The 57,671-nt window shown below is 70.7% G+C and carries 40 protein-coding genes (2 of these 40 only partly in view); 19 read left to right on the top strand and 21 right to left on the bottom strand.

Going from position 1 to position 57,671, the window contains the following annotated elements; genetic code table 11:
- The 5 genes from OG912_RS39525 to OG912_RS39545 all read right to left on the bottom strand — a co-directional run.
- Positions 1 to 176 carry the 5' end (the start) of a hypothetical protein gene (locus tag OG912_RS39525; protein WP_327713847.1) on the bottom strand. 403 nt of this gene lie to the left of the window's left edge, so the window shows 176 of its 579 coding nt (coding positions 1–176); the start codon lies at positions 174 to 176; its stop codon lies beyond the left edge, outside the window.
- Positions 177 to 324: 148 nt separating this feature from the next.
- Positions 325 to 1,956, bottom strand: a complete 1,632-nt coding sequence (locus OG912_RS39530) for a transposase (protein WP_327713848.1) — start codon at positions 1,954 to 1,956, stop codon at positions 325 to 327.
- Positions 1,957 to 2,156: 200 nt separating this feature from the next.
- A complete protein-coding gene (locus OG912_RS39535) occupies positions 2,157 to 3,161 on the bottom strand; it encodes an LLM class flavin-dependent oxidoreductase (protein WP_327713849.1) in 1,005 nt (334 codons plus the stop codon).
- A 10-nt stretch (positions 3,162 to 3,171) separates the two neighbouring features.
- On the bottom strand, positions 3,172 to 3,705 hold the full coding sequence (locus OG912_RS39540; RefSeq protein ID WP_327713850.1) for a hypothetical protein: 534 nt from the start codon (positions 3,703 to 3,705) through the stop codon (positions 3,172 to 3,174).
- Positions 3,702 to 4,592, bottom strand: a complete 891-nt coding sequence (locus tag OG912_RS39545) for an alpha/beta hydrolase fold domain-containing protein (protein ID WP_327713851.1) — start codon at positions 4,590 to 4,592, stop codon at positions 3,702 to 3,704. Before OG912_RS39545 ends, OG912_RS39540 begins: the two co-directional genes overlap by 4 nt.
- Positions 4,593 to 4,891: 299 nt before the next feature.
- Here OG912_RS39545 and OG912_RS39550 point away from each other — a divergent pair, with 299 nt between their 5' ends.
- Positions 4,892 to 5,680 (top strand): SGNH/GDSL hydrolase family protein, encoded by a 789-nt coding sequence (locus OG912_RS39550; protein ID WP_327713852.1) that lies wholly within the window; start codon positions 4,892 to 4,894, stop codon positions 5,678 to 5,680.
- A 6-nt stretch (positions 5,681 to 5,686) separates the two neighbouring features.
- Here the strand turns inward: OG912_RS39550 and OG912_RS39555 are convergent, their stop codons facing one another.
- The 7 genes from OG912_RS39555 to OG912_RS39585 all read right to left on the bottom strand — a co-directional run bounded on the left by OG912_RS39555 (position 5,687) and on the right by OG912_RS39585 (position 13,772).
- Positions 5,687 to 5,986 carry an Ada metal-binding domain-containing protein gene (locus OG912_RS39555; protein ID WP_443061128.1) on the bottom strand — a complete coding sequence of 100 codons (300 nt, stop codon included), beginning with the start codon at positions 5,984 to 5,986 and terminating at the stop codon, positions 5,687 to 5,689.
- The gene (locus tag OG912_RS39560) at positions 5,983 to 6,723 is read right to left on the bottom strand and encodes a 2OG-Fe(II) oxygenase (protein WP_327713853.1); all 741 of its coding nucleotides are present in this window, start codon (positions 6,721 to 6,723) and stop codon (positions 5,983 to 5,985) included. The genes OG912_RS39555 and OG912_RS39560 overlap by 4 nt, the downstream gene beginning before the upstream one ends.
- A 99-nt stretch (positions 6,724 to 6,822) precedes the next feature.
- On the bottom strand, positions 6,823 to 7,491 hold the full coding sequence (locus OG912_RS39565; RefSeq protein ID WP_327713923.1) for a DUF4097 family beta strand repeat-containing protein: 669 nt from the start codon (positions 7,489 to 7,491) through the stop codon (positions 6,823 to 6,825).
- A gap of 407 nt (positions 7,492 to 7,898) precedes the next feature.
- Entirely contained in the window at positions 7,899 to 8,303 is a 405-nt protein-coding gene (locus tag OG912_RS39570) for a DUF6009 family protein (protein WP_327713854.1), read from the bottom strand.
- On the bottom strand, positions 8,300 to 9,814 hold the full coding sequence (locus tag OG912_RS39575) for a DNA primase family protein (RefSeq protein ID WP_326740948.1): 1,515 nt from the start codon (positions 9,812 to 9,814) through the stop codon (positions 8,300 to 8,302). The genes OG912_RS39570 and OG912_RS39575 overlap by 4 nt, the downstream gene beginning before the upstream one ends.
- Positions 9,811 to 10,935 carry a bifunctional DNA primase/polymerase gene (locus tag OG912_RS39580; protein ID WP_327713855.1) on the bottom strand — a complete coding sequence of 375 codons (1,125 nt, stop codon included), beginning with the start codon at positions 10,933 to 10,935 and terminating at the stop codon, positions 9,811 to 9,813. Before OG912_RS39580 ends, OG912_RS39575 begins: the two co-directional genes overlap by 4 nt.
- Positions 10,936 to 11,855: 920 nt before the next feature.
- The gene (locus OG912_RS39585) at positions 11,856 to 13,772 is read right to left on the bottom strand and encodes an acyl-CoA dehydrogenase (protein WP_327713856.1); all 1,917 of its coding nucleotides are present in this window, start codon (positions 13,770 to 13,772) and stop codon (positions 11,856 to 11,858) included.
- Between the two features lie 395 nt (positions 13,773 to 14,167).
- Between OG912_RS39585 and OG912_RS39590 the strand changes: the two genes are divergently transcribed.
- From OG912_RS39590 to OG912_RS39605, 4 genes are all read left to right on the top strand, one after another.
- Entirely contained in the window at positions 14,168 to 14,854 is a 687-nt protein-coding gene (locus OG912_RS39590) for a ScbR family autoregulator-binding transcription factor (protein WP_327713857.1), read from the top strand.
- Between the two features lie 101 nt (positions 14,855 to 14,955).
- Complete coding sequence (locus OG912_RS39595) at positions 14,956 to 16,185, top strand: cytochrome P450 family protein (protein WP_327713858.1); 1,230 nt, start codon at positions 14,956 to 14,958, stop codon at positions 16,183 to 16,185.
- A 304-nt stretch (positions 16,186 to 16,489) separates the two neighbouring features.
- On the top strand, positions 16,490 to 17,116 hold the full coding sequence (locus OG912_RS39600; RefSeq protein ID WP_327713859.1) for a ScbR family autoregulator-binding transcription factor: 627 nt from the start codon (positions 16,490 to 16,492) through the stop codon (positions 17,114 to 17,116).
- A gap of 376 nt (positions 17,117 to 17,492) precedes the next feature.
- Positions 17,493 to 18,359, top strand: a complete 867-nt coding sequence (locus tag OG912_RS39605) for an AfsR/SARP family transcriptional regulator (RefSeq protein WP_327713860.1) — start codon at positions 17,493 to 17,495, stop codon at positions 18,357 to 18,359.
- Between the two features lie 133 nt (positions 18,360 to 18,492).
- Here OG912_RS39605 and OG912_RS39610 read toward each other — a convergent pair whose 3' ends face one another.
- A complete protein-coding gene (locus OG912_RS39610) occupies positions 18,493 to 19,416 on the bottom strand; it encodes an AfsR/SARP family transcriptional regulator (protein ID WP_327713861.1) in 924 nt (307 codons plus the stop codon).
- Positions 19,413 to 20,168, bottom strand: coding sequence for a thioesterase II family protein (locus OG912_RS39615; RefSeq protein ID WP_327713862.1), 756 nt, complete (start codon positions 20,166 to 20,168; stop codon positions 19,413 to 19,415). Before OG912_RS39615 ends, OG912_RS39610 begins: the two co-directional genes overlap by 4 nt.
- A gap of 309 nt (positions 20,169 to 20,477) precedes the next feature.
- Here OG912_RS39615 and OG912_RS39620 point away from each other — a divergent pair, with 309 nt between their 5' ends.
- On the top strand, positions 20,478 to 21,299 hold the full coding sequence (locus tag OG912_RS39620) for an AfsR/SARP family transcriptional regulator (protein ID WP_327713863.1): 822 nt from the start codon (positions 20,478 to 20,480) through the stop codon (positions 21,297 to 21,299).
- A gap of 39 nt (positions 21,300 to 21,338) precedes the next feature.
- On the opposite strand, the gene OG912_RS39625 is transcribed toward OG912_RS39620, so the two are convergent.
- Positions 21,339 to 22,310, bottom strand: coding sequence for an aromatase/cyclase (locus OG912_RS39625; RefSeq protein ID WP_327713864.1), 972 nt, complete (start codon positions 22,308 to 22,310; stop codon positions 21,339 to 21,341).
- Positions 22,311 to 22,535: 225 nt separating this feature from the next.
- Between OG912_RS39625 and OG912_RS39630 the strand changes: the two genes are divergently transcribed.
- Entirely contained in the window at positions 22,536 to 22,997 is a 462-nt protein-coding gene (locus OG912_RS39630) for a nuclear transport factor 2 family protein (protein WP_326740937.1), read from the top strand.
- A 516-nt stretch (positions 22,998 to 23,513) separates the two neighbouring features.
- Here the strand turns inward: OG912_RS39630 and OG912_RS39635 are convergent.
- On the bottom strand, positions 23,514 to 23,642 hold the full coding sequence (locus OG912_RS39635) for a hypothetical protein (RefSeq protein WP_327713865.1): 129 nt from the start codon (positions 23,640 to 23,642) through the stop codon (positions 23,514 to 23,516).
- 91 nt (positions 23,643 to 23,733) lie between these two features.
- Between OG912_RS39635 and OG912_RS39640 the strand changes: the two genes are divergently transcribed.
- From OG912_RS39640 to OG912_RS39650, 3 genes are read left to right on the top strand one after another with little or no spacing between them, the layout of a single operon-like run.
- Positions 23,734 to 24,480, top strand: coding sequence for an acyl carrier protein (locus OG912_RS39640; protein ID WP_327713866.1), 747 nt, complete (start codon positions 23,734 to 23,736; stop codon positions 24,478 to 24,480).
- 33 nt (positions 24,481 to 24,513) lie between these two features.
- Positions 24,514 to 26,382, top strand: coding sequence for a polyketide synthase (locus OG912_RS39645; protein ID WP_327713867.1), 1,869 nt, complete (start codon positions 24,514 to 24,516; stop codon positions 26,380 to 26,382).
- 12 nt (positions 26,383 to 26,394) lie between these two features.
- Positions 26,395 to 27,237, top strand: a complete 843-nt coding sequence (locus OG912_RS39650) for a 4'-phosphopantetheinyl transferase family protein (RefSeq protein ID WP_327713868.1) — start codon at positions 26,395 to 26,397, stop codon at positions 27,235 to 27,237.
- 83 nt (positions 27,238 to 27,320) lie between these two features.
- Here the strand turns inward: OG912_RS39650 and OG912_RS39655 are convergent, their stop codons facing one another.
- On the bottom strand, positions 27,321 to 28,667 hold the full coding sequence (locus OG912_RS39655; protein ID WP_327713869.1) for a lysine N(6)-hydroxylase/L-ornithine N(5)-oxygenase family protein: 1,347 nt from the start codon (positions 28,665 to 28,667) through the stop codon (positions 27,321 to 27,323).
- 297 nt (positions 28,668 to 28,964) lie between these two features.
- Between OG912_RS39655 and OG912_RS39660 the strand changes: the two genes are divergently transcribed.
- Positions 28,965 to 29,609 carry an FMN-binding negative transcriptional regulator gene (locus OG912_RS39660; protein WP_327713870.1) on the top strand — a complete coding sequence of 215 codons (645 nt, stop codon included), beginning with the start codon at positions 28,965 to 28,967 and terminating at the stop codon, positions 29,607 to 29,609.
- A 271-nt stretch (positions 29,610 to 29,880) separates the two neighbouring features.
- Here OG912_RS39660 and argB read toward each other — a convergent pair whose 3' ends face one another.
- The 4 genes from argB to OG912_RS39680 form a co-directional block, all read right to left on the bottom strand.
- Complete coding sequence (argB, locus tag OG912_RS39665) at positions 29,881 to 30,858, bottom strand: acetylglutamate kinase (RefSeq protein ID WP_327713871.1); 978 nt, start codon at positions 30,856 to 30,858, stop codon at positions 29,881 to 29,883.
- A 55-nt stretch (positions 30,859 to 30,913) separates the two neighbouring features.
- Positions 30,914 to 31,942 carry an N-acetyl-gamma-glutamyl-phosphate reductase gene (gene argC / locus OG912_RS39670; RefSeq protein WP_327713872.1) on the bottom strand — a complete coding sequence of 343 codons (1,029 nt, stop codon included), beginning with the start codon at positions 31,940 to 31,942 and terminating at the stop codon, positions 30,914 to 30,916.
- 42 nt (positions 31,943 to 31,984) lie between these two features.
- Positions 31,985 to 32,926: an AfsR/SARP family transcriptional regulator gene (locus tag OG912_RS39675; protein ID WP_327713873.1), complete on the bottom strand. Its 942-nt coding sequence runs from the start codon at positions 32,924 to 32,926 to the stop codon at positions 31,985 to 31,987.
- 98 nt (positions 32,927 to 33,024) lie between these two features.
- Positions 33,025 to 33,771 (bottom strand): thioesterase II family protein, encoded by a 747-nt coding sequence (locus OG912_RS39680; protein ID WP_327713874.1) that lies wholly within the window; start codon positions 33,769 to 33,771, stop codon positions 33,025 to 33,027.
- 663 nt (positions 33,772 to 34,434) lie between these two features.
- Between OG912_RS39680 and OG912_RS39685 the strand changes: the two genes are divergently transcribed.
- From OG912_RS39685 to OG912_RS39720, 8 genes are all read left to right on the top strand, one after another.
- Complete coding sequence (locus OG912_RS39685) at positions 34,435 to 34,650, top strand: MbtH family protein (RefSeq protein WP_326740927.1); 216 nt, start codon at positions 34,435 to 34,437, stop codon at positions 34,648 to 34,650.
- 521 nt (positions 34,651 to 35,171) lie between these two features.
- Positions 35,172 to 35,897 carry an LmbU family transcriptional regulator gene (locus OG912_RS39690; RefSeq protein ID WP_327713875.1) on the top strand — a complete coding sequence of 242 codons (726 nt, stop codon included), beginning with the start codon at positions 35,172 to 35,174 and terminating at the stop codon, positions 35,895 to 35,897.
- Between the two features lie 122 nt (positions 35,898 to 36,019).
- Complete coding sequence (locus tag OG912_RS39695) at positions 36,020 to 37,606, top strand: amino acid adenylation domain-containing protein (RefSeq protein WP_327713876.1); 1,587 nt, start codon at positions 36,020 to 36,022, stop codon at positions 37,604 to 37,606.
- A 34-nt stretch (positions 37,607 to 37,640) separates the two neighbouring features.
- Positions 37,641 to 37,871, top strand: a complete 231-nt coding sequence (locus OG912_RS39700; protein ID WP_327713877.1) for an acyl carrier protein — start codon at positions 37,641 to 37,643, stop codon at positions 37,869 to 37,871.
- A gap of 196 nt (positions 37,872 to 38,067) precedes the next feature.
- Positions 38,068 to 39,255 (top strand): NAD(P)/FAD-dependent oxidoreductase, encoded by a 1,188-nt coding sequence (locus OG912_RS39705; protein WP_327713878.1) that lies wholly within the window; start codon positions 38,068 to 38,070, stop codon positions 39,253 to 39,255.
- 45 nt (positions 39,256 to 39,300) lie between these two features.
- Positions 39,301 to 47,088: a non-ribosomal peptide synthetase gene (locus OG912_RS39710; RefSeq protein WP_327713879.1), complete on the top strand. Its 7,788-nt coding sequence runs from the start codon at positions 39,301 to 39,303 to the stop codon at positions 47,086 to 47,088.
- The gene (locus tag OG912_RS39715) at positions 47,085 to 56,021 is read left to right on the top strand and encodes a non-ribosomal peptide synthetase (protein WP_327713880.1); all 8,937 of its coding nucleotides are present in this window, start codon (positions 47,085 to 47,087) and stop codon (positions 56,019 to 56,021) included. Before OG912_RS39710 ends, OG912_RS39715 begins: the two co-directional genes overlap by 4 nt.
- Before the next feature lie 5 nt (positions 56,022 to 56,026).
- A protein-coding gene (locus OG912_RS39720; protein ID WP_327713881.1) for a non-ribosomal peptide synthetase crosses the window boundary here: on the top strand, positions 56,027 to 57,671 show its start. Its footprint extends 2,174 nt past the window's final position; 1,645 of the gene's 3,819 nt are visible here — the first part of the coding sequence; its start codon is at positions 56,027 to 56,029; its stop codon lies off the right edge, out of view.

Consider the following 57,671-nt stretch of genomic DNA (forward strand, 5'->3'; position numbering starts at 1 on the left):
CGGTGGACGCCGGCGCGCCCGTGCCCGACGGCGACCTCGCGGACCGTGACAGGGATGAGCCGCAGCAGTGCGTCCAGTTCCGCACCGGTGTGAGGCGCGGGACTCCCCTCCGCGAGGTCCCCGCCGGAAGCAGGATCCAGCCGCGGTGAGCGGGCGGGGGAGTCGCGGTACCTCATGGTGTGGCCTCGTTCGGTGTCGGTGGTACGGGCCGGCCCCGGCCGCCCGGGGTGCTGCCCCACCACTGAGAACCCCGCTCCGGCGTGATCGGTTGCGCAGGCACGCGCCGACGGCCGACCGGGCATCAGGCCGGGCAGCACACCGTTCCTAGCCAGTGTGCATGAGTGAGTCCTGGACCCACTGATGTGTTCTGGGCGCAGCCCGAACGGTTTTGGGTGCGCTGGGTCGCCGCTTTCGCGTCCCGCTCGGTGACATGCCTCCAGGGGCGTGGTCCGTTGCGGGTGGGCGGGTTCCCTCACGCCCAAGGGCACGCCGATCGGCCTGGACGGTCCGATGCCCCGCACGTTCACTCCGGTCGTGTGGGGGCGGTGTCGTCCGTCGCCGGATCGGGTGTCCGAGGGCGCGTCGCCCGATCGCGATACCGGCGGCATCGTGACGGGACATCTTCCGGTGCGGGGTGGTCAGTGGCTCCTGCCAGTGCTGACCACCCCACATCGAGGTATAGGCCGGATCGACCGCGACAACGGCCAATCCCTGCTCGGCGGCCATGGAGACGAGCCGGGCCTTGAGCTTGCCGGTCGGGATACCGGAGATCAGCTGCCGGAACCGTTTCCTGCGGCCGTGTTTCTCGCGGGTCTTCTCCGCACCGAAGTCGAGGTCCTCGATGGCGATCGCGGCCACACCACATTGTTTCGCCCAGTGCAGGAGGCTGGTGAGGGCGTGGCGGAGTTGCGCGTCACGATGTGCGGTGTTGCCGGTGAGGTCGTAGGCGAAACGGTGGGGTTCGCCGACGGGGTTGCCGTGGGGGTCGAGGTGGTAGGCGGCGAAGTGGTCGGCGTTCGTGTCCACACCGATCACCCCCTTGGCCGAGGCCGCTTCCAAGGGAAGGGCCTGCACGGTGGGGCGTTGCCAGGATGCGGTCAGGTACCAGCGGCCGCGTTTGGTGTCGTAGTGGATGCGGTAGGCGACCGCCCGGTTGCCTTCGACGCGGTCGGCCCACTCCGCGCCCCGGTGTGCGAACGCCACGGTGGTGGAGGTGAGGGTGTAGCGGCCGTGCTTGGTGTTGGCGAGATGGGCGAGTGGGGCGGGGAGTTTGATGGATACCTGGCCTTGCGGGGTGACGCGGATCGTCTCGTTCCCGTACCGCTTGCCCGACTCCCCGTCCGCCGCCAGGAACCAGCGCTCCGCCTCCCACCGCTGACGCCACTCACCCTCGGTCAACCCAGCCTCGGCCAGGTGATGGCGAGTGTTGAGCAGCCGCTTCCCACCCCGCACGACCCGTACCCGCCCGACCTGCCAGTCCGCCACTGCGGCAGCGTGCCGGGCTTCCAGAGCCTTGAGGCGGCGGGACTTGTGGAACCACTCGCTCCTGGACCGGTAACCACCCGCAGCCCGTTTGGTGCCCTTCGTCCCGACCGGGAGCGACAGCCGGTGCCTGAGCGTCTTGATCCCGGCCTCCAGCGACCGGATGTGTGCGGCCTGGCAGCGCCGGGCGAGCGCCCACTGATCATGACTGGCCTTCGTGATCGCCCCGGCGATCCGTGACGACGACTGCTTCGTCAGCTCCCGCTTACGCCCGGTCCAGGACTCGGCGCTGTGATGGGGGCCGTCCGCGCACCGGGCCTTCAGATCCCGGGAAGCGAGCGTGCCCTGATGCGCGCCGACCGCCCGCAGCACGTGCTCGTCCTGCGCGGTGAGGTGCTTGAGACGGTCCCGGACCGCCACCCCGGACGGGCCCGGGGCCACGAATGACGCTGCCAATTCCCGTACAGCACCCACTGCCACACCTCCGCCCCGAAACCGCCGAGCAACCCGCCACCCCACACAACGAACTACCACCACCAAGGTCACCCATTCGGCCTTGAAACATCCGTTCTGACCCTCACCCACCGCACCACTCGGCTCACTCACAGGCGCTACAACTCACTCATACACACTTCAAAGGCAACAGCCCACACCCCCGCCGCACACCCCGCCGCTCACCCCACCGGAGCCGGCTCCGGCGCGGTCGCGGGGGCGCCCAGCCCGGAGCGGTCCGGCAGTTCGAACAGCTGGGCCAGCAACTCGTAGGACCGCAGCCGGTCCGCCGGATCATGGGTCAGGGTGTTCACGACGAGTTCGTCGACACCATGGTCCGCCGCCAGCCGCGTCAGCTGATCCCGGACCTGCTCGGGGGCACCGGACACCAGGACCCGCCCGTTGCTCCGCGCACGCTGTGCCTCCTGACCCGTCCACCGGTGGTTGCGCGTGGTGTGGAGCGAGGGAATCGGCAGATCCTCACCGAGATCCTTGCGACTGCGCCAGAGCACCACCGATGCGGCCAGCTCCTCCGCCTTGGCCGCCGTGTCCGCCGTCACCACACGGACGGCCAGCACCCCCGGAGCGGGAGACCGGCCCGGCGAAGCGGCGTAGGCATCCCGGTACGCCTCAAGCGCGGCCCGCGCAGGTGCGGGGAACAGGAAATGCGCGAAGGCGAAAGCCGTGCCCAGCCGCCCGGCCAGCTGAGCGGAACGGGTACCGGCACCCAGCAGCCACATCTGCGGCGGAACCGGAGCCACCGGCCCGAAGGGCAGCCCCGGCAGGACCGACGTGGCCAGACCCAGACGCATACGCACCTCGTCGAGCTGCCGCTCGAAGTTGTGCGCAGGGCCGCCCGCCCGGCCGATACCGAGATCGACGCGCCCGGGATGAAGCGCAGCCAGCACACCGAACACCTCGGCGACCTTCAGCGCCTCGTACCGCGGAAGCAGCACTCCGCCCGTCCCGATCCGCATGTGCTGCGTACGGGCCAGCAGCGCCCCGGCCAGAATCTCGGGTGCGGTGCCGGCGAAACCGGGCGAATTGTGGTGCTCGGCCGTCCAGTACCGGGTGTACCCCATGAGGTCGGCCGCCTCGGCCAGCGCGACCGACGCACGCAGGGCCTCGGCAGGGGTGTGCCCCTCACCGACCGGAGTCTGGTCCAGGACCGACAGACGCAACGACATGGAACGCTCCTCAGACATTGCGGCCGGCACCGGCCGGATCCACGGTGGCGGGCACGATCCGGAAGTCCCGCTGGAAGACCAGGTTGTGCAGGTCGGCGGCGACGATCGCACGCAGCGTGGGCAGCTCGGCCTCGGCCTGCTGCGCATCGAAGATGTTCAGCGGCCACTCACTGACCGTCGCTCCCCGCACATGCGGGTGGTGAAAGTTCCTGCCGTAGTGCGCGGCGATGGTGACCGGCTCGATGCCCTCCGCCTGCTGCTGCGGCCAGGTCAGGGTCCACAGGGCCGCCACACCACCGTCCGCCGACCGCCGCACTCCCGTGCTCTCCACCTTTCCGGTCCCGTTCAGCAGGTACGTATTGACCTCCTCCAGGGCCTGCACGGCGTACGGGGCGAGCAGCTCGACCGCCTCCGAGAAGAGCGACTCCTTGCCCTGGCGCGAGGAGGCATGCCCATGGGTGCCGTCCCGCAGATCACCGAAGTGCCGCAACAGCGCCTCTGCGTGGGCGGGGACGTCCGGGGCCGCCGTCGGGGTGCCGTTCATGATTTCTCCTTGGGTTCGGGACCCGGCCCTGCGGCCGGGCCGGGTGGGGACGCGGCTGCCTCGGCAGGCCGCCGGTCCCGAAGTGAGGTGCCCAGCCACCGGCGGAGCGCGGACGGGTCGTCCGGGCCGGTGAGCCGGCCGGGCGGCTGGAGGAACGCACCGTGGAGGCCGGAGGCGAACTCCCGGTAGACGAGATCATTACCGGCGGACCGCAGACGCCCCGCGTAGTGACGGACGTCGTCGAGCACCGGGTCGAACACCCCCACACCGAGAATCGCCGGAGCCAGCCCCGAAAGGTCCTCCACCCACAACGGGGTGGAGGGCAGACCGGGCGGATCACCGGCGTCCGGACCGCCGCGATACTCCCGCCACGCCTCGGCCAGCCCCTGCGGAGTCGGGAAGTTGCCCACGTACCGCGTATAGGAGGGGGCACGGCAGGACGGATCCAGCGGCGGATAGGCCAGCACCTGCGCCGACAGCGCAAGCCCCCGGTCCCGCCGGACCACGGCGGCACAGGCGGCGAGCGTCGCCCCGGCACTGTCCCCGCCCACGGCCACCGGTGCCACGCCCGCACGCTCGGCCTGCTCCTGCGCCCAGTCCACGACAGCGAGAACGTCCTCCAGAGCCGCAGGGTGACGGTGCTCCGGCGCCAGCCGGTAGTCGACACCGACCACGCAGTACGAGGCATGGAGCGCGAGATCCGCACACGCCTCGTGCCAGTCGCCCGCCGACCCGCTCCGCCAGCTCCCGCCGTGCGCCCAGACCAGCCAGCCCCGGTGAGGACCCTTCGGGCGCAGCACCCGGGCCGGGACAGTGCGCCCCGGTGCCGCGACATGGACCGTTTCCCACGTGAGCGCAGCCTGCGGACGGATACCAGGACCGTGCACGATCGTTCCCTTCGTTTCGCGGACCGCCCTCGGCGGAGCACGCGGCCCCGCCCGGACGGAGCGGCACTCCGCTCCGCGCCGACGCAGTGGGCACAGCCTCAAGCCTTGCCCGCCCGGAGCCCCCGGCCAAGCCGGACTTGGCCAGGTCGGAGCCACTGCCGGGCAGCGCATCCCGCACGGCCGGCGACGGCGCGGCCATCTGCCCAAGTCGCCCGGCCCTGATTGACCGCCATCACAGCACCGGACCACGATGCCTGCCACAGAGACGTCAACAGGCAACGGAAGGCGAGGCGGATCACATGGGAATGAACGACCCGGACGGCGATCCCCGCATCACGTCGTACGTGGCAGTCGGCGACAGCTTCACCGAAGGGCTCGGCGACGCAGCCGCGGACGGCACACTGATCGGCTGGGCCGACCGCCTCGCCGGCCATCTGTCCCGGCAGCGCCCGCAGACGGCCTTCTCCTACGCCAACCTCGCCATCCGCGGCACACTGATCGACGAGATCATCGAAGGCCAGGTGCCACGGGCACGCGCCCTCCACCCCGACCTCGTCACGTTCTGCGCCGGAGGCAACGACCTCCTGCGACCGGGCAGCGACCCCGACCGGATAGCCGACCGGTACGACCGGGCCGTCGCCGGCCTCGTACAGGACGCGGGCACGGTGGTCCTGTTCACCGGATTCGACACCCGCGGGATCCCCGTGCTGCGCCACCTGCGCGGCAGAATCGCCACGTACACGGCCCATGTCCGCGCGATCGCCGACCGGCACGGCTGCCCGGTGGTCGACCTGTGGTCGCTGGACGCGGTCAGGGACCGGCGGGCCTGGACCGATGACCGCCTCCACCTGTCGTCGTACGGGCACACACAAGTAGCGCTGCGTGCCGCGGATCTCCTGACCCCCGGAAAGCGTGCGGGAGCGGCCACCGCCCGGCCCATGGCCCCGGCCCGGTCGCCCGCCACCCGCCGCAGCGACGACCTCCACTGGGCCCGCGAACACTTCGTGCCCTGGGTCGGCCGACGGCTGTTCGGCGGATCGGCGGCCGACGACGCCCGGCCCAAACGGCCCGACCTGCTGCCTCTCTGACCACCTTCACGAGAGCTTCCGCGACGGCCGCCGGCTCTGTTTCCAGTCGGCGTATCTCCCCGGCAGACACACCGCGCACGGCCGGTAGCCGGCTTCCAGGGCGGCCTCCTCGTCGGCGAAGAACACGCGGTACTTCACATAGTGGCCGCGGGCGATCGCGCGCAGAGCGGAGGGGCAGTCCAGCCGCCCGTACAGCCGCCCCCGCCGGTGCCCGCCCAGCATGCCCGGCACGGCGCTCAGGAAGGACTGTCCGTCGGGTCCGGTCAGCACGTAGGTCCGGCCGCCGGCGCCGGCAGCCGGGGTCACGCCGCGTCGTGGAAGACGAGGCCCAGCGTGCGCCGCCGCCCGGAGCGCACGGTGCTCACACCGTGACGCATCGGACCGGCGGACCAGCCGCGTTTGGAGGCGACCGGACGGTCGCGCGTGGTGAAGACCAGACCGTGGCCCTGCGGCAGGGTGACGGACGACCCACGGGACTGCGCGCGGGGCCGCTGCTCCGTCATGAGGAACTCACCACCGGTGAAATCGACACCCGGGGCGTCGAGCCCGATGACGACCTGGAGCGGGAAGACCATCTCGCCGAAGACGTCGCGGTGAAGCGCGTTCCAGTCCCCGGGGCCGTAGCGCAGAAGAATCTGGGCGGACTTGGCCTGCCCGGCCTCGTGACACATGGCGATCCACTCCTCCAGTGTCTCCGGCCACGGCGCGGGCCTGCCCAGCTTCGCCATCCAGCCACGGGCGATGCGCAGCAGACGGGGGTAGAACGCCTCACGCAGTTCGCGCACCGGACCGGGCAGGTCATGGGTGAAGTAGCGGTACTGACCGGAGCCGAAACGGTAGCGGGCCATGTCGATGGTCGAGCGGAAGTTCTGGTCGTCGTCGTACAGCCCGGCGATCTCACGACACTGCTCCGCCGTGAGCAACGGCCCGGTCAGCGCACTTCCGTGCTCGTCGGCCTCGTCGGTGAGGGCCTGCCAGTCCTGGGCGTCGACATGCTGGGTGAGCGTGCCGGCCGGGCTCAAGAGGGTGGTGCGGGCGGTCATCGTCGCCTCCCCGGTGCGATCCGCTGCTGATTACTCAGCCTTCAGCCTGCGGCCTTCCCACCACGAGGGCTGGCGGAATTCGGACGGCGACTTCACGCCTCAGAGCGTGCGGGCGGTGATGTTGCCGTTGGTGGTGGTGGCGTGGATGGTGAGGTCGGGGCGGGGGCCTTGGGCGTTGGCGAGGCTGTTGTGGATTCGGCCGTGGGTGGTGGTGGCGTCCAGGGTGGCGGAGGTGGTGCGGGCGGCGGCGACGGTCACGTTGCCGGAGACGGTGCGCAGGGTGAGTGTGCCGTGTACGGCCTCGGCGATGGTGATGTCGCCCTGGGTGACGCTGACCTCGCCGTCCCCGCCCAGGTAGCCGACGGTCACGTTCCCGGCGTTGGCCGTGAGTTCCAGGCCGGCGGCGTGGTCGATCTTGGTGGTGCTGTGCGCGCCGTGGAAGGCGACGTGGCCGAGGGGGCCTGCGGTATGGAACTCGGCGCTGCCCGCTTTCGCCTCGATGCGTGAGCCTGCGGGGAGGTGGATGGTCACGTCGAGGGCGCCGTCGAGGCTGAAGTGCGAACTGTTGGCCGGTGTCTCGATCCGCAGAACGCCGTCACCGTAGACGGTCGTGGTCTTCTCGGCGGTCTTCACGTCGCGCTTCCTGGAGGCGTCCGCGGGCAGGATGTCGACGGTGGTGTCGGCCTGCTCGGCGGCGACGACCCGGACGCGTCCCGCGGGGATGTCCAGGATCGCGCGGACCGGGGCGGGGGTCTCGAACTTCTGCATCATGCACTCCCTGAGCTCGTTGCCGGTGGCCTCTGCTGCGGCTCGGTGCACAAGGCCTGAGGGGTCACCTGCCGGGGCGGCCCCTCCCACCAGCATTCATCGCGTGCCCTGTCGCGAGCCGAGAGCTCAAGCGGTTCTCAAGGGGCGCTGGACCCGCCGCGAACGCCCAGCGACTCGGTATCGTTCGGTCGCTTGGCCGGTCTCGGGGGAAAGCAGCAGGTCATCAGTGTGTGGACGATGAAACAGCTACCGAAGCGACTGAAGCACCCTACTTATGACGCCCACGCGCACACACGCTCACGCGGGAATGTCTTCATAGAGGGGAACTTCGGTCGCTCCAGTAGCTACGGTCGCTGAGGCGCCGGGGAATCCATCCGGAACAGGGCAGGGGCCCGGCGGATCCGGGCTCAGGCTTTCGGCAGGGTGATCCCGAGTTCGCGCATCGCCTCGGACTCCGGGCCGCCTTCGGACCGCTGGGTCTTGTAGCCCTTGATACGGGGGAAGATGGTGCGGGGATCGACGGCTTCCGAGGGCGCGCCGGACGCGTAGAGCCCGCCGGGCCGGCCGTCCCGGTCGTGGGGTGCGAGCCAGAACACGCGGCGCAGGAACGTGCCCGAGGCGCGCGAGGAGCGTGCTCCGGCGCCGAGGACCGCGTAGCCGACCATGCGGCCGTCGCGATGGAAGGCGGGCTTTCCCCTGCGGGTGGGCAGCCGGTCGAGGCTCTGGCGTACGTAGTCCAGGCCGGTGATGTCCTCCAGCCACACGAGGCCGTTCTCTTGGGCGAGCTGCGCGGGCTCGATCAGGGCGCTCATGAGGTCGCTCCCACGTCAGCGTTGAGTCCGATACCGGGATAGAACTTCCGCTGGTTCGACAGAATCATGTCTTTGGGGGTGGCGATTCCCACGGTCTCCCGTACCCGGGCGGCGAAGGACCGGGAGGAGGCCGGGTTGGCCCCCTCCAGCTGGCACCAGCTCTTGTAGCTGCTGTACAGCTGGGCCTGCTCGGCGCGCAGGGCGGGCCCCAGCGTGCAGCACTCGCTCAGGAAGCGCCCGGTGTGGTCCTCGGTCTCGGCGTAGGCGGTGGTGGCCACGCGGACCTGCTGCGGGCCCGTGAGGTCGCGGGGCCCGTTGAGATAGCGGCGGGCGCCGGTGACCAGCCAGTTGAGGATGCCGGGGCCTTCCTCGGTGACCAGGACGTCGGCGAGGTTGTCCACTTTGCGGTCGTCGGCGACGACCCGCTCGAAGGGGATGAGTTTCATCCGGCGCCAGAACGCGTACCCTCCGGTGCCCACTTCGGGACGGTGGTTGCCGAGCAGCCACAGCTTGTGGGTGGGGTTGAATCCGAAGAAGTCCTGGCGCATCCGGCGGGCCTTGATGCGGTCGCCGCCGGTGAGGAGTTTGACCCGGGCCTCGTCGAACCGGTCGCCGGGCTTGAGCTCCGAACAGACGATGATGCGCCGGCCGTGCAGTTCGGCCAGGTCGGTGGGGTGCCCCTCGAAGGGACGGGCCATCAGGAAACCGGGCGGGGCGGCATCGGCGTAGTCGCCGAGCAGCTTGACCATCACGTCCAGGAGGACGCTCTTGCCGTTCTTGCCCTGCCCGTAGAGGAACGGCATGATCTGCGCGCCGACGTCGCCGGTGATGGAGTAGCCGAGCAGTTCGTGCAGGAAGTCGATCATCTGGTGGCCGTCGGCGTCGTCGCCGAAGGTGTCGGTGAGGAACCGCTGCCAGCGCGGTGTGGCCATGGCCCGCGAGGCCACGCTGGTGGCGCGCGAGTGGTAGTGCTTCTCGGGATCGGGCGGGGCGAGCGCACCGGTGGAGAGGTCGATGACGCCCTCGGGGGTGCACAGGGCGTACGGGTCGGCGTCCAGGAGCGAGGCGTTGAGGACCATGCCCGGTGCCGCCCTCGCCTGCATCAGCATGGCCTTCATGCCCGACGTGGACAGGGCCCGACGGCGATGGCGGCGCAGCGCGGAGCTGCTGTAGCGCGCGCGGGCGTCGGTCTCCGCGAGCGACTCGGCCATCTCCCCGGCCGCCCACAGGACGTTGTCGTCCTCGTCGATCTCCCAGCGGTAGCCGGACCACCGGTACCAGCCGAGCCCCGGCACGTGCCGGAAGTCCCGCCCGTACAGGGACACGAACAGCTTGGCGTTGCCCCGGTCGCTGAGGCTGTCGGGCAGCAGCCCGTGTTCGGTGGCCTGCTCCTGCGCCGTCTCGGGCGCAGCCCTGGCGGGCACCTGGTCGTCGGGGGAGCGCAGCATGATCTGACGGGCGACTTCGACCGGGTCGAACAGCCCGTCTCTGGCGGACGGTGTGCTGTTCATGCGGGGACCCCCGGATCGAGCGGACGCCGGCTGCCCGCGCTCATCCCGCTGCGGATGATCTGCAGGCTGCGACGTTCCTGTCCGGGGCGCGCCTGCGTGGCGGCGGTCACCAGCGCGGACTCCGCGTCGGCGAGGACCATGCGCCCGGCGCCCACCAGACCGCCCGCGGTGAAGGCGGCGCGGTTGAGCTTCTCGCTGAAGCCGCTGCCCTCGGGGACTGCCGCGCATTCCGCGACCGCTCTGAGCACCGTGGCCAGGGTTCGCTCCGCCGCGTCGCGGCCGCCGCGCGCCGCCATGACGGCGGCACGGGCCCGTGAGGGCACGGGTGTTGGCGGCGAGGGGGCGGCTGAGGAGGGGCGGTGGCCGGTGCGTTCGAGTTCGGCCGTGAGCCAGCCCGGCAGCGGCGCCGGGCGCAGGACGGAACCGTGGACGGTGTAGGTGCCCTGGGCCGTCGTGGTGCCGGGAGCGATGATGTAGCCGCCGTGCGCCCGCACGTCGACCTGCCAGGCCAGGGCCCGCTTGGCACTTGAGCCGGTCGAGCACCGCCATTGGTGCCCGGGCCTGGCGGTGTACCACAGGTGCAGGCCCCCGGACGGGGTGCGCACCCGCAGGGTGGTGTCGTCCTGGCTCGGATCCTGCTGGCCGCGCAGCGCCGCCAGCAGGGCCAGGCTGTGAAAGCCGTGCTGCAGGCCACCCAGCGACACGGAGGCCGGGATGTGGATGCCCGGCAGGAGCCGGGCGGGGTCCGGCAGCGGCGCCGGGTGCGCGTCCACGTCGATCACGACGAGGCCCGCCGGGCCGCACGCCACGCCCACCCCGAAGCGGGGCTGCTCCGCCCACCAGGCCCGGATCCGGCGCGGGTCGGTCGTGGCGGAGTGAAAGCCGTGGCACCAGCGACCGGTGGGGATGCAGGGGCAGTCCTGGACGCTGTGCGGCTGGTCCCGGCAGCGACCGCAGTTGGCGGCCGGCGTCTTGCGCCCCGGAGCCAATGGGTGGACGGGCCAGCCCTGTTCGGCGCACCACAGGGCGCTTTCCAGCGGTGTCACGGATCTGTGCGCCTCGGCCGTGGCCGGTGGGTGCCGGCTTGAGTCGCTGCCGGATATCCCCAGGTCAAGGGACATTGATGGATCCTTTCGGCAAGTGAAGCGACTCAAGTTCGAACCTGCTTCGCGCAGGTTAACGGAACGTTTTCGATCAGTCCCGAAGTCGGAGAACTCAAGTGGGTGGGGGGCGAGCCGTGGATGTCGGGCGCACCGGGCAAGCGACCGAAGCGACCGTAGATGGACCTTGGCATCGTCAAAGGCGGGGGAGCGCGACACCGGTCTCCGCGGTGCCTTCCGGCAGCCGGCCGGGCCGGTGCCGCGTCCGCCGGCGGGCCCCGCCGATGTGCCGGGTGCACGGGGGTACGGAGTGAGCCGACGGGCGATACGGAAGACCGGAGCGCGATGTCGAGGAAGGCGGAGGTGGTACGGCTCCCGGCCTCGCTCGTCGGCCTCTCAGGGACGCGTTCGTCGGCAGCGGCCGGGGCACGTCCTGCCGGGGGCCGTCGTGTCCGGCGAACCCTGTGGTGACGTGAGTGGGAGTCGTCCCTCGATGATGTGCATGCGTTTCCCCCGGGCGTGCAAAGTGTTCTCCGCGGCCTGTCGGCACGCAGAGGCTGGCTGTGCGGTGTCGGGCACCTGTTCCCTCGTGGCGCCGATCACCCGTGGTTCACCGTCCCGAACAAAAATAAAGGGGGGCCGGTCTGTTTGTCGAGTGAAGGATGCGTTAAGACGGGAGGGCCGACCGGCCCCATAAGGCGGTGGGCGAGTGCCCTACCGGGCCGGTCCTCAGGGGCGAGTGGCGGCATCAAGTTCCTGGCGGCAACTCAACAACCGTGCAGAACAGGCGAGTTGGACGCCTTTCCGACGTCCCCGAGGGCGGCAGGCCTTCTCGGGGACGCGCCCGCGTCCGGGCGGCCGCACAGCAGGGCCTCTGCGCGCCGTCAGATATTTCACCAACCTAAACCGCCGGGGCGGTTCGAAGTGAGAGCGTGCGGTGATCACACGGGCAGCGGGTCCGGGCCGACGGCCGGGATGTCGAGGCACCGGTCGATGTAGGCGCCGCTGGCGATGGGGATGGAGGCCAGTACCTCGGCCGGAATGTCGAACGCGTCGACGAGGGTCATCATGTGCGGGGCGAGCCCGGCGATGACGGCGTTGACCGCCCACGGCAGTTCACGCACCTGGTCGCAGGTCATGTGGCCGTCGGCGAGCAGGTCCCCGGTGTGCTCCTTGATCTGCCCGAGGAGGAACAGCAGGCACAGGCTCTCCAGCAGGTGCCGGGCAGTTGGGTCGATGGCCCGGGCGGCGGCGGAGATGAAGGCGTCGGCGGCCTGGAGCCGGGCGTGGGCGGAGACCATCTCCAGCGCGGCGGGGGAGGTTTCGTTCCATCGGGACAGCGGGTCGCCGGAGGGGCCCCCGCGCAGGGCGGTGCGCGCCCGGTGCTGCCACAGGGCCTCCACCTCGCAGAGCAGGCCGCGCAGGAAGTGGAGATCCGTCAGGCTCTTTTCGCCCACCGGGAGCTGCCCCGCGCCGCGGCGGACGACCTCATGGCCGAGCACCATCTCGGCGGCGGCCTTGACCCAGATCACGAGGTTGTCGCCCTCGGCCGTGATCCCGCCCTCGATGTTCAGGGGGAGGTCGGCCAGGCTGTTGGAGGGGAAGAGCCCCTGGGCTCCGCACCGCTCCCGGCACTCGACCGTGATGCCCCGGGCCTGCCAGGTGATCCAGCCCTTGGCGATGGCCACCAGGCGCTCGACCTCGGCCCGGTCGTCATCGGTGTGTTCGCTCCAGCGGGTCACCGTCGTCCGGTGCAGGAAGGTCATGGCATACGCCATCGCGAGCTTGTCGAGAAGGCGGCCGTGGTGACTGCGGTGGGCGACCAGCGGTACTCGCTCGCCGGGCTTGGTCCCGGCGATGAACCGGTTGTGGGCGTAGCGCACCGCGACGACGAGGGCGGTGCGCGACATCCCCAGCGTGCCGGCGCTCATGCAGAGCTTGCCCATGGTGATGCGGCTGATGGAGCGGAGCAGGCGTCTGCGGCGATTGCCGAGGCTGCTGCGGAACTCCCCCTTGGAGTCCAGCCGGCCGTGTGCGGCTTCCAGCAGGGCCTCGCGAGGCAGCCACACCCGGTCGAACGAGGTGAGGCTGTGGTCGACCGGGGGGCCGGTCCGCTGCGGCAGCGGCTGGACCTTCACTCCCGGCAGGTGGCCGTTCTCGTCGCTCAGGGGGGTCAGGAAGAGGAAGACCCCTTGGTCCCGGCCGTCGATCACCAGCCGGGCCGCCACCACGGCGCTCTTGGGACCGCCGATGGTGCTGGTGTTCGGCATGAACTTCCGCGCACCCGGAGTGGGGGTGTTCAGGACGAATCCGTTGGTCGTGCGGTCGAGCACGGCCGTCGTCTCCATCGAGGTTACGTCGTTGCCGTGTTCGAGCTCCGTGCACAGGAAGGTTCCTGTGCGCTTCATCGAGGTGAAGGCGGACAGGTCACGGCCTTCGACGTCGTGATCGAGGAGGCTGCCGAGGAAGAGGTTGTAGTGGATGCTGGCCACCGTGCACAGACCGCCGTCCAAGGGCCCTGTCCACTCGTGCAGACTCGCCAGCCGATAGGGGTCGTTGGCCAGCTCCGCGGCGTCGCCGGCGGCCTCGTTCACCAGGCGCAGCCGCTCGTAGGAGAGGGCCGCCCGCTCGTCCGGCGTCAGTCCGGCCCGGTAGGTGAAGTTCCGGCCGCTTATGAGGGTGCGCCAGTTCTCGTGTATCCGGTCCCGTTCCTGCCCGTCGAAGAGCAGGTGCGCGAGTTCACCGGCCGTCATGGCCGAGGGCCCGAATGCTAAACGGTTGCGCGGACCGTTGATGTCTACGGTCCCTTCCATGTCTGCCCCGATGAAGGTGTCCTTCTGGAACGTCAGCAAGGTCATGGACCTCTCCCCGTTGATGAGGGACCCGGAAGATGGGATCGGCCATTAAGATACGTACTAGCCGGTTTCATTTACAAGCCCTCCTGGAGGGCGGGCCGGTGATGCTCAGGTGATCGAGGGGGGCTCCGAACGTAGCGGAGTGACACATTCCGGACATGATGTGTCGATCCTGAGTGATCTCAGGCAGCAGAACCCGCGAGGAGTCCCGGTGAGGGTCTTGAAAAACCAGCTACCTGGTTTTATTCTTCGTGGCACGCCCTCTGGGGTGCAGACGAAACGGGACCTGGCGTTGGAATGCGATCGTTCGGCACCTACTCGTCGCGCAAACCGTCGATGCTAGAATACGAACCCTTTGGTTTATTTCTTGTTGTCGGGGGCTGGCGTGGAGGTGGATTGTGGCGCAGCAGGAACGAGCCATCCGTACGCGGAAGAAGATTCTCGTGGCGGCCGCTGAGGTGTTCGACGAGGTCGGGTTCGAGGCCGCGACGATCGCCGACATCCTGACGAAGTCCGGCATGACCAAGGGGGCGCTCTACTTCCACTTCACGTCGAAGGACGAGCTGGCCCAGGCGGTCCTGGCGGAGCAGGTCATGGCCACTCCGGTGGTCCCGGAGCGGGAGTTGAAGCTCCAGCAGTCCCTCGACGAGTCGCTGCTCCTCACGCACCTGCTCGGGCGGGACTCCGGCGATCCGATCATCCAGGGCAGCATCCGCCTCACCGTGGACCAGGGATCGGACAAGGACGGCCTGGACCGACGGGTGCCGATGGTGGCGTGGATCAACCACACCACGGAGCTCCTCCAGGCGGCCAAGGAGAACGGCGAGATAATCCCGGACACGGACGTGCCCCGGGTGGCGAAGTTCATGGTCGGTTCCTTCACCGGCATTCAGGTGCTGTCGAGGATCATGACCGACCGGGCGGACATGGCGGACCGGGTCGTCGACCTGTACCGGCTCGTGATGCCGTCCATCGCCGTGCCCGCCGTCCTCGTCAGGCTCGACTTCTCGGCGAGCCGAGGACGGCAGATCTACGAGACGGCGATGAGGGAACGGCAGGATACGGAGCTTGAACTGGCCGGCTGAGCCGGCCGCCCCGGCAGCACGCCGGGGTCGTGTCCTTCCGCGCACAGGGGTTCTGGAACGTGAAAACGTGAAAATGCAGCACTCACCGAGCGGAGACACGAATGAAGCAAGCTGTCTGCCCTTATGCGCTGGATGTCACGGGAAGCGACCTCGCGGGTGAGGCCGCGACGCTGCGCGGGCAAGGGCCGGCCGTTGAGGTGCTGCTCCCCGGGGAAGTGATGGCGTGGGCTGTCACCCGGCACCGTTATGCCAAGCAGCTGCTGCTCGACCCGCGGGTGTCCAAGGACGCCCGCCGGCACTGGCCCGCCTTCATCGAGGGGCACATAACGCAGGAGTGGCCGCTCTATCCCTGGGTGGCGAACGAGAACATGCTGTTCGCCTACGGGGAGAGCCACGCGCGGCTGCGCCGGCTGGTGACAGGGGCGTTCACCGTGCGCCGCACCGAGGCGCTCCGTGGCCGGGTCGAGGAAGTGACCGCCAAACTTCTGGACGCCCTGGAGGATGTGCCGGCGGGAGAGACGGTCGACCTGCGGGAGGCGTTCGCCAAACTGCTGCCGATCCAGGTCATCTGCGAGCTCTTCGGCGTCGCGGAGGAGCACCGGAAGCCGCTGTGCTCCGCCCTCGACGTGGTCTTCGACACCGTGGTGTCGGCCGAGGAGATGGCCGCGGCACAGGTCAGGGCCTTTTCCCTGCTGGGCGCGCTGGTGGCGGAGAAGCGGGTCCGGCCGGGCGACGACCTGACGTCCGCACTGATCGACGCCCGGGACAACGGCGACGCACTGACCGAGGACGAACTCCTGGGCACCCTCTATCTGATGATCGCCGCCGGCCAGGAGACCACGTCCGCCCTGATCGCCAACGCCGTCGGCGCGCTGTGCGTCCGTCCGGAGCAGCTGGAGCACGTACGCGCGGGCCGTGCGGACTGGGCGGACGTGATGAACGAGACCCTGCGCACGCACAGCCCCACGGCGTTCTCGCCGCTGCGGTTCGCGGTGGAGGACATCGACCTGGACGGCGTGACGATCAAGAAGGGGGACGCGATCGTCATCTCCTTCGCCGCCGCCGTCGGGGATGCCGAGCAACACGGGGAGGACCTCGCCGAGTTCGACGTGCTGCGCCGCCGGGGTGAGGACCTCGCCTTCGGGCACGGCGTACACCGCTGCCTCGGGGCCCCGATGGCCCGCCTGGAGACCACGGTCGCGCTGCAAGGTCTCTTCGAGCGGTACCCGGACCTCGCCCTGGCCGCGCCGCTGGAGAGCATCGACCCGATGCCGTCCTTCATAGTCAACGGCTACGGATCGCTGCCCGTGGTCCTTCGGCCCGCCCGCTGACCACTCTTCGCCGCGCCGCCCGGCAGCCGGCCGTACGGAGCTCCGCAGCCCCCTGGGCGGCGGAGCTCTTCGCTTTTTCGGCGCCCTCCGCTTGAGTAGCGGTCGAATACATCCATCTACCATTGAAAACCGCCAACGCGGTTTGTTAGTGTTCCAGGGGTGCCCGGCGCGACGGCCGGGGGGCCACGTTGTGTGTGTGCTCAAATGATCTCAAAGAAGTCCCCGACGAGAGAGCGCGCTCAGACACCTTCACCGGCGAAGTTCACCCCAGATGCCCGTCTCTCTGCACCACCGGAGCCCTCTGATGGCCAAACAGGATCGCGCGGTACGTACGCGCACCGCCTTGATCGAATCCGCTGCCGCGCTGTTCGACAGCGAAGGCTACGAACTGGCCTCGCTGTCCACGATCAGCGAGCGGGCCGGGGTGAGCAGCGGTGCGCTGCACTTCCACTTCACCAGCAAGGCGGCCTTGGCGGAGGCGGTCGGCCAGGCGGCGGTACAGCGGCTGGAGGGCATCACCCGGCCACAGGCCGATGACGCCCTCCAGGCGTTGATCGATGTCACGCACGCCCTCGTCCAGGCCCTCGACGACGATGTGGTTCTGCGCGCCGGGTTCGGCCTCAGTGACAGCATCGAGCGCGTAAGGGTGGCCGCCGGTCTGCGCGACAAGTGGCAGGGGTGGGTGGAGGACTCCCTGGGGCAGGCCGACCGGGAGGGCGCCCTGGCGTCGGAGGGCACGGCGCAGGATGCCGCGACGGCCCTGGTGGCGGTCACGGCAGGCCTTGAGACCCTGGGCAGGCAGGACGAGTGGTGGCTGTCGCATGCCCCTCTCACTCGCTTCTGGCGGCTGATCCTTCCGAGGCTCGCGGAACCCTCGCGCCTCGACGTCCTTGTCGCGTCGGGATCCAAGGGCGGGGCGCCCGGGGTGTAGGGCGTTGCAGGTGCCGGGACGTCGGGTGCCCCGCTGGACATGGTCCGGCGGGGCACCCGACGTTTCACCGCTCCGGGCCGTGCCGGCCGCACTCGGGTGGGTCCGGCACGGCTGAAAGCTGATCATCAAACCGACTGTGGCAGCTGTTTATCTGGATCTCCGGGAGATCCCCCACTCCTTGAGGGTCGGCGACGGTTTACTCCGTGAACCCCATCTGACCAGTGTAAATGTCCAGTTGGACGCAGGTGTGGCCTCCCGCGGACCCCAGGGACACTCAAGGCGCGATGGGGTGCGTCTGTATTGACAAACCGTACCGCTGGTTTTTTACTGGGCTTGTGCTCGATACAGGCCACACACGATCAGGGGGATTGACGGCGTGGATATTGATGTTCTGGGTCCGTTGGGTGTGAGGGTGAATGGTGTTGCGGTGATGCCTTCGGCGCCGAAGCCTCGGAAGGTTCTGGCGTTGTTGGCGTTGCATGTGGACCGGGTGGTGCCGGTGGGGTTGCTGGTTGACGAGTTGTGGGGGGAGCGTCCGCCGAGATCGGCGCGGACGACGTTGCAGACGTATGTGCTGCAGTTGCGTGAGCTGATCGGTGCGGCCCTGGAGTCCGGTCGTGCGGGTGTGGCTTCGGGTGCGGGACCTGAGGGGCCGGTGTCGGCGAAGGATGTGCTGGTGACTGCTCCGGGCGGGTATCTGCTGCGGGGTGGTGGCGGTTCGAGTGATGTACGCGAGTTCGATCGGCTTGCGGGCATGGGGTACCGGGCCATGGACGGGGAGGACTTCGCGGGGGCTGCGCGTTCCTTGCGTGAGGCGCTGGCTCTGTGGGGCGGGTCGGCACTGGCGGATGTGAGGGTGGGGGCGCAGCTGGAGGTGGAGGTGTGCCGGCTGGAGGAGGCGCGGCTGTGTGCGCTGTATCAGCGGATCGAGGCTGATCTCCGGCTGGGGCGGCATCGTGAGCTGCTGGGTGAGCTGACGGTACTGGTGAGCCGGTATCGCACGCACGAGGCTCTGCACGGTCAGTTCATGCTGGCCCTCTACCGGTCGGGACGTCGTAGTGAGGCGCTGAGTGTGTATCAGCGGTTGCGGCAGGCGCTGGTACGTGACCTGGGCCTTGAGCCGTCGGCCGGGTTGCGGCGGTTGCAGCAGACCATGATCCAGGCCAGCGAACCCACCCCCCACATCGCACGGACCGGAGCCGTCAGCGGTGGCCCGCGGGATCGACTCGCACGAGTCGGTTGACGGTCGCATCCCGCGGCCGAGGTGCGCCGACCGTCTGCGCCCCTCCCCCTTCCGAAGACTGAGACCGGTTCTTCGGAAGTGCGAGGGGCGTTTTGCTGTGCGTGTGAGGTTCGGGCCCGCGCCGGCGGTGGAGCTAACGGCTCTCGTGCTCTTCCTGAATCCTGCGGAGCAGATCCTCCTGGTCCCGCACCAGTTGTTCGATCCGGGCCTGGAGCTGCGCTATCTCCGATGTCAGGTCGAGGGCGCGCGGACGCGATGCGAGCAGCGTGGGGGAGTGGCTGAGAATCGCTTCCATGCGCGAACGCAGAGGGGGGCCCGGCTCGATGCCGAGGGTGGTGACGAGGTGGCGGCGCGCGCGTTCGTAGACGCCGAGTGCCTCCGACTGCCGGCCGCCCCGGTACAGGGCGACCATCAGCAGATCGTAGAAGCGCTCGCGCAGCGGATGGTCGGCGGTGAGACGTTCCAGGTCGGAGGTGATCTCGGCGTCCTTGCCGCAGCTCAGGCTCGCCTCGTAGAAGGCTTCCAGAGTGGTGAGGCGCTGCTCCTCCAGCCGGTCCGCCTCCGCCGTGCAGATGGGGCCCTGGCGGCTGTCCTGCAGGGCCGGGCCCTGCCACAACGACAGGGCGTCGCCCAGGAGTCGCATCGCGTACCGGGGGTCTTCGGGGACCGCCGCCCTGCCGCGCCCGGACAGCAGGGCGAAGCGCGTCACATCGGTCGAGGCGTGGCCCAGCGTCAGCAGGTATCCGGTGGGCAGGGTGCTGATCCACGTATGGCCCGGGGAGGGCAGCAGCCGGCGCAGCCGGGCGACGTGGGTCTGAAGGGCGTTCGGCGCGTTGGAGGGGGGCCGGTCGCCCCACAGTTCCTCCACCAGGCGGTCCACGGAAAGGAGCTCGCCCGCGTGGATGACCAGGGTGGCGAGCAGGGCCCGCTGCTTGGGGCCGCAGGGCACGATGCCCGCCCCGGTCGCCCCGTCGTGCACGGCCACCAGGCCGAGCAGCCGGAACTCGGTCACCTGGCCGCGTACCGGGGCGGGTGCGGCGAGGTCGAGGACGGTCATCGCGCCACCCCGGACGGCGCCCTGGCCAGGAGCAGGGCGAGGCGCACGTCGTTCCGGATCCGCTCGGAGACCTCCGGCAGCCGGTCCTGGAAGTAGAAGTGGCCGCCCTCGAACAGGTGCATGCCCATGAAGCGGGTGGAGGCGTTGGCCCAGCCGTCGAGGCGGTGCGGGGGCGAGATGTGGTCCTGTGTGCCGCCGAACACCGAGAGGGGGACCGGCAGCGGCGAGGTGAGGGGCTCGGCGCGCCAGGTCTCGCTGATGCGGAGGTCCGCGCGGATGGTCGGCGCGAACAGGTCCCACAGCTCCTGGTGGTCCAGGACCGACGGCGCCGTGCCGCCCATCGCCGCCAGTTCCCGGCGCAACTCCGCGTCGCTCAGCAGGTGGCGGCGCGTACCGTCCCCGTCGGGGAGCAGGGTGCCGCGTGCCGAGATGCCGAGCCACACCGGAGGGGTGCGGCCCGCCTCGATGAGCCGGCGGGTCAGTTCGTACGCGACGAGCCCGCCCAGGCTGTGCCCGAAGAAGGCGAAGTGGCCGGTCAGCCCGTCGTCCAGCTCGTGCAGGAAGTGCTCGACCAGCACGCCGATGTCCTTCAGCGGGGGGCGGCCGTCGCGTGGGCCGCGGCCCGGCGCGTCAGGGATCCGCACGTCCCAGCCGGCCGGGAAGCAGGACGGCCAGTCGCGGTACATCAGATGCGAACCACCGGAGTGGTGGAACACGAACAGGCGCAGCTCCAGCTCTTCGGCCTTCTGCATGGAGACTCCATCGACGAGACACTCTGGCGTTCGGCCCGATGACAGCGGTACCGGGACGACGCAGGGGGTTGGCAACCTATCCGTTTCCCGGCCGCCGCGACCGCTTCCGCGAGTGGGCCTCGAACCGGCCTGTATGCATCCTCAAGCCTAGGCATTTTGACCCCAACACCCTTGTGTACAAGGTTACTTGAGAATGAATCCAGCAGCGGGAGCAATGGCCGGGAACAGGTCTAGCGTTCCGGGGAGCAAGGCCGCCACTCGATGGGCCGACAGGCAAGGCCGCCACTCGATGGGGTACGAGAGGAAACCGTGGAGATTCAGGTTCTGGGGCCATTGAGCGCCTCCGTCAACGGAGTCTCGATCGTGCCCACCGCAAGCAAGCCGCGTCAGCTCCTCGCGCTGTTCGCGTTCCATCCGGGGCGCATCGTGCCGGTGGCCACGCTCATGGAGGAGCTGTGGGGCGCCGACATGCCGCAGAGCGCCCTGACCACGCTGCAGACGTACGTCCTTCAGCTCCGCCGCCACCTCGGCACCGCCATGGGCCCCGACGCCCCCGGCAACGCCAAGGAGGTCCTGGCCACCCGGCACGGTGCGTACGTCCTGCAGATCCCGGCCGAATCCGTCGACCTGCACCGTTACGAGAAGCTCGTAGCGGGTGGCCAGCGGGCCTTCGAGGAGGGTGAGGACGGACAGGCCGCCGCGCTGCTCAGAGGCGCCCTCGACATGTGGAACGGGCCGCCCCTCGTCGACGTACGGGCCGGCTCGATCCTCTCCATCGAGATCATGCGGCTGACGGAGTCGCGCCTGGGTACGGTCGAGCGGCGCATCGACGCCGATCTGCGGCTGGGCCGGCACGCCGAACTCAACGCGGAGCTGACGGACCTGATCGCCCGGCACCCGCAGCACGAGGGTCTGCACTCCCAGGCGATGCTCGCGCTGTACCGCTCCGGACGGCAGGCGACGGCGCTCGACGTGTACCGCAGACTGCGCAGGCGGCTCATCGACGAGCTCGGCGTGGAGCCCTCGCCGCAGCTCCAGCGGCTGCACCAGATGATGCTCACCGTCGATCCCGCGCTCGACGTGGTGGCGGGCGAGCGGCGCGCCTCGACTTTCGACCTCTACGCCGCCTGACCTCCAGGCGACCGGCGGGCGCCCCCGCCGGCGCCACGTCTACGGCAGCGGGTTCCCGGCCCGCGCCGGCCGCCGCGGCAGGGTCCGTACCGCCGACTCCGCGTGGCGCCCGGCCAGTTCGATGGTCGCCAGCGACATTCGCCGGATGTCCTCCCGCAGACCGAGCCGGGCCTGCCCGACTCCGGCCGGCAGGCCCCGCACCGCGTTCTCGTCGAGCAGCACCGAATGCCGGGTGATCACGCGCACCCCGTGCTCGTCGGGCACCACCGACCACTCCCCGATGTGCGCGGCCGCGGTCGGCGCCGCCGGCACGGTCTGCTTGTGGACGATCCGCCCGGCGTGCGGGAAGCACAGCCGGACCGAGCTCGCCGTGCGCACCACCCCGTCGGGCAGCAGTACGTCGTAGTCCAGGACCTGCACCCCGGGGGTGGACTCGGTCAGTTCGAGACGCGGCACGTGCGGCACGTGGCCGGGCCAGTCGGCGGCCCGGTACAGGAAGTCGTAGACCAGCTCGCCGGGCCCGTTCACCCGTACCGACTCCTCGAACGACAGCACCAGGTCGTCGAGTGCGAGGTCGCTCTCGGTGACCCGGCGCAGACTCTCCAGCTCGGCCCGGGCGTTGTCGTCGGTGACGAGGCCGACCCGGGCCACGTCGTGGGGCCGGTCGCCCACGACCGTGAACTCGTGCCGTACCGTCACCACACTGCGCCCGCCCGGGGCTTCCTCGACGGTCCACTCCCCGCCCATCGTCTCGACCGGTGCGTCGTGCTTGAGCTGGAAGAACTCGATGCGCCGCTCGTGCGGGTGCTGGACCCGCGCCGAGATCGAGGACCTGATGTCACCCCGCGCGCTCTCCCACGAGCGCAGCCGCTCCCGGGGTCCGTCGAAGTCGAGGCGCTCGACGTGCAGCACGGGCGGGCAGAACAGCGGTCTGCGCAGGGCGTCCGCGAGCAGGGTGTAGACCACTGCGGCCGGGGCGGCCACCTCGACCGAGTGTCGCGTACGGTGCACACGCTCACCAGACATCACCGTTGATCGCACCTCCTGGTCGTCGGGCCGGGGCTGTCGCGACCCCATGGTCTCCACCTTCGACGCAGGCGCTTGAGGAGTATTCGAAGGAGGCTCGATCCGTGCCCGGGAGACTGCCTGGACCGAGCTCGGATTCACCGGAGTGTGCCGGCGCCCGCTCGGCGTTCCTCACCGCCCCATGCACGGACGGAAACGGAGACCGAGATCATGACCGTCGAGTTGGTGGACCCCGCCGAGCGCACCCGTGAGAGTCAGAAGTTCGCCGCTCTGTACGTGGAGGTGCAGCAGTTCTACGCGCACCAGATGCAGATCCTGGACGCGCACGACTCCGAGCGCTGGGCGGGCACCTTCACCGAGGACGCCATCTTCGAGCTGCCCTCCCCGGCCCAGCCGGTGCGTGCCCGGGTCGGCCTCGCGTGTTACGTGCGGGCCGGCGCCGCACGCCAGCGACGGGCGGGCAACCGCCTCAACCACTGGGTCGGGATGCTCGACGTACAGCCCCAGGCGGACGGGTCGCTGCACACCCGGTGCTCGGCCCTGGTGTACGCCACGCCGACCGGCGGCAGTTCCAAGATCCTGTACGTGTGCGTCATGGAGGACGTCCTGGTCCGCGCCCGCGGCAAGTGGCGCACCGCGCACCGCCGGGTGACCCGGGACGACCTGGCGTGACCGCCGGGCCGAGGGGGCCCTTGTGAGGTGGTGGACGACCACCACAGCTGAACTCGATGTTCCGCATGGCGCAGGGGACCCGGTGTGGCCCCTTGCCTGAAGTGACCCGTGCACATCCTCCGGTCCGCGCCCGTCTGCCGTCGCCCCCGACGCAGGCGGGCGCGTTGACGTTCTCGGGGGAGTCCTTGAGGGCCCGCCACCGGTGACCACCTGCCGGTCTTGGGCGGAGAGCTCCTGCCGGCCCCCGCGGAGGCCGCTCATGTATACAGGCGTTACGGATCGCCGGATGGCGCACTGCAGGGCATAAACGGCCGCCCCGGTTTGAGATGTCGCCGGCGAAGAATGTCTGTATTTGCCATTGTTGATTCTCTTTTATGTGCCTGTATTCGGTGCTTGAGATCTTCTGGAGCGTCTGGGATCCGCGTGGCTTTCTGCTAAAACAGCGAGTACGGTTTGGTATTGGCGAACCGTTCACCCTGTTTGCTGTTCGGCGTTCGGTCGAGAACCCGGTCTGCCTCAGGCGTCGAAGCCCTGGAAGGTTCTGGCGTACTGGTCGACGAGTTGTGGGGGGAAGTGGCCGCCGAGGTCGGCGCGGAGGGCGCACCACGCGGGCAGTTCACACAGTTCACAGTTCACACAGTTCACGCGGACCGGCGTGAGCGGGCGGACACCCGCGAGGCGGGACGTACCGCTGCCTCACCGGCGGCCTGTGGAACGGAACCCTTGGAGCCAACTCATGCACGACGAATTCCGGTTCTCACGCACAACTCCCGCCGAACCCGGGCACGACCGGCTGCTGAGCGGACTCCTGGTGGTCCTCGCCGATGTGCTGCGCATCGCGCCGGACCGTATCGACCCCGAGGAGACCTTCCGGCTGCTCGGCCTCGACTCGATCCTGTGCGTCCAGTTCGTCACGTCGCTGAACAGCCACTACGGCACCGATGTCAGGGCCGACGTCATGCTCGACCACCCCACACCTGCGGCGCTCGCCCGTCATCTGGCGCGCACGGTGATCCGGCACGGCGCGCCCGCGGCCGTGCGGCCCGCCCCCGCCCAGTCACTGCCGCAGGACTCGGAACCGTCCCACGTGAACGGCGTCGACATCGCGGCGGTGGCGGAGCTGCTGCGCGAGGAGCTGGCCCGCATCCTGAGCTGCGACGCCTGGGACATCCGCACCGACACCCCCTTCACGCTGCTCGGCGTCGACTCCGTCGTCGCCTCGGAGTTCGTGGCCGCCGTCAACCGCGTCTACGGGCTGCGCGAGCCCGCCGGGATCCTTTACGACCACCCCGACCTCGGCGCGCTCGCGGCGTACATCGCCACGGTCGAACCGCCGCAGCACGTCCCCGAGGTCATGCCGGCCGCGATGGGCGTGCAGGTGCCGGGGGCCGCTCCGCTCGGCATCGGCGCCCTTCTTGACGCGGTGCGCGCCGGGTGGCTGTCCATCGACGACGCGGTCGCCCTGCTGTCGCGCACTCACTGAGCGGCGGAACCCATGGACATACGACCGGATCTCATGGACGAACGAGACGTACTCACCAGCTTCAAAGGGGGAAGCCTCGAACGGGGCCAGGCCGTTCGGATCCTCACGACACTGATGTCCGTCGGTGTCGCCGCGTCCGTACCGGCCGTCCTCGCGCGGACCGCGCCGCCGACCGCGGACGCGGCGCCCGAGCCGGTGGTGCACACGGTGCGGGAGGCGCGGGAAGCGGGCGGCGCCGACGCCGCATCCGCCACGGACCGGTACGCGATCGTGGGGATCGCCGGGCGCTACCCCCTGGCAGCCGATCTCCTCGCCCACTGGCAGAACCTGCGGGACGGCCGGGACACCTCGTCGACCGGGCCCCTTCACCGGCCGGGCGGATCGCCGCTCGAACCCGGCCGACGCGGTCACTTCCTCGGCGAGGTGGCCGGGTTCGACGCGGAGTTCTTCGGGCTCACCCCCGCCGAAGCGGCACTGATGGACCCGCAGGCCAGACTGTTCCAGGAGATCGTCTGGGAGGCCCTGGAGGACGCGGGCTGCACCGGCTCCCGCCTCGACTCCCTCACCGGGCCCGACGGCAGGCCGCGTGCGGTCGGCGTGTTCGCCGGGGTCGGCGCCGCCGACTACGCCCTTCTCGCCGCAGAGGGCTGGGCCCGGGGCTGCCGGGAGATGCCGAACAGCGGCCACCGTGACCTCGCCGTCGGCCTCGCCCGGCGACTGCGCCTCAGTGGCCCCGCCCAGGCGGTCGACAGCGCCGATACCTCAGCCCTCGATGCTGTGCACCTCGCCGTCGGCGCCCTGCGGCGCGGGGAGTGCGCGGCCGCCGTGGCCGGAGGCGTCGAACTGCTGCTGCACCGTTCGCGCAGCCGGGACGCGGCCGGCGAAGGGGTCGGCGCCGTCGTGCTCAAGCCGCTCGACCGGGCCCTGGCCGACGGCGACCAGGTGCACGCCGTGCTGCGGGAGACCGTGGTCGGCGGCCCCGCCCCGTCCGTGCCCGCCGACGCGGCAGGCCGCGCCACGGTCCTGCGCGAGACCCACGAGACCACCCTGCGGCGCATCGGTGACGCCGGGGCCGCCACCGGGATCGCGGCACTGACCGCCGCGGTGCTTCAGCTGCGCGCCGGAGTCCTCGCACCCACCGGAGAGCGGGCCGCCCCCGCGGCCTGGCCGCGGCCGCTCGACGCACGGGGGCGGGAGCTGCCCCGTACAGCCGTGGTGGAGCCGGCCGAGGCACAGGGGCCCGGCATCACAGGCGTACTGGAGGAGTACCTGCCCTCGGGGGAGAGCTCCGCACGCCCGGAGCAGGACCGCAAGGCCGCCGCGCGCGACGAGCTGATCCTGCTGTCCGCACCCACCCCGGCCCACCTCACCGCCTTCGCCGCGCGCCTCGCCGACTGGCTGGCACCCGCCGCGTCCGGCGACCGTGGAGACGGCCCCGCCGCGCTGCCCGCGCTCGGCGAGCTGGCCCGTGCGCTGCGCGCAGGGCGCGCCGCGCTGCCCTTCCGGCTGGCGCTGATCGTCCGGGACCTTCCCCAACTCATCGCATCACTCGATGAGTTCGTGGCGGATCCATCGGCGGCGCGCGGCAGCCGCATCCGCACCGCCGACCTGCGCGGCGGGGCGGACGACCGCTACGCCCTCGCCGGGGTGCCGGAGACCCGGGACTACCTGGCCGCGCTGTGGCGGGGGAACCGGCTTGAGCAGGTGACCCGACTGTGGCTGGCCGGGCTGCCCATCGACTGGGCCGCCCTCGAACAGCGCACCGGTGCCGGCGGCATGGTCGTACCGCTGCCCCCTTCGGTGTTCCTGCGCCGCCCGATGTGGCTGGGCGGCGCACCTGTCACCGGTGCCCCGAAGGGGAGCGCCGGGGAGGCCGGTGCGGCGACGGAGCCCACCGGATGAGCGGATGAGCGGATGAGCGGAAACGTAATCCTGGGCGGGTCCGCCGGACCCGGTGAGCCGGGCCGCCCCGCGCCGGTCAAGCTGTGGTTCTGCACCAACGAGGAACTGGCCGCCGAGTTCGCCGAGACCCTGGCCGACGCCTGGCTGGACGCGCCGGAGCGCGAGCTCGCCGAGCGGTTCCTGTTCGAGCAGGACCGCCACCAGTACGTCATCGCGCACCTCCTGGTGCGGCGCGTGCTGGCGTTGGAGACGGGCGTGCCCGAGTCGGAGGCTGTGATCTGGCGTTCGACCCGCGGTCGGCCGTTCTTCCGCAGGCCCCCCGAAGGGATGCTGCGAGGCGGCCACAAACTGGACTTCAACCTGTCCCACACCCATGGGCACAACCTGCTCGGCATGGTGCGCGCCCACCGGATCGGCGTGGACGTGGAACGCCTGGACCGTGGCGCCCGGGGGCTGAACACCATCGTCGACACCTTCGCGCCGCAGGAGCGGCACTGGGTGACGCAGGTCCCGCCCGGCCGCCCGCGCGACCGGCGGGTGCTGCGCCTGTGGACGCTCAAGGAGGCGTATTCCAAGGCGCTCGGGCTGGGGCTCGGCCTGCCCTTCGACTCATTCGTCTTCGAGCTGGCCGAGGACGACGGAGTGCTCGGATTCCAGCCCCCCGACAACGCCGTCGAGGGCGCCCAGCGATGGCGGTTCCTGGAACTGGAACCGGCGCCCGACATCCTGGCCGCCGTCGCGGTGATCATCGACCCGGGGGCGCCCGCGGTGCTCCAGCTGTACCACGGCTTCCCCTGGAGCAGGGGCGTGCCGCAGCTCATCGCCCTGCCCGAACCGGCGCGGATCCTCGTGTGACCGCGGCGCTCGGCAGCCGGCACGCGCAGAGCCCCGGTGCTGTCGGCACAGCATCGGGGCCCACTCATCGGCGCAGCCGCGTATCAGGCGGTCGCGGTCGCTTCCTCCACGGGGCGTTCCAGCTCCCGCTCGGCGCGCCCCAGCATGATCGAATCGGCGATCTCGCCGCTGCGTACGGCGATGTTCGACAGCAGCGCGGACGACAGACCGTGGCTGTGCTCGGTGCCGCCCTGGAGATAGACCCCGCAGGTCAGTCCCGACGCGGGGACGAGACGGTAGTCGCGCTCCACCCGGTGCCTGCCCGCCGCGTCACGCTGGAAGAGCTGGTCGAAGTCGCCGAGCAGGCGCGCCGGGTCCACGCAGTCGTAGCCGGTGGCGAAGACCAGTGCGTCGACGCCCAGTTCCTCCGTCCGGCCGTCGAGCAGCGAGCGCAGGACCACCCGCTTTCCGTTGCCGGCGGGCTTGACCTCGGTGACCCTGGTCAGGTTGCGGAAGTGCAGCCGTCGGCTGTCGCGCACCTCCTCGTCGTACGCGCGTTGGTACAGCGAGCGGATGACGTCGGCGTCGACCACCGAGTAGTTGGTGTTGCGGTGATAACGCCAGAACGCGTCCCTCGCCTGATCGGTCCCGAAGAAGTACTCGTCGACCGCGCCGGGATCGAACACCTGGTTGGCGAAGGGGGTGTCGTCGGCGACGGAGTAGCCGTACGACGGGATGACCGCGGAGACCTGGGCGTGCGGCAGCGAGTCGTAGAGGAACCGGGTGATCTCGGCCGCGCTCTGGCCGGCGCCGACCACCGCCACGCTCCTGAGGTCCTCAGGCGCGTGTGCGTTGAATCTGCCCAGGAACTCCGAGCTGTGCCACACCCGTTCGTCGGCCGTCATGCCCTCCGGCAGACGCGGTACCAGGCCCGTCGAGATGGCCACGTTGCGTGCGGTGACCACCTGGGTGCTGCCGTCGCTTTCGCGCACCTCGATCTCGAGAAGGTCGGGCGCTTTGGCTCCGTTCTCGGCGACGGGCCGGATCGAGATGACCTCGGCTCCGTAAGTGACCTGGTTGTCGAGGCCTGCGGCCGCCCACTCCAGGTACTGGTGGAATTCGTGCCGGGTCGGAAAGAAGTCCTGGTTGTTCACGAACTGCACCAGCCGGTTCGCGGCGTGCAGATACGAGACGAAGCTGAACCGGGACAGCGGGTTCCTGAAGGTCACCAGGTCCTTCAGGAACGAAATCTGCATGGTTGTCGACGGCAGCAACATGTTTCGGTGCCAGCCGAAGGTGGGCTGCCGCTCGAAGAAATGGGACTTGACCGGATGCTGTGCAGCGCTCGCCCCATGCTCCTCCAACGCGATCGCGAGCGAGAGGTTGGACGGGCCGAACCCGATTCCGACCAAGTCGTAGATCTCTTGATGGCGCCTGCCCGTTATGCCCATAAAAACTCTCCCGCTTGCGTCTGGAAAACTCGGCCGATGACCCGAGAGACCGTTCTGCAGTGTCGCTCTCCAGAGTGTCTCAAAAGCAACTTGAAGACGGCATGAAGACCTTTCAAGCGTTTCTCGAGGTGCTCGGTATTCGCGATCGTTGTCCCGTCGGCGGGACGGCTGTAGGGTCGGCGATGATTTCCTGTATCCGTGTGGTGCGGCCGATTCTGTAGGTATCCGGAGTAATGCGCTCAGGTGTGAACCGGGCCGAGCCATGCCCTGAGTCAATTGCTGGAAAGGTGAATCCGGATGTTCGTTCCCAGCTTTTACCGTGAGCCGGAAAATTCATGGATGGTCGACCTGATCCGTGATAATCCACTGGCGCTTTCGGTGGCCAACGGCACTGACGAGGACGGTCCCTTCGCCACGCATCTGCCGGTCATCTTCGACCCCGAAACGGCCGCTGACTGGTCCGGCGAGCTGCCCGGGGTCACGCTGCTCGGGCACATGAACCGGGCGAACCCGCACTGGGCGGCGCTGGAGACGGGCGGCGTCCTGCTGCTGACGTTCACCGGTCCGCATTCCTATGTGTCGCCCACGGTGTACGAGGTGACCCCGGCCGCCCCGACGTGGAACTTCACCGCGGTGCACGTCCGGGGCGTGGTGGAGAAGATCGACTCGGCCGAGGAGACGCTGGGCGTGGTGCAGTCCACGGTGCGGGCTTTCGAGGGGGCGTTCGGCAACGGCTGGGACATGGACGGGTCGCTCGACTACTTCCGCAAGATCCTGCCCGGTGTGGGGGCCTTCCGGCTCAAGGTGACCGGGGCCGAGGGCATGTTCAAGCTCAGCCAGGAGCAGCCGGGCGAGGTGCGGGCTCGCGTGCAGGAGGCGTTCGGGCAGAGCGCGTGCACGTACAGGCGTGAGACCGCCGAGCTGATAGGCCGGCTGTCCTGACGTCCCCGCAGGCTCCGCCGTCAGGCGGCGCCGATCCCTGCGTGACCAGGTCGCCGGCATCGGCGCACTGCCTCTGACGGTGGCCTGCGCAGCGGGCCGCAAGGTCGCCCGCCGGTCCCCGACAGCAGCCCTCCGTGTCCCGGACCCGGTTGACCCGGCCTCGCACCGGGGGCAACCGGGGCGTGCCGGAGGTGTCCGTCATGGTGCCCGCCGACGGCGGGCCGGCGTCGCATCGCCGCGTTGTCCGCCCCGGTGATGCCGACGCCCTCGCTCATGCCGTCGCTGCCTCGAAGCCCGCACCGTCGTCCGGTACGACCACCGTGCCGGCACTCTCGCCGTCGAAGATCTGCCGCAGGACGCAGTGCTTGATCCTGCCGTCGATGACGCGGGCCGTGCGCACCCCGTTGTTCACGGCGTGCAGGCAGCCCTCCATCTTGGGGATCATCCCGGCGGCCAGCCCGGGCAGCAGACCGGCCAGTTCGCCTGCGGTGAGGCGGGGGATCACCTCGTCGCTGTGCGGCCAGTTCGCGTACAGGCCCTGGACGTCGGTGAGGATGAGAAGGGCCTCGGCGTCGAGCGCGGCGGCGAGGGCCGCGGCCGCGGTGTCGGCGTTGACGTTGAACACACCGCCCCTGGCGGCATCCTTGGCGTCCTCGGCCCGGGCGATGGAGGAGATGACGGGGATGCGTCCGTTGTCGACGAGGTCCCGCACGATCCCGGCGTCGACGCGGGCGACCTCGCCGACCCGGCCGATGTCCACCGACTTGCCGTCCGTCTGCGCATAGCGCCTGACAGCGGTCATCAGACGGGCGTCCTCGCCCGTCATGCCCACCGCGTGCGGGCCGTGCTCGTTGAGCAGCCCGACGAGCTCGCGCTGCACCTGCCCGGCGAGGACCATCCGTACGACATCCATGGCCTCGTCGGTGGTGACCCGCAGGCCGTCCTTGAACTGGGAGGGCAGGTCGAGGCGTTGGAGCTGGGCGCTGATCTGCGGGCCGCCGCCGTGCACCACGACGGGTTTCAGGCCGGCATGCCGCAGAAAGAGGATGTCCTTCGCGAAGGCCGCCTTCAGTTCGGCGTCGACCATGGCGTTACCGCCGAACTTGATGACGACGGTCTTGCCGTGGTGGCGCGCGATCCAGGGCAGCGCCTCGACGAGGGCATGGGCCTTGGACAGGGCCGTGCGCTCGCTGGGGCGGTCGCGGTGGGTTTCCAGCAGAGCCGGCTGAGGATAGGGGGAAGCACTCATGAGGCGTACTCGCTGTTCTCGTGGAGGTGGAGAGACGCCGGAGGCGAACAGCGGCTCACGGTGCGACTCCGATCGTGGAAAGCCCCAGTCCTTCGGGCAGACCGAGGGCGGTGTTCATGCTCTGGACGGCCCCGCCCGCGGTGCCCTTGGTGAGGTTGTCGATCGCGCTGATGGCGATGATCCGGCCGACCGCCGGGTCCAGGGCCACCTGGATCTGCGCGGCGTTCGACCCGTACACGGCTGCGGTGCTGGGCCACTGCCCCTCGGGCAGCAGCCGTACGAAGGGCTCGTCGCCCAGCGCCTTCTCGTACGCGGCCCGTACGTCCTGCGCGCCGACCCCGGGCCGCGCCGCGGCCGAGCAGGTGGCCAGGATGCCGCGGGGCATGGGGGCCAGGGTCGGGGTGAAGGAGACCGCCACCCGGCGGCCCGCCACGGCGCTGAGGTGCTGCGCCATCTCGGGGGTGTGCCGGTGGCCGCCACCCACCCCGTAGGGCCGCATGGATCCCATGACCTCGCTGCCGAGCAGGTCCGCCCTGGGCGCCTTGCCGGCGCCGGACGTGCCGGACGCCGCGACGACCACCGCCTCGGGTTCGGCCAGCCGAGCCGCGTACAGGGGAAAGAGGGCCAGCAGGACGGCGGTCGGGTAGCAGCCCGGCACCGCGATACGCCGCGAACCCGCCAACGCGGCGCGTGAGCCCGGTAGTTCGGGCAGACCGTAGGGCCAGGTGCCCGCGTGCGGCGAGCCGTAGAACGTCTCCCAGTCACTCGCGTCGGCGAGACGGAAGTCCGCGCCGCAGTCGATGACGAGGGTCTGCTCGCCCAGCTGCCCGGCGACCGCGGCGGACTGGCCGTGCGGCAGGGCGAGGAAGACCACGTCGTGTCCCTGGAGGGCGTCGGCGGTGGTGGCCCGTACCTCGCGCCCGGCCAGCGGAGCAAGATGCGGTTGCAGGGTGCCCAGACGCTGTCCTGCGCTGGAGTGCCCGGTCAGCGCGCCGATCTCCACTTCGGGGTGGGTCAGAAGCAGGCGGAGGAGCTCGCCCCCCGCGTATCCACTCGCTCCCGCCACGGCTGCACGTACTGTCATGAACCCTCCCAGTTGGCAGATAGGTCGCGACCGGTCCGGCTGTCACCCGCCGCGCGTTGCTCCAGTCAACTCCCTGAAACGGAGCAGTAGTTGGTCCTGATCCTGCTGCAGACTCTCGATGCGGCGATGCAGCTGGTCCATCTCCTCGCGGAGGGGGCGCACCGTGTTGTCGGCCGGTGCGGGCGTCCTGCGGGGCTGCACCGGGGAGGCCGGGCGGGGGCCCGCCGCCCCGGTGAGGGCCGGGTCATGGTGGAGAATCTGCACCATCAGGTCGCGCAGGTCGGGGCCGGGCTCCACGCCGAGCTCGCGCCTGATGCGGTGGCGGGCCCGTTCGTACACGGCGAGCGCTTCCGCCTGCCGGCCGCAGCGGTACAGGGCGACCATCAGCAGGTGGTAGAACCGTTCCCGGGTGGGGTGCTGGGTGGCGAGCTCCGCCAGCTCGCCGACGATCTCGCCGTGGCGCCCGGTGCGCAGATACGCGTCGCACCTCATCTCCAGGGCGGCCAGCCGGAGCTCGTCGAGCCGGGCCGCCTCGTCCGCGCAGATGTCGCCGAGCAGGCTCCCCTGCAGTGCGGGTCCACGCCACAGTGACAGTGCCTGGTCCAGCAGCTCACCGGTCTGCCCCGGGGCGTGGGGCAGGGCCCGACGGCCCTGTTCGGTCAGCTGCCGAAAGCGCGCCGCGTCCGTTTCGGCGGGCGTGAGCCGCAGGGTGTAGCCGTGCGGGGTGGTCACGATCCATGGGCGCCGCGTCTTCTCATCGGCGTCCTGGCCCGCCGGGCGGGACAGCAGCCGGCGCAGCCGGGCCACATGGATCTGCAGCGCGTTCGCCGCGTTGGCGGGCGGATGAACGCCCCAGAGCTCGTCGATGAGCCGCCGCGCGGAGACGTCGTGCCCGGCCTTCACCACCAGGGCCGCGAGCAGCGCACGCTGTTTGGCACCCGTGGGGAGAACCCGCAGGCCGCTCCGCTCGTCCTGGAATTCCACGAGACCGAGAATGCAGAACCGCATCTCTTCCCTTCACATGCCCGCGTGCCGGTCGGTTGCAGGCGTCGGACGGCCAGGGGCCGGCGAGTGCCGATGGTTCAGGACGTGCGCGTCGCGCCCGCCGCGTCCAGGGCCGCGGTCGCGTCCCACTCGATCTGCCGCAGCAGCGGAGCGGGATCGTTCTGGAAGTAGAAGTGGCCGCCGTCGAACACCCGCAGGCCGAGGAAGTGTGCGGTGTGCTCCTCCCATCCGGCCATCCGCCGCGGTGACGCCGCGTGGTCCCCGACGCCGGCGTACGCGGACAGCGCCACGGGCAGGGGAGCGTGGTCGGGAGTGGGGCACCAGGTGTCCACCAGGCGCATGTCCGCCCGGATCATCGGGTCGAACACGGCCCACAGGTCGGGGTCGTCGAAGACCTCGTCGGGTGTGCCGCCGAGCAGCCTCAGGCGGCTGCGCAGCTCGGCGTCCGGCAGCTCGTGGTACCCGAGCCCCTGCCCCGTGAGCTGCGGCGCCGGCCGTCCGGAGAGACCGACCCACACCGGCAGCGGAAGCCCCCGGTCGACGAGCCGCTGGGTGATCTCGTACGCGATGAGGGCGCCCATGCTGTGCCCGAACAGGGCGTAGGGCGAGGTCTGTCGGGGTGCGATACGGCAGAGCAGGAAGTCGGCGAGGCGGCCGGCGTCAGCGATCTGCGGCCGGTCGAGCAGCAGGCCGTGGCCCGGGGCGTCGAGCAGTCGCACGTCCCAGGTGTCCGGCAGCATGGCCGGCCAGTGACGGTACAGCAGGTGTGAGCCCCCGGCGTGGTGCAGGACGAACAGGCGCAAGGCAGGTCGTGTGCTGTCCATCGCTCTTCCTCGGGGTCGGTCCTGGCTTCCCCGGACCATAGAACGGTGTGCGGTCCCCCGGGTGCGGGCACCAGACGGGCTCCACCTCGGGTGTGGCCGTTCTTGAGCGGTTCTCGGGCCGCGCGGGCACCGAAACGGGGCGCCGGACATCCGGCGGGTACGTGCTGCCGTTCGACGCGGGGGCGGGAGGCGGGTCCGGCCGGCCAGGGCCGACGTGTCGCGCCAGGGGCTTGAAATCACCTGTTTCGCCCGGGAGCCGGGGCACGCCCGACCGGCTCACGCGGCCGTCGGCACCTCTCGCGTACCGCGCCCTGCCGACCGGTCCGGCCTTGCCGTTTGCGGCATTCGGATGCGCGGAGCCATCCGCCGGGGCGCCGAACGGGCTCTCCCGGGTTCCGAAAGAGGGTTCGTCGAGCACCCGATCCAGAACGACTCGAACTCCGCCCTACCGCCCTTGTTGGCCCGGCGTTCGCATCCCTACGGTGACGTGGCAACGCCGGGCTCGCTACCGGCGCCGGGGGTCCTCTTCCACGGGACGCCCGAGCGGTTGTCGGGAGGACACCACCGATGGGCGCATCCGCGCCCGCCGCCGTCCCCTGCGCAGCCTGACGATTTCCCATCCCGAGTTACCCCAAGACGGTTGACGGTTAAGGACGGTGCCAGTTGAGCACGAACCCCTTCGATGACGAGGACGGCCGCTTCTTCGTCGTGGTCAACGCCGAGGAGCAGCACTCCCTGTGGCCGGTGTTCACCGAGGTGCCGGCCGGCTGGCGGGTGGTCTTCGGCGAGGCGGCCAAGGCCGAGTGCCTGGAGTACGTCGAGCAGAACTGGACCGACCTGCGCCCCAGGACGCTGCGCGAGGCCATGGCCGCGGACTGAAGGCCCCCCTGGGCTTTTGCCACGTGATGCGGCGGAACCCATGTCGCGACGAGCCCGGCCGGGACGCCCCCGTTCGGTCGGGCATCCGGGGGCCTCTCGTCTGGATCAGGCCGGGCTCGCGGGGTCCGGCACGCACTCCCCCGAGGTCTCGGCTTCGCTCGACCAGGGGGACCCCCTCCTGCGTTGTCGTCGGTCGCCCATGCTCCTTCCCCAAGCTCTCGGCTTCGCCCAAGCAGGGGAGACCCCATCCGACTCCCTCCTCCGCCTTGCAGCTGCACGAACGGACCCCGCTTCCTGATCCGGCCTGATCCAAACGAAAGGCCCTTGGAACGGAACACGCCGCGGCCCGCGGCGCTCGGCTTCGTGGGCCTGCACACCTACTTCTCGCCGGCGCTCGCGGCGTACCTGAGCGGGCCGGCGCAATGGAACGACAGTGACCGCCGCCCGCACGCTCCGTCGAGTGACCGGTCTACGCCCAGGCAAGCACTCTGAGTGGGGAGATGAAGATGGTGAGCGGCGCCGTGAGAACCGCGAGCAGATCCAAGGCCGGGCCGGCGGGCAGCAGCGGTGAGCCCGTGCAACGCGATGTGGTCCTGTCCTTCGTGGGGCCACAGGCCAAGGTGCAGAAGTCGGGCATGCTCCTCCCGCAGAACCTGTCGGAGCGGTCCTGGGAGCAGATCGGCACCAATCTGCGCGAGCTCGTGAACTCCTCGGCGTGGTGGCTCGCCGACTGGCTCATCTACGGGGAGGCCGCCTACGGGTGGCGGCGGTACAAGGAGGCCATCGAGCGGACCGGCCTCGACTACCAGACCCTGCGCAACTACGCCTGGGTGGCCCGCCGGTTCGAGCACCACCGCAGGCGGGACAGCCTCAGCTTCGCCCACCACGCCGAGGTCACCCGGCTGTCCCCGCCGGAGCAGGACTACTGGCTGCGCAAGGCCGAACAGCAGAAGTGGTCGCGCAACGAGCTCCGCAGGGCGGTGCGCGCCAGCCTGGCCGCGCAGAACGACACGGCCGAGATCCCCCCGGGCGGTGGCGCCGAGCAGCAGGACGTGCCCCAGCTCGCCAACTCGGCCGCCGCCGAGCGGCGCAAGCAGAAGGTCACCCGGCTCACCATCGAACTGTCCGCCGGTCAGCTGGATCTCTACTCGAAGGCCGCTGCCGCACACGGGATGCCCGTCGACAAATGGGTGGCCCAGGTCCTCGAAGCCGCCGATCAGCGGCCCCCTGAGCAGCGGACCGCCTGAGGGCTGTCCCGGGACAGCTCCCAGCGCCGCATCGCCCGAACGCCGTGCCGGCGGGCCTCCCCCTCCCGGGTGGGTGCGCCGACGGCCTGTCCGACCGGACACCACTCACATCGGAGCAGTTGATGATCCTTCAGGGAAAGCGGGTGGACCTGCCCACGACGCCCGTCGTCCACCGGCAGGTCGAGGCACACGCGCGGAACACGCCCGACGCCGTCGCCGTCTTCTACGCCGGCGAGCAGGTGACGTATGCGGAGCTGAACGCCAAGGCCAACCGGTTCGCACACCTGCTCCTGACGCGCGGGCACGGCCGGGGCGCGAAGGTGGGTGTCTGTCTCGACTACTCGGTCGACATGCTCGTCGCCATCCTCGGCACGCTGAAGGCCGGCGCGGCCTACGTACCCTTCGACCCGGCCTACCCCTCGGCGCGGCTCCAGCTGCTGTTGAGCCAGGTGCCCGGCCTCGCCCTCATCGTCGCCTCCCCGGCGACGGCCCCTCTGGTGGAGTCGGCGGACGTCGACATCATCGACCTGGCGCCGCTGGCCGAGCACCTCGCGGGCCTCCCGGCCACCGACCCCGGCGTCCCGGTCACCGGCGACGACGTGTGCTACGCGGTCTTCACGTCCGGCTCGACCGGTACGCCGAAGCTGACCGCGGTGCGGCACGAGGGCTGGTTCAACCTGATGAACTGGCTGAGCCTCGAATACGGCCTGCACATCGGGTCCCACAACCTGGTCGTCAGCGCGTTCGGTTTCGACCTCTCCCAGCGCGCCCTGATGACACCGCTGTTCTGCGGCGCCACCCAGTACCTGATGGCCACCCGGAACTTCGACGCCATGATGGCGTACCGGATGCTGACCGACCACGACATCCGCGTCGTGCACTGCGCCTCCAGCACGCTGTACCTGCTCGTGGACTGGGAGACCGCGCGGGGCCGGGACGCGCTCGCCCGGCTCGACTACGTGCTGTTCGGCGGAGAGGCGCTGAAGGCCGAGCGGCTCACCAACTGGGCGCGGCGCGAGGGCAATACGTGCACCCTGCTGCACCAGTACGGCGTCGCCGAGTGCACGGACGTCGCCACCTCCTACGATCTGGGCGACTACCGGCCGGGCGAGCACGAGATCGCACCGGTGGGCAGGCCGGCCTACAACACCGACATCCACCTCCTCGACGAGCACCTGAGCGAGGTCGGGCCGGGCGAGCAGGGCGAGATCTGCATCTCCGGCGCAGGCGTGGGCGCGGGCTATCTCAACGGCTCGGGCCCCGAGAACGCGAAGTTCACGACGCTCGTGGTCGACGGCGTCCCGCGCAGGCTGTACCGCACGGGTGACCGCGGCCAGGTGAACGAGGCAGGCGAACTCGTCGTCCTCGGCCGCATCGACGCGCAGGTGAAGGTGCGCGGCATGCGCATCGACCCCACCGACATCGAGCGCGCACTCGGCCGCCTGGCCGGGGTCCGGGAGGCTGCCGTGGTGGTCACCTACACCGACTCCGGGGAGGCCGAACTGACCGCGTTCGTCGTCCCCGCCGGCGCCGACCTCACCGAGGACGACCTGCGCACCCGGCTGCTGTGGACGCTGCCGCGGAACATGGTTCCGGCCCGGTTCGTGAACATCCTGCGCATTCCCCTGAGCCCGCACGGAAAAGTCGACCGCGCGGCGCTGGCCGACGCGTGCCGCAGCCGGCTCGCCGGCAGTAACTCAGCGGCGTAGTCGACGGACCTTGATGAAAACCGAAAGGGCTGTGATGATTTCCGATGAGGTTCGCGCCATCTGGTGCCGGGAACTCAAGCGCGACAACATATCGGTGGACGACGACTTCTTCGCGCTGGGCGGCCAGTCCGTGATTATGGTCGGGATTCAGGGTGCCTTCATGGAAGAGCTGGGCGTCGAGGTCCCGATGGATCAGATGTTCCTCAACCCGACGATAGCGACCATTTCCGCATACATCGAATCCCAGGGTGCGGTGGCCTCATAGTTCGGGCTGGTCAAGGGCGTGTCCTGTCTCGCCGGCGAGACAGGCCGGACGTATCCATTCCGCTGGACCGGGCGGTTAGCATCACATTCGAGTGGCAGCGGATATTTCGGTTCGCTGTACCGGGTGCGCTCCATCGGCAGAAATTTTCCGGCTGCGGCCGTTGGAATCCAAGAAGCCATCTGGCAAGAGAGGCGCCATGTACGACATCATTGTCATAGGTGCCCGTTGTGCGGGTTCGCCGACGGCCATGCTTTTCGCGCAGCAGGGATATCGGGTACTGCTCCTGGAGAAGGCGCGCTTTCCGCAGGACACGCTCTCGTCGCATTACATCCACACCCAGGGCGTGGCGCTGCTCAAGCGGTGGGGACTGCTCGACAGGCTCCGCGAGGCGGGCTGCCGGCCGATCGACCACCAGAGCTACCAGGCACCCGGCGTCCGCATCGACGGGTTCTCGCTGCCGATCGACGGCCAGCGGACCACGTACGCGCCCAGGCGGTACGTGCTCGACCCGATCCTCGCGGACGGCGCGGTGGCGGCCGGCGTGGAGTTCCGTGAGGGCTGCGCGGTCAACGACCTGCTGTGGGAGGGGGACCGGGTCGTCGGGGTTCGCTACACGACGCCCGGCGGCGCCGAGGCGACGGACCGGGCGCGCCTCGTGGTCGGCGCGGACGGCATGCGCTCGCTGGTGGCCCGCAAGGCCGGCGCGCCCTACGTCATCGAGCACCCCCGCATGACCTGCACCTACTACAGCTACTGGTCCGGGGTCCCCTCGCACTTCGAGCTGTACGAGCGGCCGGGGCGCTGGATCGGCGTCATCCCCACCAACGACGACCTCACGTTGCTCATGACGTACTTCCCGCAGGACGAGTTCGCCGGGGTCCGCAAGGACGTGGAGCCCTTCTACCTCGATTCCTTCCGCACCACGGCGCCCGAACTGTACGAGCGGATGCGGGCGGGCAAACGCGAGGAACAGCTCTACGGCACGGGCCACCAGGAGAACTTCTTCCGCAAGGCCTTCGGGCCCGGGTGGGCCCTGGTCGGTGACGCGGTGACGCACAAGGACTCCATCACCGCCCGTGGCATCACCGAGGCCTTCGTCCAGGCCGATTCGCTCACCGGCCACATCGGGCAGCAGCTGCACGACGACGCGGCGCTTCAGGACGCGCTGGAGAGCTACGAGGACGACCTGGACGGCGACACGCTCAGCCACTACCAGGGCGCGCTCAACGTGGCCGAACTCAAGCCCGAGGGACGCGTCGAGCTGCTGCGGAGACTGGTCGGTCACCAAGACCTGATCGACCGCTACTTCTCGACCCTGTCGGGCGCCTGCTCCATCGACGACTTCTACAACACCGAACTCTTGACGCTGCTTGATCAGAGCTGAGTGACACCTCGCCCACCTGGTGGTTCTGCCGATTTTGGAGAAACAATGATCCCGTTGTCGTTCGCGCAGCGTCGACTGTGGTTCGTGGACCGGTTCGAAGGTCCTTCGCCGACCTACAACGGCGCGCTGGGCCTACGGCTGACCGGTGACCTGACCGTGGGCGCGCTCGAGACGGCGCTCCGCGACGTCATCGGCCGGCACGAGGCCCTGCGCACGGTCATCGCAGAGGACGACGACGGTGTCCCGCACCAGCGGGTGCTGCCCATGGACCGGACGCCGTTCGGTCTGCGGGTCGTCGAGGTCGAGACGGAGGCCGAGCGGTCGGCGGCGGTCGACGAGGCGGCCACCGCGAACTTCGACCTGGCCGCCGACGTGCCGATCCGCGCCACCCTGGTGCGCAGCGGACCGCGCGAGCACTCCCTCGTCCTCGTCATGCACCACATCGCCGTGGACGGGGAGTCGTTCAGGCCGCTGTGCCGCGACCTCATCACCGCCTACGCGGCCCGCCAGGAGGGCAGGGCCCCGGCGTGGGAGCCGCTCCCGGTGCAGTACGCCGACTACTCGCTGTGGCAGCGGGACATGCTCGGTGACGAGTCCGACCCGAACAGCGTCTCGGCCACGCAGCTGGCGTACTGGCGGCGGACCCTGGCCGATCTGGCGCAGCCGCTGGCGCTGCCCACCGACCGCCCGCGCCCGAAGTCGATGAGCCAGCGCGGCGACATGGTCCCGTTCACCATCGACGCCGGCCTGCTGCGGTCCGTGGAGAAGCTTGCCGCGCAGGCGGACACCACGGTCTCGATGGTCATGCACTCCGCTCTCGCGGTCCTCCTGCACCACCTCGGCTGCGGTGACGACGTGCCCATCGGCGCGCCGATCGCGGGCCGCACCGACGAGGAGCTGCGCGAACTCGTCGGGTTCTTCGTCAACACCTGGGTACTGCGCGTCGACCTCTCCGGGAACCCGACCTTCCGCGAACTGCTCCAGCGGGTCCGGGAGCGGGCTCTTGCCGCGTACGACAACCAGGACATGCCGTTCGAGCGGCTGGTGGAGCTCCTGAACCCGGACCGGTCCACCGCGTACAACCCCCTCTTCCAGGTGATGCTCGCCTGGCAGCCGTCCATACCGGAGCTCGACTTTCCCGGCCTCGAGTCCCGCTCCGAGCGGCTCGAGACCGAGACGGCCAAGTTCGACCTGTTCTTCGACCTGATCCCGAACGCCTCGGGATCGGCGCAGTGCCGTCTCGAGTACCGCACCGACCTGTTCGACAGGGACACCGCCGCGGGCATCGCGAACCGCTTCGTACGCGTCCTGAGCCGGCTCGTCGCCGACTCGGAGCGCGTCATCGGCGGCATCGACGCGCTGGACGCGGCCGAGCGGGACCGGCTGCTCACCCGGTTCAACGACACCGCCGTGGCGGTGCCCGGGATGACGGTCCCGCAGCTCTTCGAAAGCCAGGTGGCCCGGACGCCGGACGCCCCGGCGATCGTGTGCGACGACCGGACGCTGACCTACCGGGAGCTGGACGAGCGCGCCAACGGCGTCGCCCGGGAGCTGGTGCGCCGGGGCGCGGGGCCCGAGGACCTGGTGGCCCTCGCGCTGCCGCGCACGGAGGACCTGGTGGCCGGGCTGCTCGGCATCCTCAAGTCCGGTGCCGGATACCTGCCGATGGACCCGCAGTACCTCGCCGGGCGGGCCGAGAGCGTGCTGTCCGAGGCGCGCCCGCGCTTCGTGGTCACCGACACCAGGACGTCGCAGGAGCTGCCGCCGAACGACATGGTGAGCATCGACCTCGACGACCGCGCGCAGTGGGACGCCCCCGTCGAGGCGTTGGACGACGCCGAACGGACTGCCCCGCTGAGCCCGGACAACCTGGCGTACGTGATGTACACCTCCGGCTCCACGGGCAGGCCCAAGGGCGCGTCGATCACCCATCGCAACCTCGTCAACGGGGTGCGGGAACTGGTGCGCGTCCTCGACACGCCGCCCGGGTGGAAGATGCTGGCCGGCACCTCGGTGAACTTCGACGTCTCCGTCTTCGAGCTGCTCACCGCCCTGACCACCGGCGGCACCGCCGAGCTGGTGCCCAACGCACTGGCGCTCGGCGAGCGCGACAGCTGGGACGGACACGTCATCAGCGGGGTCCCCTCGGTGCTCGGCGAACTGGTGGACCACCTGAATAAGGCGGAGAACGTCAGCACGGTCGTGTTCGCCGGCGATGTGCTGCCGGCCCGGCTGGTGCGGCAGGTGCGCGAGGCCCTGCCCGGTGTGCGGATCGTGAACTCCTACGGGCAGAGCGAGAGTTTCTACGCCACGACGTTCTCCCTCGCGGGCTCCCAGGAGTGGACGGACGGCGATATCGCCCCCATCGGCACCCCGCTGGGCAACATGCGCGCCTACGTGCTCGGCCCCGGCCTCGCCCCGGTGCCGCAGGACGTGATCGGTGAGCTGTACGTGGTCGGGACCTGCCTCGGCCGTGGCTACCACGGCCGCCCGGGGCTGACCTCCGAGCGTTACGTGGCGAACCCCTTCGGCCCCGCAGGCGAGCGGATGTACCGCACCGGCGACCTGGCCCGCTGGAACGCGGACGGTCAGCTGGAGTGCGTCGGCCGCGGCGACGGCCAGGTCAAGGTGCGGGGCTTCCGCATCGAGACGGCCGAGGTCGAGGCCGCGCTCACCGCCCTGCCCGGGATCAGCGAGGCCGTGGTCATCACCCGCGAGGTGCCCTCGGGCGGGCGGCGGCTCGTCGCGTACGTGGTGCACAGCGGCGGGGGAGGCGTCGGTGACGACGGCGCCGGCGGCATCGGCGACGTGGACGTGATGGCCGGTGCCTCGGCCGCCGATCTGCGCCGGCTCGTCGCGGCCCGGCTGCCCGACTACATGGTGCCCGCGGCCTTCGTGGCCCTCGGCCGGCTTCCGCTCGGACCGACCGGCAAGCTGGACCGCTCGGCGCTGCCGGAGCCGGAGTTCACCGTCGAGACGTACCGGGAGCCGCGCACCGAGGCCGAGACCATCATCACGGCGGCGTACGCGGACGTGCTCGGTGTGGAGCGGGTCGGCATCGACGACGACTTCTTCGCGGTGGGCGGTGACAGCCTGCGCTCCATCCAGGTGGTCGCGCGCACCCGCACCCGGGGCCTGGAACTCACCACCCGGGAGATCTTCGAGTGCCGCACGGCGGCCCGCCTCGCCGAGGTGGCCTCCACCCGCCAGGACAAGACGCCCGTGCTCGCCGAGGACGAGGGTGGCGGCGTCGGCCCGATGCCGCTGCAGCCGGTGGCGCGGCACGTCTTCGAGCACGGCGGCGGTACCGACCGGTTCGCCATGTCGATGGTCCTCGAACTGCCCACCGGCATCGACGCGGACGGCCTGGCCGCGACGCTGGACGCCGTGGTCGACCGGCACGACCTGCTGCGCGCCCGGCTGGTGCGCGGCGGCGAACTCTCCCTCGACGTGCGCCCGCAGGGCGCCGTACGGGCGGCCGACCTGATCCGCCGCGTGGAGTGCGACGGCCGGTGGGACGAGCCGTCCCTGCTGGAGACGGCGAAGACGGAGCTGGACGACGCGGTGAACCGGCTCGACCCGCAGGCCGGGACCATGGCGGACTTCGTCTGGTTCGCCGCGCCCTCGGGCGAGGGCCGGCTGCTCGTGGTGGTCCACCACCTGGCGGTGGACGGCGTCTCCTGGCGCATCCTCATGTCGGACTTCGCCGAGGCGTGGCAGCAGATCCGTTCCGGCAGGTCGCCCGAGCTGCCCGCGGTCGGCACATCGGCCCGCCGCTGGGCGGCGGCGCTGGAGGACGAGGCATTCTCGCCCGAGCGCGAATCGGAACTGGCGTACTGGCGGGACCTGCTCGAAGCGCCGAACCCCCCGCTGGGCACGCGGGCGTTCGACCCGGCGGTGGACGTGTGGTCCACGGTCGAGACCGTACGGGTGGAGCTGCCCGTCGAGGTCACCGAGGCGGTGCTGACCAAGCTGCCTGCCGCGTTCAGGGGCACCGCGAACGACGTGCTGCTCGCCGCGCTCGGCCTGGCCGTGAACCGGTGGCGTGGCACGGACGGTCCCACCCTGGTCCGGCTGGAGGGCCACGGCCGTGAGGAGGACCTGGCCCCCGGGGCCGATCTCTCCCGTACCGTCGGCTGGTTCACCAGCATGTACCCGGCCCGGGTCGACGTGCGGGGCGTGGACCTGGCCGACGTGCTGGCCGGCGGCCCCGCCGCCGGAAAGGCGGTCAAGCTGGTCAAGGAGCAGCTGCGCGGCGCCCCGGACAAGGGCATGGGATACGGACTGCTGCGCTATCTCAACCCGGAGACCGCCGAACAGCTGGAGCAGTACCCGGCGCCGCAGATCGGGTTCAACTACCTCGGCCGGATCTCCGACGCCGACGTCCCCGAGCACCTGCGCGCCAACGGGTGGGGACCGGCGTCCTGGTCCGCCGAGCTGATCGCGCTGCCCGACCCGGACCTGCCCGCGCTGTCCGCCCTGGAGGTCAACTCCGTGGTCACGGACACCGGCGACGGCCCCCGCCTTCAGACGGCCTTCATGTTCGCCTCCGGGCTGCTGTCCCACGAGCGGACCGCCGAACTGGCCGAACTGTGGGTGGAGGTGCTGCACGGCCTGGCCGCGCACGCCGCACAGCCGCACATCGGTGGCCTCACGCCCTCCGACGCCCCGCTGGTCTCGGTGCGACTGGACGAGATCGAGGCCTGGGAAGAGCGCTACGGCCGGCTGACCGAGGTGTGGCCGCAGGCCCCGGGACAGTCCGGGATCCAGTTCGAGGCCGCGCTCGCCGACGGCTCCTTCGACGTCTACCACATGCAGTTCGTGCTGCATCTGTCCGGGCACGTGGACCCGGAGCGCATGCGGTCGGCCGGGCAGGCGCTGCTCGACCGGTACCCGAACCTGCGCTCCGCGTTCCTCACCGGCGCCGGCGGCGATCCGGTGCAGGTCCTGGCGGAACACGTCACCCTGCCCTGGCGGCACCTCGATCTGACCGGCCGCGCCCCGGCCGGCCAGGACGCGGCGCTCGACCAGGCACTCGCCGAGGACCGGGCCGACCGGCTCGACCCCCTCCGGCCGCCGCTGCTGCGCCTGGCCCTGCTCACCTGCGGGCCGCAGCAGGCGAAGCTCGTCATCACCGCCCACCACACCCTGTTCGACGGCTGGTCGTCGCCGCTGGTGATCAGGGATCTGATCCGGCTGTACTCCGAGGCCGAGGGGCTCGGTCCGGTCCGCAGCTACGGCGACTACCTGGCCTGGCTGTCCACCCGGGACCGGAAGGCGTCGGCCGCCCGCTGGGCCGCCGAGCTGGACGGGTTCGACCAGCCGACCCTCGTCGCCCCGAACGCCCCCGCCGACCAGGAGACGGTGTCCGCCCTCGGGCGGGTCGAGGTGCCGCTGTCCATCGACAAGGGACGCGAACTCGCCAAGCGCGCCGCGGAACTCGGCGTCACGCTCAACACGCTCCTGCAGGGCGCGTGGGCGATCCTGCTCTCGAAGCTGACCGGACAGTCGGACGTGGTGTTCGGAGCCGCCGTCAACGGCCGGCCCGCCGAACTGCCCGGTGCGGAGGAAATGGTCGGCCTGTTCATCAACACCCTGCCGACCAGGGCGTTCTGCTCCTTCGACCAGAGCATCGCGAAGGTCATCACCGATCTGCAGAACCGGCAGACCTCGCTGCTCGACCACCACTACTACGGGCTCGCCGACATCCAGCGCGACGTCGGGCTGCCTGCCCTGTTCGACACGATCGTGGTGTTCGAGAACTACCCGATCGACCGGGCGGGCATCTTCGACGCGAACACGGCGGCGGGGTTCACGATCGACGCCATCCGGCCGTTCGCGGGCTCGCACTACCCGCTCACCCTCAACGCCTCCGACCCCTATCTGCGGACCTCCCTCGACTACCAGACCAACCTCTACGGCCGTGAAGAGGCCGAGCTGATCGCCGCCCGGCTCGTCCGGGTCCTCGATCAGGTGCTCGATGACCCGACGGTGCCGGTCGGCGCCGTCGAGGTGCTGTCGCAGGAGGAGCGGGACCGGCTGCTGAGGGGGATCAATGACACGGCGCATCCTGTGGCGGCAGATACTCTGCCGGGTTCGTTCGAGGCTCAGGTGGAGCGTGACCCCGGACTTGTGGCACTGATCGGTGAGCGGGAGACGCTGACCTACGGCGAATTCAACCGGCGGGCCAATCAGCTGGCGCACTGGCTGGTCGAACAGGGCGCGGGCCCGGAGCAGCTGGTCGCGGTGCGCATCCCGCGTTCCGTCGACCTGATGGTGGCCATCTACGCGGTCGTCAAGGCGGGCGCGGCCTATGTGCCGGTGGACACCGAACTGCCCGAGGACCGGGTCCGGCACGTGCTGGACACCGCCGCGCCCCTGCTGGTGCTCGACGGGACGCTTCCGGACGTGTCCGGGTACCCGGCCGGGAACCCGCAGCGGGTGCTGTCGCCGGACAACGCCGCGTACGTCATCTTCACCTCCGGCTCCACCGGCGGCCCCAAGGGCGTGCAGGTGTCCCACCGGTCGATCATGAACCGGCTGAAGTGGGGCCTGGCGCACTTCGACGTCACCCCCGAGGACCGGGTGCTGCTGAGCACATCGGCGAGCTTCGACGTGTCGGTGCCGGAGCTGTTCGCGCCGCTCCAGGTGGGCGCCGCCGTGGTGATCGCCCGTCCGGACGGGCGGCGGGATCCGGCCTATCTGGCCGAGCTGATCCAGCGGGAACGGGTCACCGGCGCGGACTTCGTGCCCTCCCTGCTGGACGCGTTCGTCACCGAGCCCTCGGCGAAGCGGTGCGACAGCCTGCGCTGGATAGAGGTCGCCGGTGAGGCGTTCCACGCGGCGCTGGCGAACAAGGTCGTCGATCTGCTGCCGGGCTGCGGGGTGCACAACCTCTACGGCCCCACCGAGGCGGCGGTCGAGGTCACGGCGTGGCAGCACGTGCCGGGGGCGGACCGGGTGCCGATCGGCGCACCGGTGTGGAACACCCAGGTGTACGTGCTGGACGCGGCGCTGCGCCCGGTCGCGCCGGGAGTGGCGGGCGAGCTGTACCTCGCCGGCGCCGGTCTCGCCCGGGGCTACCTCGGGCAGGGCGCACTGACCGCGGGCCGCTTCGTCGCCTGCCCCTTCGGACCGGACGGCGCGCGGATGTACCGCACCGGGGACCTGGTGCGCTGGAACAAGGACGGCCAGGTCGAGTACATCGGCCGCACCGACTTCCAGGTCAAGGTCCGCGGCTTCCGGATCGAGCTGGGCGAGGTGGAGGCGGCGCTGACCGCGTACCCGGACGTCGACACCGCGGTGGCCGTGGTGCGCGAGGACCGGGCCGGGGATCAGCGGCTGGTCGCGTACGTGCTGGCGGGCAACGGTGCCGCGGATCCGTCGGGCCTCGACATCGCGGCGCTGACGGACCTGGTCCGGGAGCGGCTGCCGGAGTACATGGTCCCCTCGGCGATCGTTCCGCTTGCCGCGTTCCCCACGACACCGAGCGGGAAGCTCGACCGCAACGCGCTCCCCGCACCCGAGCACACCGAAGTCGCGGCCGGACGAGGGCCGCGCAACCACAACGAGGAAGTCCTCTGCCGTCTGTTCGCCGAGCTGCTCGGGGTGGACGACGTCGGCATCGACGTCGACTTCTTCGACCACGGTGGGCACTCGCTGCTGGCCACCCGGCTGATCGGCCGCATCCGCAGCGAACTCGACGCCGATGTGAAGGTCACGGCGGTGTTCCGCAATCCGACCGTCGCTCAGCTGGCGGGGCAGATCGAGAAGCTGGCCACGTCGAAACGTCCCCGGCTCCGTCCGATGAACGTACAGGAGAACCGTCGATGATCCCGTTGTCATTCGCCCAGAGCCGGATGTGGATCCTTCACAAGCTCGAAGGCCCGTCAGCGACTTACAACGTCCCGATCGTGCTGCGCCTGGAAGGGGCCCTGGACACCGCGGCCCTGGCCGCGGCGGTGACGGACGTGACCGACCGGCACGAGAGCCTGCGCACCCTCGTCGTCGAGAACGCCGACGGCACCGCGGAGCAGCGGGTGCTGCCTGCGGAGGAGGCGGACTTCGCCTTCCGCGTGGTCGACGTCGCCGCGGACGCGGTGGCCGCCGCACAGCACGAGGCCGCCTGCGAGCCGTTCGACCTGGACACCGAGCTTCCCCTGCGGACGACCGTGCTGCGCATCACCCCGCAGGAGCACGTCCTGGTGTTCGTGTTCCACCACATCGCCGCGGACGGCTCCTCGGTGGCGCCGTTCGTCAGGGACCTGGTGTCGGCCTACACCGCCCGCCTCGACGGGAACGCGCCGGACTGGCAGCCGCTGCCGGTGCAGTACAAGGACTACACCCTGTGGCAGCGCCAGGTGCTGGGTGAGGAGGACGACCCGGAGAGCATCGTCTCCGCGCAACTGGCGTACTGGAAGAAGGAACTGGCCGAGATACCGCAGCCTCTGGAGCTGCCGCTGGACCGGCCGCGCCCGGCCTCGGCCAGCCACCGCGGCGGCGAGGTCGCCTTCCAGCTGTCACCCGAGTTGATGAGCCGGCTGAACAAGCTGGCCACCGACCGCGGCGCCACGGCGCCCATGGTGGCCCAGGCCGCGCTGACGGTGCTCCTGAACAAGCTGGGCGCGGGCGTGGACGTGCCGATCGGCAGTCCGATCGAGGGACGCGGGGACGAGCAGCTCGACGATCTCATCGGGTTCTTCGTCAACACCTGGGTGCTGCGCGCCGATCTGTCGGGGAACCCGTCCTTCGGTGACCTCCTGGAGCAGGTGCGGGACAAGGCCCTCACCGCGTACGACAACCAGGACGTGCCCTTCGAGCGGCTGGTGGAGCTGCTCAACCCGGACCGCACCACCGCGTACATGCCGCTGTTCCAGACCGCGCTGGGCTGGCAGTTCGTATGGGGCGAGATCGAGATGCCCGGCCTGCGGGTCACCCCGGTCCCGGCTGCCACCGGCACCGCGAAGTTCGACCTGCTCATCAACATCGTCCCGAACACGAACGGCGGTACGTACGGGCTCCTGGAGTACGCGACGGACCTGTTCGACCACTCCACGGCCGAGCGCATCATCGGCCGGTTCGTACGCATCCTGGAACAGGCGCTGGAGGACCCGACGCTGCCCGTCGGCGCCATCGACGTGCTCTCGGCGGACGAACGGGACTGGCTGCTGCGCGGCGCCAACGACACGGCGGCGCAGGTGTCCGAGCGGACCATCGACGCGATCTTCACCGAGCGGGCCGCCGCGACACCGGACGCCGTGGCCGTGGTGCGCGGCGACGTGACACTGACGTACCGCGAGGTGGACGAGCGGGCCAACCGGCTGGCCCGGGTGCTGACCGCGCGGGGCGTGGCGCCCGAGTCGGTGGTGGGGGTGGCCCTGTCCCGGTCACCGGAGTGGGTGGTGGCGATCCTCGCTGTGCTGAAGGCCGGCGGTGCCTACCTGCCGGTGGACCCCGCCTACCCGGCGGAGCGCGTGGCGTTCATGGTCGCCGACTCCGGGGCGCTCCTGGTGCTCGGGGACGCGGCTTCGGCGGAGCAGCTGCCGCAGCTCGCCGCGCCCGTGATCCGCCTGGACGACCCGGACGTGGCCACGGCGCTGGCCGCCGCCGGCCCGGGTCCCGTGACCGACGCCGACCGGCGCGGCCCGGTGAGGGTGGCCAACACGGCGTACGTCATTTACACCTCGGGTTCGACCGGCACACCCAAGGGGGTGGCGGTCAGCCACGCGGGCATGGCCAGCCTGGTCGCGACGGAGGCCGAGCGGCTTGCGGTGACGCCGGACAGCAGAGTGCTTCAGTTCGCCTCGCCGAGCTTCGACGCCTCGCTCTGGGAGTGGGGAATGTCCCTGCTCGCGGGAGCCGCGCTCGTGCTGGCCGGCCCGGACGAGCTGGCCGCGGGCCAACCGCTGGTCGAGACGATCGCCGCCCACGGGATCACCCACGCGACCCTGCCGCCGGCGGTGCTCGCGGCGCTGCCCACGGGCTCGCTGCCGAGCGTGCGGACGCTGGTGGTCGGCGGCTCGGCGTCCTCGCCGGACCTGGTGGCGCAGTGGTCCGCCGGGCGGCGCATGATCAACGGCTACGGCCCGACGGAGATCACCGTCTGCGCCGCCATGAGCTCGGCGATGGTGGGTGACGGCCGTACCCCGCCGATCGGCCGGCCGATCGCCAACACCCAGGTCTATGTGCTGGACACGGCGCTGCGCCCGGTCGCCCCCGGCGTCGCCGGTGAGCTGTACATCGCCGGTCCGGGCCTCGCCCGCGGCTACCTCGGGCAGAGCGGGCTGACCGCGAACCGGTTCGTCGCCAACCCCTTCGGCGCGCCGGGCACCCGGATGTACCGCTCCGGGGACCTCGTGCGCTGGAACAAGGACGGCGAGCTCGAGTATCTCGGGCGCACCGACTTCCAGGTCAAGATCCGGGGATTCCGGATCGAGCTGGGGGAGATCGAGCACGCGCTGACGACGCACGCCGGTGTGGCACAGGCGGCGGCCGTGGTGCGGGAGACCCCGCAGGGCGACAAGCAGCTCGTGGGTTACCTGGTCCCCAAGCCGTACGCCGCGGCCTCCGTGGCCGACGCGCAGGTGGACGAGTGGCGCGACCTCTACGACGACAGTTACGCCGACTCCAGCGACGGACAGCTGGGCGACGACTTCCAGGGCTGGAACTCCAGCTACACCGGCGAGCCGCTCCCGCTCGACGAGATGCGGGAGTGGCAGGACGCGGCGGTGGCCCAGGTGCTGCGGTTCGCGCCGAAGCGGCTGCTGGAGATCGGCGTGGGTTCCGGTCTGCTCCTCGCGAAGATCGTCGACGGGGTGGAGGAGTACTGGGGCACCGACATCTCGGGCACGGTGGTGGAGCGGGTCCGCGTGCAGGCCGAACAGGCCGGCTACGGCGACCGGGTCCGGGTGAGCGCCCAGTCCGCCGACGACATCACCGGACTGCCTCGCGGCCGGTTCGACACCATCGTCCTCAACTCGGTGGTGCAGTACTTCCCGAACGTCGACTACCTGGACGAGGTGCTGCGCCAGGTGGTGGAGCTCCTCGCACCCGGCGGCCGCATCATCGTCGGTGACGTCCGCAGCGCCGCGACCCGCAGCTTCATGCAGACCGCCATGCAGCGTGCCGCCCACCCGCACGCCTCGTACGAGGAGCTGCGGACGCTGGTGCAGCGCGAGCTGCTCGCCGAGCGGGAACTGACCATCGCCCCGGAGTGGTTCACCCAGTGGGCGGCGGGCGCGCCCGTCGACGTCGACATCCGGCTGAAGCCCGGACAGGCGCACAACGAGCTGACCCGGCACCGCTACGAGGTGATCCTGCACAGCCGCCCGGCCGACGTGCTCGACGTGAGCGACGTGCCGTCGGTGCCGTGGGGCGGGCACGTCCACGACCTGGCCGACCTCGGCCGCCTCGCGGACCGGGCCGACGGCCCGGTCCGGGTCACCGGGATCCCCAACGCGCGTCTGGTCGAGGAAGCCGCCCTGACGGCGGCGACCGGTCTGCTGCACCTGGTCTCCCGGCCCGGTGCGCCCCTCGATCCCCAGGAACTGCTCCAGTGGGCCCGCTCGAAGGGCCGCGACGCGGTTCTCACCTGGTCGGGAGAGGACACGCGCTGCTTCGACGCGGTGCTGCTGCCCGGGCAGCGCAACGTCTCGGGCGCGTTCGTGCCCGGCCCCGCGACCGGCCGGTCCCTGGCGAACGACCCCGCGCTGGCCCGGTCGATCGGCCCGCTGCTCCTCGAACTGCCCGACTACCTGCGCGAGCGGCTGCCGGACTACATGGTCCCGCCCGCGTTCGTGCCGCTCTCGGAGCTGCCGCTGACCCCGAACGGGAAGCTGAACCACCGGGCGCTGCCCGCCCCGGACTACGGCCAGGCATCGACCGGCCGGGCACCGCGCAACGAGGTGGAGGAGACCCTCAGCGGGCTCTTCGCCGAAGTGCTCGGCGTGCCCAGCGTCGGCATCGACAGCGACTTCTTCGCCAGCGGCGGGGACAGCATCCGCTCCATCCAGATCGTCGCGCGGGCCAGGTCGCGGGGCATCGAGGTCAGTACGCGGGAGATCTTCGAACTCCGCACGGTCGCCCGGCTCGCGGAGCTGGTCGAAGGACGCGGGGACGAGCGCGTCACCCTGGCCGAGCTGCCGGGCGGCGGCACGGGTTGGGCCCCGCTGATGCCGACGGCGAAGCACGTGCTCGGGCTCGGCGGCGGCCTCGGCCGGCTCTCCATGTCCATGATGCTGACGCTGCCCGAGGACATCGACCGCGCGGGCCTGGTGGCCACGGTGCAGGCCGTCCTGGACCGGCACGACGTGCTGCGTTCCCGGCTGGACCGGACGCGGCAGGGCCTGTCGGTCGAGCCGGCCGGCAGTGTGGACGCCGGGACGCTGCTGCGGCAGGTCCGTTACGGCGACGCCGACGCGCACGCCGAACTGGACGCGGCCGCGGACCGGCTCGACCCGGACGCGGGCGTCATGGCGCAGTTCGTGTGGTTCACCTCCGACACGGAGGCGGACCGCCTGCTGGTGGTGCTGCACCACCTGGTCGTCGACGGGGTGTCATGGCGGCTCCTCGTACCGGAATTCGCCTCGGCCTGGCAGCAGGTCCAGGGCGGCCGTGCCGCACAACCCGCGACACCGGGCACCTCGCTGCGCCGGTGGGCGCACGCCCTGGCCGACGAGGCGGTCCGTCCCGAGCGGGTGGCGGAGCTGCCCGTGTGGCAGCGGATCCTGCACGACGACGAGCCGGTGCTCGGAGCACGCGAACTGGACCCGGCACTCGATGTCGCCGCCACCGTGGACACCGTGCGCGTCCAGGTACCGGCGGATGTCACCGAAGCCGTCCTGACCCAGGTGCCCGCGGTGTTCCGGGGCGGGGTCGACGACGGTCTGCTGGCCGCACTGGCTCTGGCGCTGGCCCACTGGCGCCGGACGCGGGGTGTGCCCGCCTCCTCGGCGCTGGTCCGCCTGGAAGGGCACGGCCGGGAAGAAGAGGCGGTGCCCGGCGCGGACCTGTCCCGCACGGTCGGCTGGTTCACCGCGATGTACCCGGTACGCCTCGACACGGCCGGCATCGACGTGGCGGACGCCTTCGCGGGCGGTCCGGCCATCGGCCGGGCGATCAAGGCGGTCAAGGAGCAGCTGCGGGCGGTTCCGGGCGACGGCATCGGCTTCGGCCTGCTGCGCCATCTCAACCCGGAGACGGCCGCCGCGCTGAGCACCGAACGGGAACCGCAGATCGGGTTCAACTACCTCGGCCGGACCTCCGGCGGGGCCGTCCCCGAGGACCTGCGGGGCCAGGGCTGGGTGCCGGACGGCACGCTGCCCGACCTGATCGCCGCGCCGGACGCGGACATGCCGGTGATGTCGGCGCTGGAGATCAACGCCGTGGCCACCAGCACCGCCGACGGCGAGGAGCTGACCGCCTACTTCGGCTTCCCCACCGGTCTGCTCTCCCGGGACGAGGTGAACGAACTGGCCGGACTGTGGGTCCAGGCGCTCACCGCCCTGGCCCGGTTCGCCGCGACCCCCGAGGCCGGCGGACTGACCCCGTCGGACACGCGGCTGGTCGCCGTGAGCCAGCAGGAGATCGACACCTGGGAGGCCCGGTTCGGCCACCTCGCCGAGGTGTGGCCGGTGACCTCGGCGCAGTCCGGGATCATCTTCCACTCGATGCTGGCGGGATCCTCGTTCGACGCCTACCACGTGCAGTTGGTCTTCCACCTCTCCGGCGAGGTCGACCCGGAGCGCATGCGCCGGGCCGGACAGGCGCTGCTGGAGCGCCACGCCGGCCTCCGGGCGGCGTTCGTCAACCAGGCCGACGGCGATCTCGTCCAGGTGATCCCGGCGGCGGCGGCGACCCTGCCGTGGCAGCACCTCGACCTGAGCGGGCATGCCGAGGCGGAGAGCACCGAGTCGTTCGAGCGCTTCCTCGCCGAGGACCGGGACGCCCACTTCGACGTGGACACCCCGCCGCTGATCCGGCTGGCCCTGGTCACCCTGGAGCCCGGCCGGTTCGAACTCGTGCTGACCGTCCACCACGCGCTGGCCGACGGCTGGTCCGCGCCCCTGCTGCTCCAGGACCTGCTGCAGCTCTACGGCTCCCACGGCGACGCGAGCGGTCTGCCGGCCACGCGCAGCTACGGGGAGTTCCTGGCCTGGTACACGAGGCAGGACCGCGACGAGGCGGCCCGCGCCTGGGCCGCCGAGCTGGAAGGGGTCGACGAGCCCACCCTGCTCGTGCCGGGGGCCACGATCGAGGACGGCCTCGACCAGATCGAGATCGGCCTCCCGCTCGACGTGTCCGAGGCACTCAACCGGCGCGCCTTGGAACTCGGCATCACCATCAACACCGTCATCCAGGGCGCCTGGGCCCTGCTGCTCGGCCAGCTCACCGGCCGCCAGGACGTGGTGTTCGGCGCGACCGTCTCCGGGCGCCCGGCCGCGGTGACCGGCGTCGAGTCGATGGTCGGCATGTTCATCAACACCCTTCCCGTACGCGTCGCACACCAGCCCGGCAACACCCTCACCGAGCTGCTCACTCGGCTCCAGGGCCGGCAGGCCGCCCTGCTGGAGCACCACCACTACAGCCTGACCGAGATCCAGCAGGCCGTCGGTGTGCAGACCCTCTTCGACTCGCTGGTCGTCTTCGAGTCGTACCCGGTCGACGAGGAGGGCATCGGGGCCGCCACCGAGGCCGCGGACGGCATCGTCATCGGCGGCATGCGCACGTCCAACGGCACGCACTACCCGCTGGCCCTGATGGCGGCGGTCGAGAAGAACCTCCAGTTCCTCCTCCAGTTCACGCCCAGCGCCTTCGACCGGGACACGGTCGCGGAGTACGGGGCCCGCTTCGTACGCATCCTGGAGCAGCTGGCGGCCGACCCCGGGCAGCGGACCGCGCGGCTCGACGTCCTGGAGCCGGCCGAGCGTGACCGCCTCCTGGTCGAGTTCAACGACACGGCCGTCCCGACCCCGGACATCACCATCACCGGGCTCGTCGAGGCACGGGCGGCGGAGCACCCGGACGAGGTCGCCGTGGTCGCCGGGGCCGAATCGCTCACCTACCGCGAGGTGGACGCACGGGCCGACAGCCTGGCGCGCGAACTGGCCGGCCGTGGCGTGGGCCCGGAGTCGGTGGTCGCGGTCTCGCTGCCGCGCTCGGCGGACCTGGTGGTCGCCCTGCTCGCGGTCCTGAAGGCGGGCGGCGCGTATCTGCCCGTCGACCCCAAGTACCCCAGCCACCGTCTGGCGGCCATCTTCGACGAGGCGCGCCCGCGCCTGGTCCTGACGGACTCCACGACGGTCGCGGTGCTGCCGGAGCACGATGCCCCGGACGTCCTCCTCGACACGCTCGACCTGTCCGGCGACGCACCACGCGCCGAACGTCCGCTCCATGCACAGCAGTTGGCGTACGTGATGTACACCTCCGGCTCCACCGGCAAGCCCAAGGGCGTCGCCATCACCCACGAAACCGTGGTCAACGGCGTGCTGCGGCTGGCCCCCCTCGTGGGCCTGGAGCCCGGCAAGCGGCTCCTCGCGGGCACCTCGGTCAACTTCGACGTCTCGGTGTTCGAGATCTTCACGACCCTCGCCACCGGCGGTGTCGTCGAAGTGGTCCAGGACGTCCTGGCCCTGAGCGGCCCGAAGGGCTGGAGCGGGAGCGTCATCTCCACCGTGCCGTCCGCCTTCGCCGAACTCGTCGACGACATCCGCGAGCGCACCAGCGTGGAGACCGTCGTCTTCGCCGGTGAGGCCCTGCCCACCTCGCTCGTCGACAGGACGCGCGCCGCCTTCCCGGGCGTACGGATCGTCAACGCCTACGGGCAGAGCGAGTCGTTCTACGCCACCGCCTTCACCGTCGACGGCGACACGGCTCTGCCGACAGGCAGCGCGCCCGTCGGCACCCCGCTCGGCAACATGCGCGCCTACGTCCTCGGCCCCGGCCTGACGCCGGTACCGCCGGGCGCGGTCGGTGAGCTGTACGTCGGCGGCAACGTGGGCCGCGGCTACCACGGCCGCGCGGAACTGACCGCCGAGCGCTTCGTCGCCGACCCGTTCGGCCCGCCCGGTGTGCGCATGTACCGCACCGGTGACCTGGTCCGTATCAACGGCGATGACCAGCTGGAGTACGTGGCACGCGGGGACGCGCAGGTGAAGGTGCGCGGCTTCCGGATCGAGCCGGCCGAGATCGAGGCCGCGCTCACCGCGCACCCCGGCGTCGCGCAGGCCGCCGTCATCGCCCGCGAGGGGCGCGGCAGCGGCGCGGGCAAGCGGCTGGTCGCCTATGTCGCACCCGTCGTCACCGGCGGGGACCCGACGGCCGACGGCCCCCGCGGCCCGGAGAGCAAGGAGCTGCACGCCTTCGTGGCGGAGCGGCTGCCGGACTTCATGGTGCCGTCCGCCTTCGTGGTCCTCGACCGGCTGCCGCTCGCCCCGAACGGCAAGCTGGACAGGGCCGCGCTGCCCGAACCGGAGTACACCGGAGCCACCTACCGGGCGCCACGCACCGCGCGCGAGGAGGCCCTGGCCGCGCTGTTCGCCGAGGTGCTCGGCGTGGACCGGGTCGGCATCGACGACGGCTTCTTCGAGCTCGGCGGGCACTCCCTGCTCGCCACCCGGCTGATCGGCCGTGCCCGGACCGTGCTGGGGATCGAGGTTCCCGTCCGCAAGATATTCGACCTGCCGACAGTGGCCGCGCTCGCCTCATGGTCGGAGGAATCGGCCGCCCCCCGTCGCCCCGGCCTGCGCAAGATGTTCGTAGAGGAGTAGAAGCAATGATTCCGCTGTCATACGCACAACGCCGTATGTGGATCCTCCACCAGATGGAGGGCGGGTCGGAGAACTGGAACATGCCGGCCGCCTTCCGCCTGACCGGCGCCCTGGACCGGGGCGCCCTGGTCGCGGCGATCCGTGACGTGGTCGACCGGCACGAGATCCTGCGCACCGTCTACGGCACGAACGACGACGGTGAACTGTTCCAGCGGATCCTCCCCACGGCCGAGGCCGCCCCGGAGGTGCCGGTCGTCGAGGTGGCGCCCGAGGACGTCTCCCGCGTGGTCGGCGAGGCCATGGTGTACCGGTTCGACCTGACGGCCGAAGCCCCGCTGCAGGTACGCCTGTTCCGCATCTCGCCACAGGAACACGTCCTGGTCCTGGTCATCCACCACATCGCCACGGACGGCAGCTCCGGCGCACCACTGGTACGGGACCTGGCCGCGGCCTACACCGCACGTCTGGACGGCCGGGCGCCGGGGTGGGAGCCGCTGCCGGTCCAGTACAAGGACTACACGATGTGGCAGCGCGAGCTGCTGGGGGAGCTGACGGACCCGGACAGTCTCGCCGCGAAGCAGGTCGCGTACTGGCGCAAGGAACTGGCCGGGGTGCCACAGCCGCTGAACCTGCCGCTGGACCGCCCGAGGCCCGTCCAGGCCAGCGGGCGCGGCGCCACCGTCGGCTTCACGGTCGAGCCGGAGGTGTCGGCAGGGCTGCAGAAGCTGTCCGACGAGCGCGGGGCGACCCTGTCGATGGTTCTGCATGCCGCGCTCGCCGTGCTGCTGCGCAAGCTCGGCGGCGGGGACGACGTGACGATCGGCAGCTCGATCGCCGGACGGACCGACGAGGCCCTCGCCGATCTGGTCGGGTTCTTCGTCAACACCCAGGTGCTGCGGGCGGACCTCTCCGGCGACCCGTCGTTCACCGGCCTGCTCGCCCAGGTGCGGGACAAGTCGCTGGCGGCCTACGAGCACCAGGACGTGCCGTTCGACACGCTGGTCGAGGCGGTCAACCCCGAACGCTCCGCCGCGTACCAGCCGCTGTTCCAGGTGATGCTCGGCCTGCAGAACTACGCACGGCCCGAACTCGAACTCGCCGGACTCACCCTGGAGGTCGAGCAGACCATCCCGTCGATCTCCAAGGTCGACCTGTTCTTCAACCTGGCCACGGACGAATCGGGGGTGCTGCGGGGCGACCTGTCGTACGCGACCGACGTGTTCGACCGGGAGACGGCCGAGGTGATCGCCACCCGGTTCGGGCGCGTCCTGGAGCAGCTGGTCGGCGATCCCGGCATGAGCGTCGGGGACGTAGACGTGCTGGGCGTGGCCGAGCGCCATCACCTCCTGACGGAGGTGAACGACACTGCCGAGCCGACCCTGGAGCTGGTGGAGGCGGTACGCCGGCAGGTCCGGGCGACACCGCAGGCGCTCGCCGTCATCGGCGAGGAGGAGTCGCTCACCTACCAGCAGCTGGAAGCGCGCTCCAACCAGCTGGCGCACTGGCTGACCGGCCAGGGGGTGCGGGCGGAGTCCCGGGTCGCGGTGTGCCTGCCCCGGACCGTGAACCTGGTGGTGGCGCTGCTCGCGGTGCTCAAGGCCGGCGGAGCCTATGTCCCCGTCGATCCGGACCACCCGCGGTCCCGGATCG

This window comes from Streptomyces sp. NBC_00464 (assembly GCF_036013915.1).
Taxonomy (GTDB): domain Bacteria; phylum Actinomycetota; class Actinomycetes; order Streptomycetales; family Streptomycetaceae; genus Streptomyces.

Excerpts from the sequence above, each read along its gene's own strand:
- OG912_RS39535 (WP_327713849.1), bottom strand. The coding sequence starts at position 3,161 with ATGTCGTTGCGTCTGTCGGTCCTGGACCAGACTCCGGTCGGTGAGGGG.
- OG912_RS39540 (WP_327713850.1), bottom strand. The coding sequence starts at position 3,705 with ATGAACGGCACCCCGACGGCGGCCCCGGACGTCCCCGCCCACGCAGAG.
- OG912_RS39550 (WP_327713852.1), top strand. The coding sequence starts at position 4,892 with ATGGGAATGAACGACCCGGACGGCGATCCCCGCATCACGTCGTACGTG.
- OG912_RS39560 (WP_327713853.1), bottom strand. The coding sequence starts at position 6,723 with ATGACCGCCCGCACCACCCTCTTGAGCCCGGCCGGCACGCTCACCCAG.
- OG912_RS39565 (WP_327713923.1), bottom strand. The coding sequence starts at position 7,491 with ATGCAGAAGTTCGAGACCCCCGCCCCGGTCCGCGCGATCCTGGACATC.
- OG912_RS39570 (WP_327713854.1), bottom strand. The coding sequence starts at position 8,303 with ATGAGCGCCCTGATCGAGCCCGCGCAGCTCGCCCAAGAGAACGGCCTC.
- OG912_RS39575 (WP_326740948.1), bottom strand. The coding sequence starts at position 9,814 with ATGAACAGCACACCGTCCGCCAGAGACGGGCTGTTCGACCCGGTCGAA.
- OG912_RS39580 (WP_327713855.1), bottom strand. The coding sequence starts at position 10,935 with ATGTCCCTTGACCTGGGGATATCCGGCAGCGACTCAAGCCGGCACCCA.
- OG912_RS39585 (WP_327713856.1), bottom strand. The coding sequence starts at position 13,772 with ATGACCTTGCTGACGTTCCAGAAGGACACCTTCATCGGGGCAGACATG.
- OG912_RS39595 (WP_327713858.1), top strand. The coding sequence starts at position 14,956 with ATGAAGCAAGCTGTCTGCCCTTATGCGCTGGATGTCACGGGAAGCGAC.
- OG912_RS39600 (WP_327713859.1), top strand. The coding sequence starts at position 16,490 with ATGGCCAAACAGGATCGCGCGGTACGTACGCGCACCGCCTTGATCGAA.
- OG912_RS39610 (WP_327713861.1), bottom strand. The coding sequence starts at position 19,416 with ATGACCGTCCTCGACCTCGCCGCACCCGCCCCGGTACGCGGCCAGGTG.
- OG912_RS39615 (WP_327713862.1), bottom strand. The coding sequence starts at position 20,168 with ATGCAGAAGGCCGAAGAGCTGGAGCTGCGCCTGTTCGTGTTCCACCAC.
- OG912_RS39630 (WP_326740937.1), top strand. The coding sequence starts at position 22,536 with ATGACCGTCGAGTTGGTGGACCCCGCCGAGCGCACCCGTGAGAGTCAG.
- OG912_RS39640 (WP_327713866.1), top strand. The coding sequence starts at position 23,734 with ATGCACGACGAATTCCGGTTCTCACGCACAACTCCCGCCGAACCCGGG.
- OG912_RS39645 (WP_327713867.1), top strand. The coding sequence starts at position 24,514 with ATGGACGAACGAGACGTACTCACCAGCTTCAAAGGGGGAAGCCTCGAA.
- OG912_RS39650 (WP_327713868.1), top strand. The coding sequence starts at position 26,395 with ATGAGCGGAAACGTAATCCTGGGCGGGTCCGCCGGACCCGGTGAGCCG.
- OG912_RS39655 (WP_327713869.1), bottom strand. The coding sequence starts at position 28,667 with ATGGGCATAACGGGCAGGCGCCATCAAGAGATCTACGACTTGGTCGGA.
- OG912_RS39660 (WP_327713870.1), top strand. The coding sequence starts at position 28,965 with ATGTTCGTTCCCAGCTTTTACCGTGAGCCGGAAAATTCATGGATGGTC.
- argB (WP_327713871.1), bottom strand. The coding sequence starts at position 30,858 with ATGAGTGCTTCCCCCTATCCTCAGCCGGCTCTGCTGGAAACCCACCGC.
- argC (WP_327713872.1), bottom strand. The coding sequence starts at position 31,942 with ATGACAGTACGTGCAGCCGTGGCGGGAGCGAGTGGATACGCGGGGGGC.
- OG912_RS39680 (WP_327713874.1), bottom strand. The coding sequence starts at position 33,771 with ATGGACAGCACACGACCTGCCTTGCGCCTGTTCGTCCTGCACCACGCC.
- OG912_RS39695 (WP_327713876.1), top strand. The coding sequence starts at position 36,020 with ATGATCCTTCAGGGAAAGCGGGTGGACCTGCCCACGACGCCCGTCGTC.
- OG912_RS39700 (WP_327713877.1), top strand. The coding sequence starts at position 37,641 with ATGATTTCCGATGAGGTTCGCGCCATCTGGTGCCGGGAACTCAAGCGC.
- OG912_RS39705 (WP_327713878.1), top strand. The coding sequence starts at position 38,068 with ATGTACGACATCATTGTCATAGGTGCCCGTTGTGCGGGTTCGCCGACG.
- OG912_RS39710 (WP_327713879.1), top strand. The coding sequence starts at position 39,301 with ATGATCCCGTTGTCGTTCGCGCAGCGTCGACTGTGGTTCGTGGACCGG.
- OG912_RS39715 (WP_327713880.1), top strand. The coding sequence starts at position 47,085 with ATGATCCCGTTGTCATTCGCCCAGAGCCGGATGTGGATCCTTCACAAG.